Annotated in this window: 48 protein-coding genes and 1 pseudogene (1 of these 49 cut by a window edge); 12 read left to right on the top strand and 37 right to left on the bottom strand. The window is 72.5% G+C overall.

Going from position 1 to position 52,941, the window contains the following annotated elements; genetic code table 11:
* From ACFWZ2_RS04995 to ACFWZ2_RS05010, 4 genes are all read right to left on the bottom strand, one after another.
* A protein-coding gene (locus ACFWZ2_RS04995) for a multifunctional oxoglutarate decarboxylase/oxoglutarate dehydrogenase thiamine pyrophosphate-binding subunit/dihydrolipoyllysine-residue succinyltransferase subunit (protein ID WP_384541916.1) crosses the window boundary here: on the bottom strand, window positions 1-417 show its 5' end (the start). 3,390 nt of this gene lie to the left of the window's left edge; only the first 417 of its 3,807 coding nucleotides appear in the window; its start codon is at window positions 415-417; the stop codon falls past the left edge of the window.
* Between the two features lie 276 nt (window positions 418-693).
* The gene (locus ACFWZ2_RS05000) at window positions 694-1,773 is read right to left on the bottom strand and encodes a sensor histidine kinase (protein ID WP_384541918.1); all 1,080 of its coding nucleotides are present in this window, start codon (window positions 1,771-1,773) and stop codon (window positions 694-696) included.
* A gap of 13 nt (window positions 1,774-1,786) precedes the next feature.
* Window positions 1,787-2,527, bottom strand: coding sequence for a response regulator transcription factor (locus ACFWZ2_RS05005; protein WP_135330435.1), 741 nt, complete (start codon window positions 2,525-2,527; stop codon window positions 1,787-1,789).
* Between the two features lie 67 nt (window positions 2,528-2,594).
* Window positions 2,595-3,272, bottom strand: a complete 678-nt coding sequence (locus ACFWZ2_RS05010; protein ID WP_384541921.1) for a spermidine synthase — start codon at window positions 3,270-3,272, stop codon at window positions 2,595-2,597.
* A 249-nt stretch (window positions 3,273-3,521) separates the two neighbouring features.
* Between ACFWZ2_RS05010 and ACFWZ2_RS05015 the strand changes: the two genes are divergently transcribed.
* Window positions 3,522-4,319 (top strand): rhomboid-like protein, encoded by a 798-nt coding sequence (locus tag ACFWZ2_RS05015; protein WP_384541924.1) that lies wholly within the window; start codon window positions 3,522-3,524, stop codon window positions 4,317-4,319.
* 7 nt (window positions 4,320-4,326) lie between these two features.
* Here the strand turns inward: ACFWZ2_RS05015 and ACFWZ2_RS05020 are convergent, their stop codons facing one another.
* The 5 genes from ACFWZ2_RS05020 to ACFWZ2_RS05040 form a co-directional block, all read right to left on the bottom strand.
* Complete coding sequence (locus ACFWZ2_RS05020) at window positions 4,327-5,019, bottom strand: ATP-binding cassette domain-containing protein (RefSeq protein WP_384541927.1); 693 nt, start codon at window positions 5,017-5,019, stop codon at window positions 4,327-4,329.
* On the bottom strand, window positions 5,016-5,648 hold the full coding sequence (locus tag ACFWZ2_RS05025; RefSeq protein WP_384541930.1) for a hypothetical protein: 633 nt from the start codon (window positions 5,646-5,648) through the stop codon (window positions 5,016-5,018). The genes ACFWZ2_RS05020 and ACFWZ2_RS05025 overlap by 4 nt, the downstream gene beginning before the upstream one ends.
* On the bottom strand, window positions 5,645-6,607 hold the full coding sequence (locus ACFWZ2_RS05030; RefSeq protein ID WP_384541932.1) for a zf-HC2 domain-containing protein: 963 nt from the start codon (window positions 6,605-6,607) through the stop codon (window positions 5,645-5,647). The genes ACFWZ2_RS05025 and ACFWZ2_RS05030 overlap by 4 nt, the downstream gene beginning before the upstream one ends.
* A 40-nt stretch (window positions 6,608-6,647) precedes the next feature.
* Window positions 6,648-7,307: an RNA polymerase sigma factor gene (locus tag ACFWZ2_RS05035; protein WP_384541935.1), complete on the bottom strand. Its 660-nt coding sequence runs from the start codon at window positions 7,305-7,307 to the stop codon at window positions 6,648-6,650.
* 304 nt (window positions 7,308-7,611) lie between these two features.
* The gene (locus ACFWZ2_RS05040; RefSeq protein WP_384541937.1) at window positions 7,612-8,478 is read right to left on the bottom strand and encodes an oxidoreductase; all 867 of its coding nucleotides are present in this window, start codon (window positions 8,476-8,478) and stop codon (window positions 7,612-7,614) included.
* A 172-nt stretch (window positions 8,479-8,650) separates the two neighbouring features.
* Between ACFWZ2_RS05040 and lon the strand changes: the two genes are divergently transcribed.
* Window positions 8,651-11,110 carry an endopeptidase La gene (gene lon, locus ACFWZ2_RS05045; RefSeq protein ID WP_384541940.1) on the top strand — a complete coding sequence of 820 codons (2,460 nt, stop codon included), beginning with the start codon at window positions 8,651-8,653 and terminating at the stop codon, window positions 11,108-11,110.
* A 67-nt stretch (window positions 11,111-11,177) separates the two neighbouring features.
* Here lon and ACFWZ2_RS05050 read toward each other — a convergent pair whose 3' ends face one another.
* The gene (locus ACFWZ2_RS05050) at window positions 11,178-12,011 is read right to left on the bottom strand and encodes a lysozyme (RefSeq protein ID WP_384541943.1); all 834 of its coding nucleotides are present in this window, start codon (window positions 12,009-12,011) and stop codon (window positions 11,178-11,180) included.
* Between the two features lie 258 nt (window positions 12,012-12,269).
* Between ACFWZ2_RS05050 and ACFWZ2_RS05055 the strand changes: the two genes are divergently transcribed.
* Window positions 12,270-12,758, top strand: coding sequence for a MarR family winged helix-turn-helix transcriptional regulator (locus ACFWZ2_RS05055; protein ID WP_384541945.1), 489 nt, complete (start codon window positions 12,270-12,272; stop codon window positions 12,756-12,758).
* 204 nt (window positions 12,759-12,962) lie between these two features.
* Here the strand turns inward: ACFWZ2_RS05055 and ACFWZ2_RS05060 are convergent, their stop codons facing one another.
* The 3 genes from ACFWZ2_RS05060 to ACFWZ2_RS05070 all read right to left on the bottom strand — a co-directional run bounded on the left by ACFWZ2_RS05060 (window position 12,963) and on the right by ACFWZ2_RS05070 (window position 15,848).
* Complete coding sequence (locus ACFWZ2_RS05060; protein WP_384541948.1) at window positions 12,963-13,241, bottom strand: hypothetical protein; 279 nt, start codon at window positions 13,239-13,241, stop codon at window positions 12,963-12,965.
* 136 nt (window positions 13,242-13,377) lie between these two features.
* Window positions 13,378-14,739 carry a hypothetical protein gene (locus ACFWZ2_RS05065; protein ID WP_384541951.1) on the bottom strand — a complete coding sequence of 454 codons (1,362 nt, stop codon included), beginning with the start codon at window positions 14,737-14,739 and terminating at the stop codon, window positions 13,378-13,380.
* A gap of 263 nt (window positions 14,740-15,002) precedes the next feature.
* On the bottom strand, window positions 15,003-15,848 hold the full coding sequence (locus ACFWZ2_RS05070; RefSeq protein ID WP_384541954.1) for a hypothetical protein: 846 nt from the start codon (window positions 15,846-15,848) through the stop codon (window positions 15,003-15,005).
* Between the two features lie 358 nt (window positions 15,849-16,206).
* Between ACFWZ2_RS05070 and ACFWZ2_RS05075 the strand changes: the two genes are divergently transcribed.
* From ACFWZ2_RS05075 to ACFWZ2_RS05095, 5 genes are read left to right on the top strand one after another with little or no spacing between them, the layout of a single operon-like run.
* Window positions 16,207-19,083, top strand: coding sequence for a nitrate- and nitrite sensing domain-containing protein (locus ACFWZ2_RS05075; protein ID WP_384541956.1), 2,877 nt, complete (start codon window positions 16,207-16,209; stop codon window positions 19,081-19,083).
* Entirely contained in the window at window positions 19,080-19,655 is a 576-nt protein-coding gene (locus ACFWZ2_RS05080; protein ID WP_384541958.1) for a roadblock/LC7 domain-containing protein, read from the top strand. The genes ACFWZ2_RS05075 and ACFWZ2_RS05080 overlap by 4 nt, the downstream gene beginning before the upstream one ends.
* Complete coding sequence (locus ACFWZ2_RS05085) at window positions 19,652-20,080, top strand: DUF742 domain-containing protein (protein ID WP_384541960.1); 429 nt, start codon at window positions 19,652-19,654, stop codon at window positions 20,078-20,080. Before ACFWZ2_RS05080 ends, ACFWZ2_RS05085 begins: the two co-directional genes overlap by 4 nt.
* Complete coding sequence (locus ACFWZ2_RS05090) at window positions 20,061-20,678, top strand: ATP/GTP-binding protein (RefSeq protein ID WP_384541963.1); 618 nt, start codon at window positions 20,061-20,063, stop codon at window positions 20,676-20,678. Before ACFWZ2_RS05085 ends, ACFWZ2_RS05090 begins: the two co-directional genes overlap by 20 nt.
* A gap of 27 nt (window positions 20,679-20,705) precedes the next feature.
* On the top strand, window positions 20,706-21,944 hold the full coding sequence (locus ACFWZ2_RS05095) for a styrene monooxygenase/indole monooxygenase family protein (RefSeq protein WP_384541966.1): 1,239 nt from the start codon (window positions 20,706-20,708) through the stop codon (window positions 21,942-21,944).
* On the opposite strand, the gene ACFWZ2_RS05100 is transcribed toward ACFWZ2_RS05095, so the two are convergent.
* The 4 genes from ACFWZ2_RS05100 to ACFWZ2_RS05115 all read right to left on the bottom strand — a co-directional run bounded on the left by ACFWZ2_RS05100 (window position 21,914) and on the right by ACFWZ2_RS05115 (window position 25,306).
* Entirely contained in the window at window positions 21,914-23,071 is a 1,158-nt protein-coding gene (locus ACFWZ2_RS05100; protein WP_384541968.1) for an NlpC/P60 family protein, read from the bottom strand. The genes ACFWZ2_RS05095 and ACFWZ2_RS05100 overlap by 31 nt on opposite strands.
* 191 nt (window positions 23,072-23,262) lie before the next feature.
* Window positions 23,263-23,535 carry a hypothetical protein gene (locus ACFWZ2_RS05105; RefSeq protein WP_384541971.1) on the bottom strand — a complete coding sequence of 91 codons (273 nt, stop codon included), beginning with the start codon at window positions 23,533-23,535 and terminating at the stop codon, window positions 23,263-23,265.
* Window positions 23,536-23,557: 22 nt separating this feature from the next.
* Window positions 23,558-24,283 (bottom strand): TetR/AcrR family transcriptional regulator, encoded by a 726-nt coding sequence (locus tag ACFWZ2_RS05110; RefSeq protein WP_384541974.1) that lies wholly within the window; start codon window positions 24,281-24,283, stop codon window positions 23,558-23,560.
* A gap of 84 nt (window positions 24,284-24,367) precedes the next feature.
* On the bottom strand, window positions 24,368-25,306 hold the full coding sequence (locus ACFWZ2_RS05115; protein WP_384541977.1) for a diiron oxygenase: 939 nt from the start codon (window positions 25,304-25,306) through the stop codon (window positions 24,368-24,370).
* A 128-nt stretch (window positions 25,307-25,434) separates the two neighbouring features.
* Between ACFWZ2_RS05115 and ACFWZ2_RS05120 the strand changes: the two genes are divergently transcribed.
* On the top strand, window positions 25,435-26,583 hold the full coding sequence (locus ACFWZ2_RS05120) for a ferritin-like domain-containing protein (RefSeq protein WP_384541979.1): 1,149 nt from the start codon (window positions 25,435-25,437) through the stop codon (window positions 26,581-26,583).
* On the opposite strand, the gene ACFWZ2_RS05125 is transcribed toward ACFWZ2_RS05120, so the two are convergent.
* The 7 genes from ACFWZ2_RS05125 to ACFWZ2_RS05155 all read right to left on the bottom strand — a co-directional run bounded on the left by ACFWZ2_RS05125 (window position 26,578) and on the right by ACFWZ2_RS05155 (window position 33,506).
* Window positions 26,578-28,053: a peptidoglycan D,D-transpeptidase FtsI family protein gene (locus tag ACFWZ2_RS05125; protein WP_384541982.1), complete on the bottom strand. Its 1,476-nt coding sequence runs from the start codon at window positions 28,051-28,053 to the stop codon at window positions 26,578-26,580. The genes ACFWZ2_RS05120 and ACFWZ2_RS05125 overlap by 6 nt on opposite strands.
* Window positions 28,050-29,414 carry an FtsW/RodA/SpoVE family cell cycle protein gene (locus ACFWZ2_RS05130; RefSeq protein ID WP_384541984.1) on the bottom strand — a complete coding sequence of 455 codons (1,365 nt, stop codon included), beginning with the start codon at window positions 29,412-29,414 and terminating at the stop codon, window positions 28,050-28,052. The genes ACFWZ2_RS05125 and ACFWZ2_RS05130 overlap by 4 nt, the downstream gene beginning before the upstream one ends.
* A 78-nt stretch (window positions 29,415-29,492) precedes the next feature.
* Window positions 29,493-29,843 carry an SH3 domain-containing protein gene (locus ACFWZ2_RS05135; RefSeq protein ID WP_384541987.1) on the bottom strand — a complete coding sequence of 117 codons (351 nt, stop codon included), beginning with the start codon at window positions 29,841-29,843 and terminating at the stop codon, window positions 29,493-29,495.
* A 208-nt stretch (window positions 29,844-30,051) separates the two neighbouring features.
* Window positions 30,052-31,347: an ATP-binding protein gene (locus ACFWZ2_RS05140; RefSeq protein ID WP_384541990.1), complete on the bottom strand. Its 1,296-nt coding sequence runs from the start codon at window positions 31,345-31,347 to the stop codon at window positions 30,052-30,054.
* A complete protein-coding gene (locus ACFWZ2_RS05145; protein ID WP_384541992.1) occupies window positions 31,344-32,084 on the bottom strand; it encodes a hypothetical protein in 741 nt (246 codons plus the stop codon). The genes ACFWZ2_RS05140 and ACFWZ2_RS05145 overlap by 4 nt, the downstream gene beginning before the upstream one ends.
* 51 nt (window positions 32,085-32,135) lie before the next feature.
* Window positions 32,136-32,795, bottom strand: coding sequence for a class F sortase (locus ACFWZ2_RS05150; RefSeq protein WP_384541995.1), 660 nt, complete (start codon window positions 32,793-32,795; stop codon window positions 32,136-32,138).
* Between the two features lie 105 nt (window positions 32,796-32,900).
* Window positions 32,901-33,506, bottom strand: coding sequence for a hypothetical protein (locus ACFWZ2_RS05155; protein WP_384541997.1), 606 nt, complete (start codon window positions 33,504-33,506; stop codon window positions 32,901-32,903).
* A 264-nt stretch (window positions 33,507-33,770) separates the two neighbouring features.
* Between ACFWZ2_RS05155 and ACFWZ2_RS05160 the strand changes: the two genes are divergently transcribed.
* Complete coding sequence (locus ACFWZ2_RS05160; protein ID WP_384542000.1) at window positions 33,771-34,580, top strand: nuclease-related domain-containing protein; 810 nt, start codon at window positions 33,771-33,773, stop codon at window positions 34,578-34,580.
* Between the two features lie 22 nt (window positions 34,581-34,602).
* Here ACFWZ2_RS05160 and ACFWZ2_RS05165 read toward each other — a convergent pair whose 3' ends face one another.
* The 3 genes from ACFWZ2_RS05165 to ligD form a co-directional block, all read right to left on the bottom strand.
* The gene (locus tag ACFWZ2_RS05165; protein WP_384542002.1) at window positions 34,603-35,031 is read right to left on the bottom strand and encodes a nuclear transport factor 2 family protein; all 429 of its coding nucleotides are present in this window, start codon (window positions 35,029-35,031) and stop codon (window positions 34,603-34,605) included.
* Window positions 35,032-35,167: 136 nt separating this feature from the next.
* Entirely contained in the window at window positions 35,168-36,055 is an 888-nt protein-coding gene (locus ACFWZ2_RS05170; RefSeq protein WP_384542004.1) for an ATP-dependent DNA ligase, read from the bottom strand.
* The gene (gene ligD, locus ACFWZ2_RS05175; RefSeq protein ID WP_384542007.1) at window positions 36,052-36,948 is read right to left on the bottom strand and encodes a non-homologous end-joining DNA ligase; all 897 of its coding nucleotides are present in this window, start codon (window positions 36,946-36,948) and stop codon (window positions 36,052-36,054) included. Before ligD ends, ACFWZ2_RS05170 begins: the two co-directional genes overlap by 4 nt.
* Window positions 36,949-37,014: 66 nt before the next feature.
* On the opposite strand from ligD, the gene ACFWZ2_RS05180 reads away from it, so the two are divergent.
* Window positions 37,015-38,082 (top strand): Ku protein, encoded by a 1,068-nt coding sequence (locus tag ACFWZ2_RS05180; RefSeq protein WP_384542009.1) that lies wholly within the window; start codon window positions 37,015-37,017, stop codon window positions 38,080-38,082.
* Between the two features lie 155 nt (window positions 38,083-38,237).
* Here the strand turns inward: ACFWZ2_RS05180 and ACFWZ2_RS05185 are convergent, their stop codons facing one another.
* The 10 genes from ACFWZ2_RS05185 to ACFWZ2_RS05230 form a co-directional block, all read right to left on the bottom strand.
* The gene (locus ACFWZ2_RS05185; RefSeq protein ID WP_384542012.1) at window positions 38,238-39,011 is read right to left on the bottom strand and encodes a thioesterase II family protein; all 774 of its coding nucleotides are present in this window, start codon (window positions 39,009-39,011) and stop codon (window positions 38,238-38,240) included.
* Window positions 39,012-39,108: 97 nt separating this feature from the next.
* Window positions 39,109-43,863 (bottom strand): hypothetical protein, encoded by a 4,755-nt coding sequence (locus ACFWZ2_RS05190; protein ID WP_384542015.1) that lies wholly within the window; start codon window positions 43,861-43,863, stop codon window positions 39,109-39,111.
* A 75-nt stretch (window positions 43,864-43,938) separates the two neighbouring features.
* Window positions 43,939-45,165 (bottom strand): NADase-type glycan-binding domain-containing protein, encoded by a 1,227-nt coding sequence (locus tag ACFWZ2_RS05195; RefSeq protein ID WP_384542017.1) that lies wholly within the window; start codon window positions 45,163-45,165, stop codon window positions 43,939-43,941.
* A complete protein-coding gene (locus ACFWZ2_RS05200) occupies window positions 45,149-45,784 on the bottom strand; it encodes a phage tail protein (RefSeq protein ID WP_384542171.1) in 636 nt (211 codons plus the stop codon). The genes ACFWZ2_RS05195 and ACFWZ2_RS05200 overlap by 17 nt, the downstream gene beginning before the upstream one ends.
* An 11-nt stretch (window positions 45,785-45,795) precedes the next feature.
* On the bottom strand, window positions 45,796-47,796 hold the full coding sequence (locus ACFWZ2_RS05205; RefSeq protein WP_384542020.1) for a putative baseplate assembly protein: 2,001 nt from the start codon (window positions 47,794-47,796) through the stop codon (window positions 45,796-45,798).
* A gap of 6 nt (window positions 47,797-47,802) precedes the next feature.
* Window positions 47,803-48,216: a GPW/gp25 family protein gene (locus ACFWZ2_RS05210; protein ID WP_384542023.1), complete on the bottom strand. Its 414-nt coding sequence runs from the start codon at window positions 48,214-48,216 to the stop codon at window positions 47,803-47,805.
* 14 nt (window positions 48,217-48,230) lie between these two features.
* Window positions 48,231-50,150 carry a VgrG-related protein gene (locus tag ACFWZ2_RS05215; protein ID WP_384542025.1) on the bottom strand — a complete coding sequence of 640 codons (1,920 nt, stop codon included), beginning with the start codon at window positions 50,148-50,150 and terminating at the stop codon, window positions 48,231-48,233.
* Window positions 50,147-50,896: a LysM peptidoglycan-binding domain-containing protein gene (locus ACFWZ2_RS05220; RefSeq protein WP_384542028.1), complete on the bottom strand. Its 750-nt coding sequence runs from the start codon at window positions 50,894-50,896 to the stop codon at window positions 50,147-50,149. Before ACFWZ2_RS05220 ends, ACFWZ2_RS05215 begins: the two co-directional genes overlap by 4 nt.
* Before the next feature lies 1 nt (window position 50,897).
* Window positions 50,898-51,335, bottom strand: a complete 438-nt coding sequence (locus ACFWZ2_RS05225; RefSeq protein WP_384542030.1) for a phage tail protein — start codon at window positions 51,333-51,335, stop codon at window positions 50,898-50,900.
* 86 nt (window positions 51,336-51,421) lie between these two features.
* Window positions 51,422-51,919, bottom strand: a complete 498-nt coding sequence (locus ACFWZ2_RS05230) for a hypothetical protein (RefSeq protein ID WP_384542033.1) — start codon at window positions 51,917-51,919, stop codon at window positions 51,422-51,424.
* 232 nt (window positions 51,920-52,151) lie between these two features.
* Here ACFWZ2_RS05230 and ACFWZ2_RS05235 point away from each other — a divergent pair.
* Window positions 52,152-52,941: pseudogene (locus tag ACFWZ2_RS05235) on the top strand (hypothetical protein); the annotation flags it as partial.

Below are 52,941 nucleotides of genomic sequence, written 5' to 3' on the forward strand. Positions count from 1 at the left end.
GGCCTTGGCGGCGGGCTTCGCGGCTGCGGGCTTTGCGGCGGGGGCCGGAGCGGCGGCCGCGGGCTTCGCGGGTGCGGCGGCCGGAGCGGCCGGAGCAGCGGGCGCGGGAGCCTTGGCGGCGGGCGCGGCCGGGGCCGCGGGCTGCGCCGGGGCGGCGGGAGCGTTGGTGGACGCGGCCCCCGCGGCCGCGTCACCCGCCGGCTTCACCGGGGCGGCGGCTACGGAAGCGCCCACCCCCGGCTTGTAGTCGGCAAAGAAGTCCCACCAGGCTCGGTCGACCGAATTCGGGTCCTGGAGGTACTGCTGATAGATCTCGTCGACGAGCCACTCATTGGGACCGAAGGCAGCAGCAGGGTCCTTGCCCTGACCGTCTTGGTCGGTCGAGATGCTCGAGTTACTGGGGGACTGTGGCGACACGGCGGTAACCGCCCTCTTCCGCTTCACAAGGTGATGGACAGCGGAAATAAAGGCTACGCCTCCATCGGCGCGAGGTGCAGACCGGGCCGGTCATCCGTCGCGTAAGTCACACCGGAACGAGGGTTTCGGGGCTGTAAATGGCGGGAAACAAGCGAGGTTCTGCAACGCCAGATGGCCGCGCGGGTACGCCGATGGGACGTCTTCGCGCGGCGGCGGCGTCCGGGCGGGGCAGAGATCCGCCCGTGGTCCGCTTCCGTCTCGAACCCTACGTCAACTTCACACTTCGGGCAGGCCCGGAAGGGTGACCTGGATCCGGCAGCCACGAGGGGATTCGGCCACTCCGATGTGACCGCCGTGCAGATCGACCGCCCAGCGCGCGATGGCGAGGCCCAGACCCGTGCCGCCGTCGTTGCCGGGCCCGTGCGCGGGGGAGCCCGCGTGACTGCCCCGGTTGAAGCGCTCGAAGACGCGGTGCCACTCGGACTCCGGGATGCCGGGGCCCTCGTCGAGCACCTCCAGGTCCAGGGACTCCGGGTCGAGGCCGCGCCGGGCGCGCACCGTCACGCGGCCGTGCGGCGGGCTGTGCTTGACCGCGTTGTCGATGAGGTTCGCCACGACCTGGTGCAGCCGCTCCGCGTCCGCGTGGGCCGTCAGCTCGGGCGGCGACACGTCGAGGTGCAGATGGACGTCCGTACGCGTATGGCTGCCGGAGCCCGATGCGATGCCCGCGCGCGCGGAGGCGACCATGTTGGCCTCCTTCAGGACGCCCGACAGATAGGGCCACACCTCGAAGCGGCGGGCCTTGAGGGGGACGACGCCGTTGTCGAGGCGGGACAGGTCGAGCAGGGTGTCCACGAGCCTGCCGAGGCGTTCCGTCTGCTTCAGGGCGGTCCGCATGGTCTCGGGGTCGGCGGCGGAGACACCGTCGACGACGTTCTCCAGGACCGCGCGCAGCGCCGCGATGGGGGTGCGCAGCTCGTGCGAGACGTTGGCGACGAGCTCCTTGCGCTGCTGGTCCTGGGCCTCCAGGTCGTCGGCCATGCGGTTGATGGTGGAGGCCACGTCGCCCAGCTCGTCGCGGCGGTCGGCGCCGCGCACCCGGCGCGTGTAGTCGCCGTGCGAGACGGCGCGGGCCACCGCGTTCATCTCGTCGAGCGGCGCGGTGAGGCTGTGCGCGACGAACTGCGTGATGAGCAGCGTGGCGATCACCGAGAAGACGGTGATGAAGCGCAGCTCCGTCTCGGTCTTCATCGCCACCAGGAGCAGGCCCGTGGTGATGAAGACGGACACGACGACGAGGGCGCCGAGCTTCGTCTTGATGGAGAACGGCTGCAGCCCTCCGAAGGGCCCGCTCATCGCAGGGCCCGCCTCACGGAGTGGGCGTCTCGAGGGCGTACCCGACGCCGTGCACCGTACGGATCCGCTCCGCGCCGATCTTCCTGCGCAGTGCCTTGATGTGGCTGTCGACGGTGCGGGTGCCGGACGCGTCGGCCCAGTCCCACACCTCGGCGAGCAGCTGCTCGCGCGAGAGCACCGCGCGCGGCGTATTGGCCAGACAGACGAGCAGGTCGAACTCGGTGGGCGTCAGATGGACGTCCTCGCTGCGCACCCGCACCCGCCGCTGGGCGTGGTCGATCTCCAGCTCGCCCAGGCGCAGGATGCCGCTGCGGGGCGTGGTCGCGGCGAGCGCGGCCCGCTCGACCCTGCGCAGCAGGACGTGCACGCGCGCCGCGAGCTCCCGCATGGAGAACGGCTTGGTCATGTAGTCGTCCGCGCCGACGCCGAGCCCGACCAGCATGTCCGTCTCGTCGTCACGCGCGGTGAGCATGAGGACCGGGACGGGCCGCTGGGCCTGCACCCGGCGGCACACCTCCAGGCCGTCGAAGCCCGGCAGCATGATGTCGAGGATCAGCAGATCGGGCTGCCAGGCCTGTGCGGTGTCGACCGCCGCGGGACCGTCTCCCGCTGTTTGCACGACAAAACCCTCGGCCCGCAGCCGGGCGGCGATGGCGTCGACGATCGTCGGGTCGTCCTCGACCACCAGCACCCGGCGCTGGGCACCGGGCATCGCCGCCGTGGCGCCGTTGTGGGAGGTGTGTGTCTGCTCCATCGCCCCGCCCCTGACACTGATCGCTATGTGTTCGGTCAGCAGGGTACGGGGCGCGAAGGCACCTCGGCTACGCAGCCCTGACGCCGAGATGAACCACGTCGGGGACGCCTCGGGCAACGGGGATCTCTTTGGTGCGTACCCCACAGAATCCGGCATTCCGTAGAGCGTCGTCGAAAGCGGACGAGGGCTGGGCGGACCAGACGGCGAGTACTCCGCCGGGATTCAGGCGTTCCTTGCAGGCGGCCAAACCGGCTGGCGAGTAAAGGGAGTTGTTGCCCTCCGTCACCGTCCAGTCGGGGCCGTTGTCGATGTCGAGGCAGAGCGCGTCGTAGGTGTCCCGGGTTCCGGAGACGTACGCGACAAGGTCTGTGTGCAGGATCTCGGTGCGCGGATCGGCGAGTGCGGCGCCGGAGAGTCCGGCGAGCGGTCCCTCGCGGTGCCAGTCGATGATCGCCTGCTCGCGCTCGACCACGGCGATGCGCCCCCAGCGGGGGTCGGCGGCGGCGTGCGCGAGGGAGAAGCCGACGCCGAGACCGCCGATCAGGACGCCGGGCGCGGGGCGGTCGTCGAGGGCGTCGCGGGCGGCGTCGACGAGCAGCCGTTCCGAACGGCCGTCCGAAGTGTCCATCAGGAAACAGCCGTTGGCGATGATCTGCAGCAGCTCACCGTGGCGCCGCAGTACGACCTCGCCGTACGGGCCCTCGCGCCGGTCGAGGACGACGGGGGCGGTGGTGTGGGTGTGCATGGCGCCCAGGGTAGAAGAGCGCCGTACGGAGCGTGCCGCGTCTGACCTGGCCGTCCGTCGAGTTCCCGAACGCAACGACCGGGCGGGGTCGAACACGGAATCGGACCCCGTGACGATGGACGACGAGCGAGCGGCAACGCAGAACAAACCTCTCAGGTTGCTGTGAATCGCCCCTCACGTGGCGTCGGTCATAGACACGGCGGGAAAAAGGGGCAAAGGGTGGGACGGGACGGAAGGAGCGCCTCACCCGTGAACCAGAGCGTGAAGTCCTTGGAAGCCATGCCCGGGTCCAAGGACCCCGAGCGGCCCGCCCTGAACGCGATCCCCCGCCAGGCGAACCCGCAGTCCCCACCGGCGGACGGCCGCGCCCCCGCCCCGGAACGGAACGAGCACACCGATACGTCCGGCGCCGCGGAGCTGACGACCCGTCCCCGCCGCCGCTTCCGCCCCTGGCGCCTCCTGCCCACTCCCAAGGGCACCCCCTTCACCTTCGGTTACGCCCTGGTCCTCACGGCCACCTCCCTGCTCACCGAGTACGCCGACCCGAATCTGGTCTACGCGCTGCTGCAGGGTTCGAGCACCGACGTGGTGAACCTGGCGCACAGCCCCGCGCTGGTCCTCGTCGCCAGCGCCCTGTGGATCGCGGGCGGCATCACATCGCCGTACGCGATCGGGTTCCTGCTCGTCCTGACCGCGCTGGAACGCCGTATCGGCGGCTGGCGCACCGCCGGTGTCTTCCTGTTCGGCCATGCCGTCGCCACGCTCGCGACGGAGGTGCCGGTGGGGCTCTCGGTGCTCGCGGGGCATCTGCCCGACAGCTCGCTGCACCGCCTCGACTACGGCATCAGCTTCGGCGTGGCCGCCAGCGTCGGAGCGCTCGCGGGCCTGCTCACGCCCTGGCTGCGCTGGACGGTCCTCGCGGGCTTCGGCTGGATGCTGCTGGACGACCTGATCGCGTTCACCGACCCCATGACGAACTGGGGCCATCTGCTCTCGCTCGCGATCGGTGTGTCGACCTGGCCGCTGCTCAGGCGGGTGCGTACGTAGGGCGCGCTCACGAGAGCACGGCGGCGTACCCGCCGAGCGCGGCCAGGGTCTCCACCGCGCCGTGGAACCGGATCCGGCCGTCCGCGAGGACGAGCACGTCGTCGCAGGCGCCCGTGATGTCCTCCATGAGGTGGGTGGAGACCACGACGGTCGCCGACTCGCCGATGGTGCGCAGGAGCTGATGGAAGTGCGCGCGCTGCGCCGGATCGAGCCCGGTCGTCGGCTCGTCGAGGAGCAGCAGGGCGGGGTCGTTCACGATGGCCTGGGCGATGCCGACGCGCTGCTTCATGCCGCCGCTGAGCGTACGCAGCCTGGCGTCGAGGCGGTCGGCGATCCCGACGCGGTGCGCGGCGTGCTCGACGGCCGCGGGCACCTCGCGGGCGGGCACGTCCTTGAGCCAGGCCGCGTAGCCGAGGAACTCACGGGTCGTGAAGTGCCGGTAGACGCCGAACTCCTGGGGCAGATAGCCGAGACGGCGGCGTACGGCGATGAGGCCCGCGTAGTGCGAGGGATCCTCGCCGAGCAGGGTGAGCCGCCCGGCGGACGGCTCGGCGGCGGTGGCGAGGACCCGGATCAGAGACGTTTTGCCCGCGCCGTTCGGGCCGAGCAGGCCGTGCACGCCGGGAGCAAGACGCAGATCGATGCCGTCGACGGCGGTACGGCGGCGATGACGGACGGTCAGGGAACGGGCGACGATCACGGGCTCGGCTCCTTGGGAGACACGGCGGGGGGCGGGTCGGGCGACCGTTCCGGGGCCGACCCCGACGTCAGGATGAACCCGGCGACGAAGTAGAACGCGAGGAAATAGCCGCCGACGGCGAGGGCGGGGACGACGATCCGCAAGGGCAGCAGCCGGCCCAGCGCGAACGCGACGAACGAGCCGAGCCCCACGACGACGCCGAAGCTGACGCCGAACACGAGGAACTCCTCCAGGCCGGTACCTGGCGTGGCGAGCAGCCACGGGAGCGCGGCGGCGACCGGCCACAGGGTGGCGGGGGCGGCGGCCAGCAGGAAGCGGTGCGTCGTCGACCGTACGGCGGTGTGGCGCAGCCAGATCGTCCGGGAATGGCGCTCACGGGCGCCGTGCCAGCCGGCGTGGACGAGGAGGGAGGGGGTGGCGAGCAGGCCGAGGTTCGCCAGCCACGGCTGGGTGTCGCCCGTCGTGCGCATCGCCCCCGCCCACAGGGCCATGGCCAGGAACGCCTTTGCGGCGGGGCCGCGGCGGAGTTCCGTGAGCAGGGGGCTCGTGCGGGCTCGCCGGGACAGGTCACGGCTTGCGCCTCCGGCACGGGTGTGCGGCGCGATGGCCCGCAGCGGGAGCAGCCTCACCGGCCCGGCCCCGCCCCGTCGAAGGAGTGGCGGCGGGCGTACAGGACGGCGCAGCAGGTCAGGGCGATCGCGGTCCAGGTGCCTTGGGCCACTGTGTCCATGAGGGGGCGCAGTGCCCCCTGCGCGGCTTCGCCGAAGGGAGGGCGCAGGTCCCGGCGTACGGCGAGGCGACCGGCCAGCGGCACGCCGACGGCGAGGAGCCAGCCGCCGCCCGTCAGCACGGCGGCGGGCCCGCACCCCAGCCACGAGCCGAGCGCCAGAGTCGCGAGGGCCATGCCCAGCGCGGGCAGCAGCCACGCCGCCGCGCTCAGGGCACCGTCACCGCTGGGCAGCAGGAACCCCGTCAGCGTCAGCAACGGCAGGCAGACCGCGAGGACTTGACCGGACCGCCACAGGAGCAGTTTCAGGCCGCCGGACGGCGTCACCGAGGCGACCTCGTGGAAGGGATCGGCGCGCGGCCCGTAACTCATCGCGACCCCGAGCAGCGGCAGCAGCGGCGCCCCCATGAGGAGCAGCGGAAGCAGCCCTCCGGTGCTCAGCTCGCGGGACGCGGCGAGTCGCGCGAGGACGACCCCCGCCGCACAGACGGCGAGCAGCGCCGCCGCCCAGGACCAGCGCAGCGCGGGCGCGGCCCGCAAGGCGGACAGCGCCCGGGCGCGCGGCCCGGACCGGACGGCCCCGGCACCCGGCGCGGGCGCGTCCGCCGGGGCCCCGGAGAGGACCGCCGCGAGCACGCGCGCGTGCACCCCGTCGAGCCGCGCCCCGTACGGCCCGCCGCGCACCTCCCGTACGAGCAGGCCCGTGCAGTGGTCGCAGGCGTCCAGATGCTCCTCGGCGGCGTACAGCGCGGCGTCCGGGAGCGTGCCGAGCGCGTAGCGGGACAGCCAGGAGCGGGGCAGGCAGCCGGGCCGCGACGGCAGCGGCACGGCGGGCGGGGATGCGGCGGGTGGTGAGGTCATCGAGGGTCCCGGTTCCTTCTCCTTCGGTTCCGTGTCAGGGCTATCGGCCGAGGCCGGGGATCGGTTCCGCATCGTCACCCCCGGACTCCCGCGCGCCGTCCAGCACGCCGAGCCGGACCCGGAGTTCCTCGCAGCCCCGGCTCGCCCGGCTCTTGACGGTGCCCTCGGACACGCCGAGCCGTACGGCCGTCTCGCGCACGCTGAAACCGTCGATGTAGCGGAGGGTCAGGACCTGCCGGGCCTCGGGGGACAGCATCGCGAGGGCGTCGCCGACGGACGTGCCGGTGAGCGTGGAGCCGAGCGCGGTGTCCTCGGCGGACGGCGCGACGAGCGGCCGCTCGTGCCAGGACCGCTCCTTCTCGCGCCGGGTGAGCGCGTCCTGCCGCCCCCGGCAGCGGAGTTGGTCGATGAGCTTGCGCTGCGTGATGGTCCAGAGCCAGCCGCGCGCGTTGGTGTCCCGGAAGGTGCGCGCGCCGTGGTGCACGGCGATGAAGGTCTCCTGGAGGACGTCGTCGACGATGTGCGGCGTGATGCGGCGGTTCAGCAATCTGGCCTGCAGCCAGGGGCTGTTGCGTGTCATCAGCTCCCGCAGCGCGCGGGTGTCGCCCGCCGCGACGGCCTGGATCAGCCGTGCGTCGTACGAGGATCGGCCTGCCTCGTGGGCCGGATGTCCCGCCTCATGGGCCGGAGTTGACGTCATGGTGCCCCGATGCTTGGTTCGCGGTCCGCGGCCTCCCCAGCCGCGGCGACAAGTGCAGTCACGCACCGCTATCGGTTGCATGCTCTGTGTTGGTTCCGCGTCGGGGGAAGGGGCGTGTTGCTGCGTGGGGCTGGGGGTGGGTGTGCGCGGGCCCCTGCGGGGGGCTTGGGGGGTGTTCTGGTTGCGTTGTGCCCGCGGGGCTGTGGGGGCTTGTTGCGCAGTTCCCCGCGCCCCTTGCGGGGCTTGCCTCGTCGTTCCCTGCGGCCCTTACGGGGCTCCCCGGGAGGGCGGGCGCGCGCAGCGGTCAGCGGAAGGCCGTGTCCGAGCCGAGGTCCTTCACCTGGTCCAACTCCTCGATCCGGGACAGGAAATGGGCCCGGATCCAGTCGAACGCCTCGGCGCCGAGGGGGAGTCGCAGGGGCGGCTCGTCGAGGCCGACCGCGGCGACGATCGCCGCGGCGCCGCGGTCGGGGTCGCCGGTCTGGGTGCCGTGCGTGGCCTCCAGCGCCTTGCGGGCGGGCGCGATGATCTCGGCGTAGTCCTCCATCGGCGTGCCCCAGCGCAGCGAGCGTCCGCCGAAGTCGGTGCGGAACGGGCCGGGTTCGACGACGGTGACGCGGATGCCGAGGTGGGCGACCTCGGCCGCGAGGGCCGCGGAGATCCCTTCGAGGGCGTACTTCGTGCCGACGTACGCGGTGCCGCCGGGGCCGGGGACCACGCCGTTCACGGACGACATCTGGACGATGCGGCCCGACCGCCGCCTCCGCATCAGCGGCAGGACGGCGCGGGTGACCGTCATGACGCCGAAGACGTTCGTCTCGAAGTTGTCGCGCAGCTGGTCCTCGCTCAGTTCCTCGAAGGCGCCGAGGAGGCCGTACGCGGCGTTGTTCACCAGGACGTCGATCCGGCCGAAGGCATCCTCCGCCGCTGCCACCGCGGCCCGCACCGAATCGGCGTCGGTCACGTCCAGACGCAGGGCCCTGACCCGGTCGGGCGCGAGTGCCACGAGGTCGTCGACGGCGGCGGTGTCCCTGGCGGTGGCCGCCACCCGGTCGCCGTGCGCGACCGCGGCACGGACGAGCGCCCGCCCCAGGCCCGAGCTGGTTCCGGTGATGAACCAGACCCGGCCGCCCGCTGCCTCGTCCGCCCCGTCGCGCTGCTCGGTCATCATGCTCCCCACCTGCGATGTCGTCGTGATTGCCGCGAGGAACCCTAGGTGCGGCCCCGGGGCGATGGACAACGGGTTTTCCGTGATCGCTCACAGCGAACACGCTGTGGGGAACATCGTGGAGCTCATAAGCATTGAGTCGGTACAGCTCAACTTGAATGCCGAAGGGGAGATCATGTCTGCTGAGTCCGCCGCGTACGCACCGCTCACTCTGCCCGTGCTGCCGCTCGACGACGAGGTCGTCCTGCCCGGCATGGTGGTGCCGTTCGACCTGTCCGACGCCGACGTACGAGCCGCGGTGGAGGCGGCACAGGCCGCCGCCCGGTCCAGTGGTGAGAGCAAGCCGAAGGTGCTGCTTGTTCCGCGGATCGACGGGACGTACGCGTCGACCGGTGTGCTCGGCACCGTCGAGCAGGTCGGACGGCTCTCCGACGGCGACCCGGGCGCCCTGATCCGCGGCCGGAGCCGGGTGCGCATCGGCGCCGGGACCACCGGCCCCGGCGCGGCCCTGTGGGTCGAGGGCCTGAAGATCGACGACTCGGTGCCCGAGCCTTCCCCAAGCTCTCAACTCCGTTCGAGCAGGGGAGGCCCCACCCCGGGTGCCGTCACCGAGCTCGTCAAGGAGTACAAGGCGCTCGCCACCAGCTGGCTGAAGAAGCGCGGCGCCTGGCAGGTCGTCGACCGCGTCACGCAGATCGACGACGTCTCCGCGCTCGCCGACAACAGCGGTTACTCGCCGTTCCTCACCACCCAGCAGAAGGTCGAACTCCTGGAGACCGAGGACGCGGTCGCCCGCCTCAAGCTCGCCACCGAGCAGCTGCGCGAGCACCTCGCCGAGCAGGACGTCGCCGAGTCGATCGCCAAGGACGTGCAGGAGGGCGTGGACAAGCAGCAGCGCGAGTTCCTGCTGCGCCGCCAGCTGGACGCCGTGCGCAAGGAGCTGCGCGAGCTCAACGGCGACAGCAAGGACGCAGCCGAGGAGTCCGACGACTACCGCGCCCGCGTCGAGGCGGCGGACCTGCCCGAGAAGGTCCGCGAGGCCGCCCTCAAGGAGGTCGACAAGCTGGAGCGCGCGAGCGACCAGTCGCCCGAGGGCTCCTGGATCCGCACCTGGCTGGACACCGTCCTCGAACTGCCGTGGAGCGAGCGCACCGAGGACGAGTACGACATCAAGGGCGCCCAGGAGATCCTCGACGCCGAGCACTCCGGCCTTCAGGACGTGAAGGAGCGCATCACCGAGTACCTCGCGGTGCGCAAGCGCCGCTCGGACCGCGGTCTCGGGGTCGTCGGCGGGCGCCGCGGCGGCGCCGTCCTCGCCCTGGTGGGCCCTCCGGGCGTCGGCAAGACTTCGCTCGGCGAGTCCGTCGCGCACGCCATGGGCCGCAAGTTCGTGCGGGTCGCGCTCGGCGGCGTGCGCGACGAGGCGGAGATCCGCGGACACCGTCGTACGTACGTGGGGGCGCTGCCCGGGCGGATCGTGCGGGCCATCAAGGAGGCCGGGTCGATGAACCCGGTCGTGCTCCTCGACGAGATCGACAAGGTGGGCTCGGACTTCCGGGGCGACCCGGCGGCCGCGCTGCTCGAAGTCCTCGACCCGGCGCAGAACCACACCTTCCGCGACCACTACCTGGAGGTCGAACTCGACCTGAGCGACGTGGTGTTCCTCGCCACGGCGAACGTCCTCGAAGCCATCCCGGAGGCCCTGCTCGACCGCATGGAGCTCGTCCGCCTCGACGGCTACACCGAGGACGAGAAGGTCGTCATCGCCCGCGACCACCTGCTCCCGCGCCAGCTGGAGCGGGCGGGTCTGGACAAGGACGAGGTGGTCCTCGACGAGAGCGCGCTGCGCAAGCTCGCGGGCGAGTACACGCGCGAAGCGGGCGTACGCAACCTGGAGCGGTCCGTCGCACGGCTGCTGCGCAAGGTCGCGGCCCAGCACGAACTGGGCGAGCGGGAGCTGCCGTTCACCGTCACCGACGAGGATCTGCGGGGCCTGATCGGGCGGCCGCACCACGTGCCCGAGTCGGCGCAGGACCCGGCCGAGCGGCGCACCGCGGTGCCGGGCGTGGCGACCGGGCTCGCGGTCACCGGGGCGGGCGGCGACGTCCTCTTCGTGGAGGCCTCGCTCGCGGACCCGGAGACCGGGGCGTCGGGGCTCACGCTCACCGGTCAGCTCGGCGACGTGATGAAGGAGTCGGCGCAGATCGCGCTGAGCTTCCTGCGCTCGCACGGCGCCGAACTGGAGCTGCCGGTCGGCGACTTGAAGGACCGGGGCGTGCACATCCACTTCCCGGCGGGCGCGGTGCCCAAGGACGGGCCGAGCGCGGGCGTCACGCTGACGACGGCCCTCGCGTCGCTGCTGAGCGGGCGGCTTGTCCGTACGGACGTGGCGATGACCGGTGAGATCTCGCTGACCGGCCGGGTGCTTCCGATCGGCGGCGTGAAGCAGAAGCTGCTCGCCGCGCACCGCGCCGGGATCACCACGGTGATCATCCCGAAGCGGAACGAGCCGGACCTCGACGACGTACCCGCCGAGATCCTGGAGAAGCTCGACGTGCACGCGGTCACGGACGTCCGGCAGGTGCTCGAACTGGCCCTCACGGAGGCCGAGGTGAGGGTCCCGGCCGCCGCGTAGGCCCGCCGCGCGGCCACGGCGAGGAGCGGCCTGCCCCGGCACCGGGGTGGGCCGCTCCGTCGCGGGCTCAGCCGTTGGCGAGCGCCACCACCCTGTCGAGGGCGCCGTTGAACTTGTTGTGGTCACCGACCGTCGGCCCTGACGAGGTGTACTGCCACATCGTCTGGAAGCCCCAGCCGGCCGGGAGTTCGCCGGGGCTGGTGTCGTAGCGGGCGATCCACAGCGGGTTGCTGGCGCCGAAGCCGCTGTAGTTGCCGGTGCACTGCTTCCACCAGCTGGTGGCGGTGTAGATGACGGCGTCGCGCCCGGTGCGGGACTTGTAGGTGGTCAGGAAGTCCCTGATCCAGCTCACCATCGCGGACTGGGACTTGCCGAAGCAGGCCGCGCCGTACGGGTTCCACTCGATGTCGAGCGCGCCCGGCAGCGTCTTGCCGTCGCGCGACCAGCCGCCGCCGTTGCTCGCGAAGTAGTTGGCCTGCGTGGCGCCGCTGGAGGTGTCGGGGGTGGCGAAGTGGTACGCGCCGCGGATCATGCCCACGTTGTACGAGCCGTTGTACTGCTGGGCGAAGTAGGGGTTCTTGTACGAGGTGCTCTCGGTGGCCTTGACGTAGGCCCACTTCACTCCGCTGTTCCACAGCGTCGACCAGGCGACGTTGCCCTGGTGGCTGCTGACGTCGACGCCCTCGGTCTGGGTGGCGTCACCGCCGGCGGGCAGGCCGCCCTGGCCGTCGTGTTCGATGACGCCCTGGCCGAGCCGGGCGGTGCCGCGGTCGGGGACGTCGTCCGCCTGGGCCGCCGTGGGGAGCGTCAGGAGGAGGGAGAGGGCGGACAGTACGGCGAGGAGAACCGCCGCCGGCGACAAGCGCGAGCGGCGGGCCGGTCCGGGTCTGTGCACGGGCATGTGCGTGCCTCCGAAGGCCTCGGTGGTGCTCGGTGGGGACCTGTCGACATGTAGTGGTGTGAACATGTCACTTGAAAAGCTACGCACGTAGACCGGTGTGAGGGAAGAGGGCGATGGTTCTGCCGTTGGTCCACTCCACTGACGGCACCGGAGGGGCGGCACCGTCCCGACCTTGCGAAATACTGGTCAGGCCGCTGTCATGACGGCTGCGGAGCGAGGGTCATCCGGCGATAACTTTCAGAATCGGGAAAGCGGGACATGGGTGCTGCAGAAGAGGGCGTGACGGGCGGTGCGCGGGACGGCGCCGAACAAGGGGTGGACAGTGAGTTCCTCGCCCTCGAACGGGAGTTGTCCCTCCTGATGCGCCGCGCACGGGCCTCGTCCGGCGAGATGGCCCGCCAGGTCCACCCCGACCTGGAGCCCGCCGCCTACGGCCTGCTCGTCTGCCTGGACGACGCGGGCCCGCAGCGGGCCACCGACCTCGCCGCGTACATCGGCGTCGGCAAGGCCACGATGAGCCGCCAGCTGCGCGCCCTGGAAGAACTCGGCCTGGTGGCCCGCGAACCCGACCCCGCCGACGGCCGCGCCTGGCTCATCCAGCTCACCCCCGACGGCCGCACCCGCTTCCGCACGGTACGGGCCGGCCGCCGCGCCCAGTACGTCCGCCGCCTCGCGGGCTGGGACCGCTCCGAGGTCGCCGAACTCGCCCGACTCCTTGGCCAGCTGAACGCGAGCGCGGACACGTGAGCGGCGCGAAGCCCCTGCTTACGGTTGTCCCTTCCTCATGCGTCTCAGGATGAAGGTGAACCATGCCCAGAAAAGGGCGAAGCCTGCGACGACGATCCATCCCCGGGGTTTTCCCATGGACAGAGTCATGATGGTGAAGAGTACGACCCCTAACAGGGCGAAAATGTTCAGCCTCTTCCGGGTTCCACCCCAGCAGGTCACGTGCTAGCCGGCAGCCCATTCGACGACACTCGAGGCTGCTTCGCCCGCTCCCCATGAGCCGGCGAAGCAGACCGCCTGACCGCCCACGGTCGACGCTCCGGCCGTCGGAACGGTGCCGCCCAGCATGACGGCTTCGCAGCCGACGAAGAAGAGGCCGCCGCCGTTGAACCCGGCGACGTCACCCCACATCCCGACCGCGTCCCCCGAGGCCAGTTTCGTGAAGGCACTGACACCGTCGCCGACCCACCCGAGCGCGTCCACTCCGCCGCCGACCGCGTCCACCAGCGCGCCGATGCCGGGTGGCGCGCTTCACGCCTCGCAGTGGCACGGGTGTATTTACGCTGCCTCTGCCCTTCTGGAGTGGACGACATGGGCACCGCGACGACCGGTCGCGGTGCCCACACCGTGCGAGAGGTGACTACTTCGCGCCGAAGACGACCGCCAGCGGCTGCTTCTCCTTGTAGACCTCGGAGGGCTCGCTGACGTGGTCGGCGCCCAAGTAGAGGCGCTCACCGGCGAACAGGAGCCGGCGGTCCGTCTCGAAGCGGGCCTCCATCTCGTAGCTCGCGCCCGGGTTCTGCATGACCTTCGTCTTCTTGTACGTGGCCGGGTCGATCCGCCAGACCGCGCCGCCCGTCTCCCCGACGATGTCGGCTTCTTGGTACGCGACGACCTTGCCGCCCGCGTCCATCCCGACCGGGATCAGCCTGCCCGCGGCGGTGCCCTGGACCGTGCCCTTCTTCTTTCCGGTCTTCAGGTCGAGGGCGACGATGTCGTTGTCGCCCTCGGAGCCCGCGCCGGGGTCCCGCGTGCCGATGAAGAGCGTGCCGGACTTCCTGTCGACCGCGAGCTGTGTGCAGTCCGTGACGTTCGTGGTGGCGCACTCGGCGTCGTACTTGCCGTACTTGCCGCCCTTCGTGCCGATCGAGCCGAGCAGCTTGCCGCGCGGGGCCGTGTCGTCGACCGTCAGGAACTCGGTGATGCCGGAGCCGCCGGGGGAGTCGCCGTCGTCGACCGCGACCACCAGCGGTTCCGCGGAGACCACATGGGCGTCCTCGATGCCCTGCTCGAACGCGTACGCCGACTTCACCGCGCGCGTCGCGGGCTCGACGGTCTGCAGGGTGAGCTTCGGGTGGTCGGTGTCGCCGCAGTCGCGCACCACGACCAGCTTCTCGTCCTCGCCCGCGAAGCCCTTCGCCGGGCACTTCTCGTCCTCGGTGGTGGCGGGCGACCACAGGGGCTTGCCGCCCGTCGTCCAGCCCGCGCTGCCGCCGGTGCCCGCCGCGGCGACGGTCCCGCCGCCGATGGTCACCTCGTCGAACATCTGGCGGCCGCCGTAGGTGTCGCGGCCCTGCTTCTGCCAGAGCAGCTTGCCCTTGTTGAGATCCACGAGGCCCACTTCGGTGCAGACCGCGGGATCGTCCTTGTCGTTCTTGAAGAGGACCGCTATCAGGCCGTCCTTGGTGGCCTGCGGCGACGACCAGCAGACCTCTCCGCCGAGCGGTATCTGCCACTCTGCTTTCCCGCCGGTCAGCGGATATCCGGACAACTTCTTCAAGTCGGCCTTCACGAAGTTCTTTTCCGTGGTCCACATCCCCATCGCGCCGGCCATCTCGCTCACCTTGGGGGTGGGCACCTTGCCCAGTAACGCCGCGTCGACGGCCGAGGACCCCGAACCGCTGCCACCCCCGTCGCCGTCGTCCTGCTCGCCCGATCCGCAGCCGGTGACGGCCAGCGCGGCGGCGAGCACCGCGCCGAAGATGACTGCCCTGCGCGACATTCAATTCCCTTTCATGCGTGGGCGCTCGGCCGGATGTGGCCGGGCGGCTCCCTCGGCTCCAGATCCTTCCCTTCTACGGTTCGGAATTTCAACTCCGAATTCCTTATCTCTGCTTCAGTTGAAATGTTCTCGGGATGAGGAAGGTGAAGGGGATGGGGAGAGGGGGGAATTGATGTCGTGCCGTTTCTTCTCGATCGTGGGTGCTTTGAAACGCGGAAACGTGGGGCGGCCGACGGTTCTCAGAACTCCGTGTACATCACCTCTCAGAACTCCGCGTACACCACCGCCGCGTCGTCGTGCCGCTTCCCGCGCGGGAAGTTCACGCCGTCCGGGTCCGCAGACTCCAACTCCCGTACGCGGTCGATCAGGTGCTGCGGGCCCTGCTTGCGCAGCAGGGTGAAGCAGTCGGCCCAGTCGCCCTCGCGGAACGCCTCGACCCAGCGGCCCGCCCCGTCGGTGAGGGCCGCCACCGCCGTGACGTCCGCCCTGGGGGATACGCCGGTGACCGCGTGCAGGGCGGCCGACGGGTCGGCGGCGGCGGTGTAGAAGCCGTCCTCGGCGTTGCGCAGCGCCTCGACCGCCGCCGCGTAGGCGCGGCCCGCCACATCGCGCTCGGCGGAGCCGCGCGGCAGGGCGCGCACCTGGTCGCGCAGGGCCCGCACGGCGGGCGGCAGTTCGGCCAGGCGCCGGTCGAGCACGGCGGTCACCCCGGTGTCCGGTCCGGCGAGGAGGAGTGCCGAGTCGGAGAGGACCAGATGCTCGACGCGCTCCGCGTCCCACCGCACGAGGACCACGGTGGCTTGAGGTGTACGTGGGTGAGAAAGGTCACAGGTTGAACTGTGGGCGTCGGCGGTACGCGAGATGGACGCCGCGAGGACCTCAGGGAGCGTCATATCCCGGAGTGAAACGGACAGTTCGTTCAGTGCGCCGCCGAGTCGCGCGGTGAACCAAGGGACGGAATGCAGACAGCCCACCGACCCCTCGGGCGGCGTGACGCCGTCCAGGAGGACGAGCGATCCGCCCTGTCCGGAAGCGGGAAGCGCGACCGACGCGTAGTCCTCGTTGGGGCGTGCGGGGTCGCCTGGTTCGGTGGCGAGTTCGATACGCATTCGGCCAGTCTGCACGAGCCCTTCACAAGGCCCACCAGACGCCGCAAAGCGGTGGAGGATTGGCCTGTACCGGCAGGTCACGCGCCGGAATTCGACCGGAATGATCACCTCCGACGGGGTGTGGCGGCGCATCCTGCCAAAGCCTGTGGGCGACGTCCAACCGGCGCACCGCGCGGGCGGGATGCCCGGGGATCCGGGACTTGCCCGCCAACTCCCCGCCGATGTTCACTCCTTCGGGTGGCCGGGCAGGCGATGCGCGACTGCCACTCACCGGCACTGGAAGGGTCAGGAGCCGTACCGGGGGCGCGCTCGTGTTGACAGATCGTCACCCGGGCCAAGGGCAGACGAAAAACCAAGAATGCGAGCACCGGTGCAGAAGATGCGGCCTGGGCGCAAAGGCAAGCAGTCGGCCTCCCAAGGGGCCACGCCGGGCGCGACCACACCGACCGAGCGTGTGCCGGAGCGCACCGCCACGGACCCCTCGGCAGCCCCGCACGCGGCCTCCGCACCGGCTCCCTCTGAGGGCTCCTCCGCGACTCCGTCAGGCTCCTCTTCGCCGTCCGCCGCCGCACCCGAACCGTCGCCCGTGGCGAGTTCCCCCCTCCCCGCGCCGCCCGTCAACAAGGCGCCCACCGCCCGCGTGCGCAATCGGCTGATTGTCGCCGTCGCCGTCGTGGCCGCCGCCATCGCGGGAGCGGGCGCGCCCGCCATCGTCGCCGCGTCCGGCGAACTGAACGACGCACAGCGCCTGGTGACGCTCGCCGAACAGACCCAGCAGGCGGTCTCCCTCGGCCACTCGCTCGCCGACGAGCGCGACGAGGTCACCTCCTTCATCGCCTCAGGACGACCCCGGGGCAAGGGCCTCACCGAGAGCCGCAGCGCCCGCGTCGACCGGCAGATCGACGAACTGCGCGACGCCGAGGCCCCGGCGGGCCTGCGCGACGACCTCGCCGACATCGCGGCCGTCCGCAGGGAGGCGCTCACCGGCAAGAGCACCGCCCTCGAAGCGCACGAGGCGTACACCAAGGTCATCGCCGAACTCCACGGCCTCACCCGCGACCTGGCCGAGCAGCTGCCGCCCGGGGCGGACAAGGGCGCGCTCGCCCTCTCCGACCTCGACCACGCCGTCGAACAGGCCGCCGCGACCCGGGGCCTGCTGCTCGCCGCGCTCGACGTGCCGGGCTCCACGTCCACGTCCACCGTGGACCCGGTCACCGGCCTGCCCACCACCACGGGCGGCTCCCCGGCCGACGACAAGCGCCGCGACGAGCTCAGCGCCGCCGCCCAGCAGGCCCACGTCCGCGAACTGGCCGCCCTCGCCGACTTCAGCGACACCGCGGGCGACGCCGCCCGCGCCACCTACGAATCGACCGTCACCGGCTCCGAGGTCGGCACCGCCGAGAAGTACCTGGCCCGCCTCACCGACGAGGCCACGCTCTCCCCGGCCGAGCAGCGCTACGACCGAAAGAAGGTCGACGCCGCGCTCTCCGCCCGCATCGAGACCATGCGCGGCGCCGAGTCCGCCCTCGGCGTCCAGCGCACCAAGCAGCTCGCCCAGCTGCGCGACGACGAGGTCACGGAGCTGGAGATCCGTGTCGCGCTCGTCGGCGTCTGTCTGCTCGTCGCCGTCGGCGTCTCGATGGCGACGGCCCGCTCGCTGACCCGCCCGCTCGCCGTCCTGCGCCTCGGCTCGGCCCGCCTGGCCACCGAGCCCGCGCCGCAGGAGCCGATCCGCTTCACCGGCCGCGACGACGAATTCGCCCAGGTCGTACGCTCCGTCAACGCCCTGCACGGCCACGCGGCCGCCCTGCACGAGCGCATCACCACCCTTGAGGCGGACCGCAAGCACCTCATCGGCCGACGCGAGTCCATGGCCGACGAGCGCGAGGCCCTGCGGGCCGAACTCGCCGAGGCCGCCGCGCACTTGGAGCGCGTACGCCAGTCCATCCACGGCACGTACGTGAATCTGGCGCTGCGCACCCTCGGCCTCGTGGAGCGCCAGCTCGCCGTCATCGAGAACCTGGAGGACCGCGAGCAGGACCCCGACCGGCTCGCCACGCTCTTCAAGCTGGACCACTTCGCCACGGTCATGCGCAGGCACAGCGAGAACCTCCTGGTCCTCGCGGGCGCCGAGCACGGCCACCAGCACCCCGGCCCCGTCCCGCTGGTCGACGTGGTGCGCGCCGCCGTCTCCGAGATCGAGCGGTACGAACGCGTCCGCATCGCCACTCTGCCGCCGCACGCGCACGTCGCGGGCTTCGCGGCGGACGACATCAGCCACCTCACCGCCGAACTCCTGGAGAACGCGACGTCGTTCTCGCCGCCGGACGCCTCTGTCGAGGTCTCCGGCTGGCTCCTGGAGAGCGGCGAGGTCATGCTCTCCGTCCAGGACGAGGGCATCGGCGTCACCCAGGACCGGATGCGCGAACTCAACGCCCGCCTGTCGGACTTCGATCCGGACGCCGCGTACGACCAGGAGAACGGGGACGGACTAGGACTCGGCCTCTACGTGGTCGCCAGGCTCGCCGCGCGGCACGGCGCCCGGGTGCGCCTCAGGGAGCAGAAGCAGGGCGGCATCGCGGCGGTCGTGGTGCTGCCCAAGTCGATCCTCGCGGCGGCGCCTTCGCTGGCGGGGGCGCCTTCTGCCGCTCTTGTCCCGCCACGGGGCGGGGATGCGCCGGTGCATCTTCCCGGGTCCGAGGCCGAGGCCAACTCCAATGTGCTGCCCGGGCGGTTGGTGGCCGCCGGGGAGGATCCGCTGATCGCTGCGGCGGAGCGGACGGTGGAGTCGGCGCTGCCCAAGCGGTCTCCGGAGCCTGAGTCGAAGCCTGCTCCCGCGTCGGAGACGACCATGGAGCTTGTCCCGCCGCCTCCGTCCCCTGAGCCGGAACCGGCGGCTGTGCCCGAGCAGTCCGCCCCCGAGCAGGAGGCCCCCGAGCAGGAGGCCCCCGAGCCCCCCAAATGGGAGCGCGTCACCGACAAGGGGCTGCCCAAGCGGACGCCGAAGATCACCACGCCGTCGGTCGCCGCGCCCAAGCCGCGGGGGTCCGTGGACGCGGAGGCGCTCCGGCGCCGCCTCGGCGGTTTCCACCAGGGCGCACTGAGCGGCCGACGCGACGTGGAGGCCGAAATCGCCGGAGAACCGACGGACGGGTCGATACCGTCGGAACGTAACGAAAAGAACGCAGAAGCCGCAGACGTAATGGGGGAATCAGTCGAGGAGGCAAGCAGTTGACTGCGCCCATGCGCACGCCCAGTTCTTCCGCCGAAGCCGGAGCCACCGGCGTCACCACCGCGGCAGGCCCGTCCACCGGCGACGCCGCGGACGCCGCACCGACCGTGTACGGACTGAGCAGCGAAGCCCGCAATCTGCACTGGCTGCTGACCAACCTCGTCGAGGAGGTACCGGGGCTGCTCTCCGTCGCCGTGGTCTCCTCCGACGGGCTGCTGCTGCTCTCCTCCGACCCCGGGCGCAACGCCGAACGCCGCCCCGCCACCAGCCCGTCGGGCCCCAAGGGGTCGAGCGCCGACCTGGCCACCATCGTGTCGGGCCTCGGTTCGCTCACCATCGGCGCCGCCAAGCTGATGGACGGCGGCGCGGTCAAGCAGACCGTCGTCGCGATGGAGGAGGGCAGCCTCTTCGTCATGTCGATCAGCGACGGCTCGCTGCTCGGCGTGCACGCGACACCGGACTGCGACATGAGCGTCGTGGCGTACCACATGGCGCTGTTCGTCGGCCGCGCCGGGCACGTCCTCACCCCCGAACTCCGCAGCGAACTGCGCCAGTCGATGGAGAGCGCCCGATGAGCAGCAGGAGCAGCAGCCGTACGACGCCGAAGCTGCCGCAGCGCGGCGGTGACCGAAAACCCGCTCGGGTCCGGCCCTACTCGCTGACCGGCGGACGGACGAGGTTCGGGCACGTCCTGCTCGTTGAGACGTTCGTGGCCAGCAACGCCGCGCTCGAAGCGCCCGAGGAGCGCCTCGAACTGCCCAAGGGCACGCTCTCCACCCGTGTCATGCCGGAGATGCGGGCGATCGTCGAGATCTGCCGCCGGATGCGTACGGTCGCGGAGATCGCCGCGCTCCTCAAGATGCCGCTCGGCGTGGTCCGCGTCCTGCTGAGCGACCTCGCCGACCAGGGAAAGATCCGCGTGTACGGAACGGGCCACGGCCCGGGACAGCCCGACCGCGCACTGCTGGAAAGGGTGCTGAGTGGACTCCGCCGTCTCTGAACTCCTCGAGGACGAGGGTCAGTTGCAGGCCTGGCAGACGGACAGGTCGCGCGCCCCGATCGCCACGAAGATCGTGGTGGCCGGCGGCTTCGGCGTCGGCAAGACGACGCTGGTCACCGCCGTCTCCGAGATCACGCCCCTCCAGACGGAGGCGCTGATGACCCAGGCCAGCGCCGAGACCGACGACCTGAGCGGGACCCCGGAGAAGACGACCACCACGGTCGCCATGGACTTCGGCCGCATCACGCTCGACGACGACCTGGTGCTCTATCTCTTCGGCACGCCGGGCCAGCAGCGCTTCTGGTTCATGTGGGACGACCTGGTGCGCGGCGCGATCGGCGCCGTCGTGCTGGCCGACACCCGCCGTCTTTCCGACTGCTTCCCGGCGCTCGACTACTTCGAGAGCTGCGGGCTTCCGTACATCGTGGCCGTCAACCACTTCGACGGCAGCGAGGAGTTCGAGGTCGCCGATGTGCGTGAGGCCCTGACGGTGCCGGCGCACATACCCGTGCTGATCATGGACGCGCGGCAGCGGATCTCGGTGATCGAGTCGCTGCTCTCCCTGGTCGGCCACGCGCTCGACGCCACCCCTGAGTAAGAGCCCCGAGGAAGAGAAGGACCCGCCATGCGGAAGATACTTGTCGTGGGAGCCGGTCAGTCCGGGCTCCAGATCGCCCTCGGGCTCCAGGCGCAGGGGTACGAGGTCACCCTGATGTCCAACCGCACGGCGGACGAGATCCGGTCCGGCCGTGTCATGTCCACGCAGTGCATGTTCCACGCGGCGCTGCAGCACGAGCGCGACATCCAGGCCAACTTCTGGGAGTCGCAGGCCCCGAAGATCGAGGGCGTCGGCGTCTCGGTCGCGGGCCCGGACGGCGCCCGCGTCATCGACTGGGTCGGCAAGCTCGACGGGTACGCCCAGTCCGTCGACCAGCGCGTGAAGATGGCGGGCTGGATGGAGACATTCGCGCAGCGCGGCGGCCAGCTGGTCATCCACGGCGCCGCGGTCTCCGACCTCGACTACTTCTCGCGCGCCTACGACCTGGTGCTCGTCTCCGCGGGCAAGGGCGAGCTGGTCTCGATGTTCGAGCGCGACGCCGCCCGCTCGCCGTTCGCCGAGCCGCAGCGCGCCCTGTCCGTCGCGTACGTGCACGGCCTCGGCCCGCGCCCCGAGCACCCCGAGTTCGACGCGGTCCGCTGCAACCTCGTGCCCGGCGTCGGCGAGCTGTTCGTCATGCCGACGCTCACCACCTCCGGCCGTGCGGACATCCTCTTCTGGGAGGGCGTCCCCGGCGGCCCCCTCGATGCCTTCCAGGGCATCAAGGACCCGAGCGAGCACCTGGCGCTCACCCTCGAACTCCTGGAGAAGTTCCTGCCCTGGGAGTACGCGCGCGCCACGAAGGTCGAACTGACCGACGCGGGCGGCACGCTGGCCGGGCGGTACGCCCCCACCGTGCGCAAGCCCATCGGCCGCCTGCCCGGCGGCGGTCTGGTCCTCGGTGTCGCCGACGTCGTCGTCGCGAACGACCCGATCACCGGACAGGGCTCCAACTCGGCGTCCAAGTGCGCCGCCTCGTACCTCTCCTCGATCGTCGAGCACGGCGACAGGCCCTTCGACGAAACGTGGATGCAGTCCGCGTTCGACCGCTACTGGGACACCGCGCAGTGGGTCACCAAGTGGACCAACGCGATGCTGGGCGCCCCGCCCGAGCACGTCCTGAACATCCTCGGCGCGGCGGGCCAGCTGCAGCCGGTGGCGGATCGTTTCGCGAACGGCTTCAACGACCCCGCCGACTTCGAGAACTACTTCTACGACCCGGAGAAGGCCGCCGCCTACCTGGAGTCGCTCGCCCCCGGCGTCTGATCGCCGCCGAACCCGAGGTCGCTGCCGTCGGTGGCGCCCTCGGGCAGCTTCGGCGGGGTGTACCCGTGCATGGCCGTGCCTTCGGGGTCGGGCCGCACCGCGCCGAGCACCGGGTTCGCCGCGATCGGGGACACCTTGACCCGGGCCCCCGGACGAGGTGCCTGGACGACCATGCCGTCGCCCAGGTACATCGCCACATGCGTCGCCTTCGGGAAGTAGACGACGAGATCGCCGGGGCGCAGCTCGGACAGCGGGATGCGGGGCAGCCCGGCCCACTGCTCCTGGCTGGTCCGCGGGATCTCCCGGCCCGCCTGCGCCCAGGCCCGCTGCGTCAGGCCCGAGCAGTCGTACGTGTCCGGGCCCTCGGCCCCCCACTCGTAGGGGCGCCCGATCTGGCGTACGGCGAAGTCGAGCGCGCCGTCGCCCTGCCGTGACGGCACCCGTGCGGCCTGGCCGCCGCTCAGCGCGCCGGACTCCAGGAACTTCCGCTGGGCGTCGGCCGTCCCCGAGTCCTCCGCCGCCCGCAGCGCGGCCAGCTGATCCGTGGTGAGCGCGGCGAGCAGCTCCTCGACCTCCTTGAGCTGCCCGCGCACCTCGTCCCGCTGCTTCTTCTGCCGCCCGGCGAGCGCCACTTGGGCGTCGAGCGCCTTCTTCGCCGCGCCCGCGAGCTCGTCCGCCTTCTTCTCGCCGCCGACGAGCCGCCGCACGGTGGCGGCCCGGCCCGCGGCCACGCGCCCGATCACATGACCCTGGTCGAGGGCGCGCTGCGGGTCGCGGGCGAGCAGCAGGCGTACGTAGGGGGAGATGTCGGTGGCGCCCTGGTACTGCTGCCGGGCCATCCGCCCCGCGTCGCCCCTGCTGTCGCGGACCGAGGCGCGCGCCCTGGCCAGCTTCTTCTGGAGGTCCGCGGCCTTCGCGCGCTGCGCCTTCAGCTTCTCCTCGGTCGCGTTGTACGTCTCCGATGCCTCTTCGGCGGACTGGTAGAGGCGTTGGAGGTCGCTGAGGAGGTCGGCGACGGGGCGGGCCCCTGGGCCCGGAGCGGGGTCGGCTCCCGCCGGGGTGGTGGCGGCGAGCAGGGACCCGAGCGTGGCTCCCGTGCAGATCCATCGCAGCAGCGTTCTTGACACCTCGTCACCTCCGGTGCGGGCCGGGACGTCCGGCGCGCACCGTGAGCATCGGGCCGGGTGTCGGGGTCCGCCTCCGGGCGGTGGGCGGGTGGCGCAATGAGGTCACTCGTCCAGGGCGGCGCGGCGTGGCGTGCTTGCCTGCGGGTGCGTCGTGGCTTGTCGCGCAGTTCCCCGCGCCCCTTACGGGGCCCTCAGCTCTTGTTCGGCTTGGACCACGGCCACTTCAAGCCGCCGTCCTTGTCGCCGTCGGCGTCGTACTCGTAGTGCCACTTCGGGGTCAGGGCGAGGCGTTTGCCGGTTTCGGCCGCCACCCGGCGGTACACGAGGACGGTGGGCGGGCCGCCCGCGTCGTCGGGGACGGGGACGCGGTACACCTTCGGCGGGTGCCCGGTCGGGCCGAGCAGGACGGGCAGCACGCGGCCGTCCAGGGGGCCGCCGACAAAGGGGGTGTCTTCGCTCTTCACGGCACCAGTGTCACACCGGGGGTCACAGCAGGTGCGCCGCGTCGCTGACCACGGGGAGCACGCGCCGTGCGAGGTCGCCCACGGGGCCTTCCCGGGTCTCCAGGCCCAGCGCCCACCGCACGACGTCCGCCGTCTGCGGATCGCGGCCCGCCGTCGCCACGAGCACCGCCATGAACTGCTCGACCAGCATGTCCCGCAGCTCGTCCAGCGGCGGCTGCTTGTCCTCGTCGAGCCAGATCAGCGAGGCCGCCTCGACCGCCGTGATCCACATCCGGACGGTCATCCGCAGCCGGGGCCCGGGCTCGGGCACGTCCAGGTGGGCGAGGATGTGCTCGGCGGCGGCCCTGCGCACGCCGTCCACGATGGCGGTCGTCCGCGAGGTCTCCACGACGCTGCCGCCCTGGAGGAGCGCGCTGAACCCCGTGTCGTGCTGGTCGACGAAGGCCAGATACCGGTCGAGGGCGTGCGAGAGCCGCTGGGTGAGGGGTCCCTCGGGGGGCTCCGCGAAGCACTGCTCCAGCTCGTCGGCGGCGGACCGCAGCGCGGCCTCGTACAACTGCTGTTTGCCGCCGGGAAAATAGCGGTAGACCAGCGGCCGCGAGACCCCGGCCGCCTCGGCGACGTCGTCGAGATTGACCTCCTCGGGCGCGCGGTGCGCGAAGAGCGTCAACGCGGACTCCAGGAGCTGCCGCCGCCGCGCTTCGACGCTCAGGCGGCGGTAGGCACGGGTGGCGGCAGGCGAGGACATGCCACGAAGCGTAACTCGGGGTGCGCCCCGTCAGGGGCGCGGGGAACTGCGCGACCAGCCGCACACGGCCCGCAGTGAAAGAAATCAGGCCAACAACCCCGAAGACCGCCAAAGCCGTCGGCCGACACCCCGCATCACGCCGATGTCGTCCAAGAAGTCAGTCAAGCGCTTGGCGCCCGTCTGCATGACCTCCCTGCGGTGCCCGCTCGCCTTCACCTGGGCCACCGCCTCCCGGCGGTCGAGCCCGACATTCGTATACACCTCGGGGTTCACGAAGGCGATGGAGAAGACCCGCGCCGCCTCACCGCAACTGACCCGCGTCAGCGCCCGCTCCCAGGCAGGCGCCGTCACCATCTGGCGCCGCAACTCCTCGCGGGCGTACCGGACATGACGGGCTTCCTCGACCACGTGGATGCGGGTCACGCCCCGGACGAGGGTCTGGACGCGCTCGTCGGGGAAGACGAGCCGCTGCATCCAGTCGAGGATCTCCTCGCCGAGCAGCGTGCAGGCGAAGGACCCGGGCGTGGTGGAGACGGTCTTGAGGACGCGGGCGAGGTTGTGGTTGAAGCGCGTGACGGGGTAGGTCGGGGCGCCGCCCTTCTGGATCATCCGCGCGAACATCATCGAGTGCCGGCACTCGTCGGCGATCTCGGTCAGCGCGTACCGCACGTGATGGCTGGTCAGCGACTTGTCGTAGATGTGCCGCACGAGGAGCTGCATGAGGATGATCTCGAACCAGATGCCGAGGGACGCGAGGGAGGCGGCCTCGTGGCGGGCGAGGTCCATCCGCTGTTCCTCGGACATCCGCCGCCACATCGGGGTGTCGTAGAGGGAGACGAGCTCCGGCGGCCAGAACCACTTGCCGTCCTCGACCGGTGCGTCCCAGTCGAGTTCCTTGTCGGGGTCGAAGGAGTGCTTGGCCGAGGACTCCAGGAGCCGTGCGGCGACCTGTTCCCGGTCCTTGAGCAGGCCGAGCGCGTCCCGCAGGCCCTCGAGCGAAACGTCTTCCGGCACGGTCGTCATGACTGCTCCTGGCATACGGCTGTGGGTTACCGGCGGTCACCACTTATGAGACTGCTTGTCAGTAAGGTCGTCAATCCCTCGCGCACGACTTGTTGACCCCGCATCTAGGAGCGTGTGAGCCTGCCCGTATGTCGACGCATGAGCTCTACACCAAGCCCATCGGTGAGCCCAACTGGCAGGTTCCGTCGGCCAGTTCGGCCCGCTTCAGCTGGGAGTACGACGAAGGGCGCGACCGTCTTCTTGCCCTCTACCAGAAGGGCAAGGACAAGCAGTGGGACGGCATGAAGCGCATCGACTGGGACCTGGAGGTCGATCCGTACGACCCCCTCGGCACCCCCGACGAGTCGATGACGCTCTACGGCACGCCCCACTGGGCGAAGATGACCGACAGGGACAAGGGCGAGCTGCGCAAGCACTACACCTCCTGGCAGTTCAGCCAGTTCCTGCACGGCGAGCAGGGCGCGATGGTGTGCGCGGCCCGCATCGTCGAGTCCGTCCCCGACCTGGACGCGAAGTTCTACTCCGCGACCCAGACCATGGACGAGGCGCGGCACGCGGAGATCTACGCCCGCTTCCTGCACGAGAAGATCGGGATGCTGTACCCCGTCAACGACAACCTCCAGGCGCTGCTCGGCGACACCCTGCGCGACTCCCGCTGGGACATGCCCTACCTCGGCATGCAGGTCCTCATCGAGGGGCTCGCGCTCGCCGCCTTCGGCATGATCCGCGACACCACGGACAAGCCGCTGCCCAAGCAGATCCTCGCGTACGTCATGCAGGACGAGGCCCGGCACGTGGCGTTCGGGCGGATGGCGCTTCGCGACTACTACCAGCAGCTCACGGACGCGGAGCTGCGCGAGCGCGAGGAATTCGTCATCGAGGGCTGCTACTTGATGCGCGACCGGCTGCGCGGCGTGGAGGTCCTGGAGAACTTCGGCATCCCCAGGGCGCAGGCCGACGAGTACAGCGAGCAGTCCGAATTCCTCGCCCTCTTCCGGAAGTTGCTCTTCTCCCGCATCGTGCCGTGCGTCAAGGACATCGGCCTGTGGGGCAAGCGCCTGCAGCAGGCGTACGTCGACATGGGCGTCTTCGAGATGGGCAACGCCAACCTCGACCAGCTCATGGCCCAGGACGAGGAGATCGCCGAGAAGCTGGACGCCGAGCGCTTCGCGGCGGAGGAACAAGCGCGCGTGGCGGAGGTGTCGGACGCGATATGGCGCCCCGAAAGGGGCGCGGGGAACTGCGCGACCAGCCACAACGAACCCGCAGGTTCATGACCGCGCTTCCAGCGGAGCGCTTAGCGCCGCCTCCATCACGGCCTTCGCGATCGGCGCCGCGCTGCCGCCCCCGCTGATGTCCCCGCGGTCCGCCGCCGCGTCCTCGACGACCACCGCGACCGCCACCGCGGGCTCCCCGGCGTCCGCGGCCTGCGCCCAGGAGACGAACCAGGCGTACGGCGTGCCGGAGTTGTCGATGCCGTGCTGGGCGGTGCCCGTCTTGCCGCCCACCGTCGCCCCGGGGATCGCCGCGTTCGTCCCCGTCCCCTCCTCGACGACGTCGGTCATCATCTCGCGCAGCTGCATCGCCGTGCCCGGATTCATCGCCTGGTGCAGGGACTTGGACCCGGTGGTGTCGACGACGTCGCCGTTCTCCGTGGTCGTACGGTCCACCAGATAGGGCGACTTGACCGAGCCGCCGTTCGCGACGGCCGCCGAGACCATCGCCATCTGCAGCGGCGTGGCCCGGGTGTCGTACTGGCCGATGGCGGAGAGGGCGAGCTGCGCCTTGTCCATCGAGGTGTCGAAGTTGCTGGCCGCTACGGACGAGGGGATCCGCAGGCCGCTGTCGTTGAACCCGAAGTTCCGTGCCGTGCCCACCATGTCGCTCAGCCCCGTGTCGACGCCGAGCTTGGCGAAGACCGTGTTGCACGACCACGCGAAGGCATAGCGCAGCGAAGCGTTCGTGCAGCCGTCGACCTCGTTCGTCAGCTGGGTGCTGGTGCCGGGGAGCGTGTACGGGTTCGGGGACTTGGTCGCCGCGTCCAGGTCCGTCACCACGCCCGCGTCGAGCGCCGCGGCGGCCGTCACCACCTTGAACGTCGACCCCGGCGGATAGGTCTGGCGGATCGCCCGGTTCAGCATCGGCTTGCTGGAGCTCTCGTTCAGCTCCGCCCAGGCGTCCGCCACCGACTGGCTGGTGCCGGAGAGCCGTTCGGGATCGTACGAAGGGGTGCTCACCAGCGCGAGGATCTTCCCGGTGGACGGCTCGATCGCGGCGACCGCGCCCTTCTTGCCGCCGAGCCCCGTGTACGCGGCCTGCTGAACGGCCGCCTTGATGGTGGTGACGACATTGCCGCCGGGGTTCTGTGCGCGCGTGATGTCGTTCCACAGGGGGAGCGGGGCGAGCATCGGGTCGGTGCCGGAGAGGATGTCGTCCTCGGCGTTCTCCAGGAAGGTCGTGCCGTACACCTGCGAGGCGAAGCCGGTCACCGGGGCGTACAACGGCCCGTTCTTGTACGTACGTTCATAACGGAGCTGCTCCCCGGTGTCCTTGGAACCGGTGACCGCGCGGCCGTCGACGAGGATGTCGCCGCGCGGCTGGTCGAAGCGGACGATGGCGTTGCGGCGGTTGGCGGGGTTGTCGTCCAGGGACTCCGACTCGACGACCTGGACGCGGGTCGCATTGATCAGCAGGGCGATGAGGAGCAGCGCGCAGAACGCGGCGGCGTGCCGGATGTACTTGGTCATGCGGCCTCCTCGCCGACGGGCTGGCTGCGCGCCGAGTCGCTGACCCGGATGAGCAGCGCCACGATGATCCAGTTGGTGACGACGGACGAGCCGCCCTGCGCGAGGAACGGCATCGCCATGCCGGTCAGCGGGATCAGCCCCATCACGCCGCCCGCGATCACGAACACCTGGAGCGCGACGATCGACGCGAGCCCGATCGAGAGCAGCCGCCCGAAGGAGTCGCGCAGGGCGAGGCCCGCCCGGTAGCCGCGCTCCACGAGCAGGGCGTAGAGCAGGAAGATCGCGCAGAGCCCGGTGAGGCCGAGCTCCTCGCCCGCCGTCGCCAGGATGAAGTCCGACTTCGCGGCGAAGCCGATGAGGATGGAGTGGCCCATGCCGAGCCCGGTGCCGAGCATCCCGCCGGCCGCGAACGCGAAGAGGGACTGGGCGAGTTGGTTGGGTCCCTGCCCCGCGTCGATGGAGGCGAAGGGGTGCAGCCAGTCCTCCACGCGGCTGTGCACATGCGGTTCGAGCGAGCCGACCGCGAACGCGCCGAGCGCGGCGAGCAGCAGGCCGACCGCGATCCAGCCGGTGCGGCCCGTGGCGACGTACAGCAGGATCACGAAGAGCCCGAAGAACAGCAGCGAGGTGCCGAGGTCGCGTTCGAGGACGAGTACGCCGACGCTGAGCAGCCAGATGGCGACGATGGGTCCGAGGACGCGGCCGGTGGGCAGTTGGAGGCGCCGGAAGCGCCAGATGGTGCGGCCGGTGTAGGCGAGCGCGTTGCGGTTGGCCGCGAGATAGCTGGCGAAGAAGATCGCGAGCAGGATCTTGGCGAACTCGCCGGGCTGGATGGAGAATCCGCCGATCCTGATCCAGATCCGGGCGCCGTTCACGGCGGGGAAGAAGATCGGCACGATCATCAGGACCAGCGCGGTGACCACGGACAGATAGGCGTAGCGCTGCAGCACGCGGTGGTCGCGCAGGAACAGCACGACGGCGATGAACAGGCCGACGCCGATGGTCGACCAGATCAACTGGGTGGGCGCGGCCTCGTCGTTCGGGGTCTCCAGGTCGAGCCGGTAGATGAGCACGAGGCCCAGGCCGTTGAGGAGCACCGCGATCGGCAGGAGCAGCGGATCGGCGTACGGGGCACGGAAGCGGACCACGAGGTGCGCGACGAGCGCGAGCACGCCGAGCCCGGCGCCGTAACCGGCGGCGCCGGGCGGAACGGTGCCGTTCTTGGCGAGGCCGACGTCGCAGTAGCCGTACACGGAGAGCAGGACGGCGACGACGAGCAGCGCGAGTTCGGTGCCACGGCGCTTGGGGACGCGGACGGCGGGGACCGCGGGGGGAGCGGAGCCCGCTTTTGTTCCGGTCATGCCGGGAACGTAGCAAGCAACCGGCCCTAAAGTCCGTTTATGTCGACTATGTCGACCTTTAGGGGGAGCCCGGGGCGCTCAGCACCAGCGCGGGGCCTGCCCGATGTTGGCGATGTAGTGCGCGGCGCCCCACGCCCAGGTCCCGTCCGTGAGGAGGTACCAGAGGTTGTTGTGGCCGATGTGGTCGCCGGTCGTCTTGCAGAAGATGGTGACGACCTTGCCGTACGGCTCGCTGCGGACGACCTGGCTGCCGCGGGTGGGGGCGTCGCGGAGCAGGAGCCCGGTCTTGGCCGTGACGCGGCCCTTGTAGACGGGCGGCGGGTTGTTGGCGTCGTCCAGGGCGACGGCGGGGCCGGCGACGGTCAGCACGGCGAGGGCGCCACCGGCGCCGAGTATGCCGAGCCGGGTGGCGGTGGTCCGCAGGGACATGGGGCCTCCTTGGGGAGTGTTGCGGCATCGCTTAAGCCGCAATTCACCGTAAGAGGGGCATCTTGCGCGCGCAAAGGCGAGATGTGCCCCGTCAGGGGCGCGGGGAACTGCGCGAGCAACCACGAAAAAGCCGCAGTCGCGTCTGCTCGGTACTCCGCAGACGCGACTGCGGCTTTTCGCGCGCTGAGCGCGCAGTTCCCCGCGCCCCTTACGGGGCGCTGTCCTCGGCAGGCTCCGCGTAAGGCAACGTCAGCGTGGCCACGGCCCCGCCGTCCTCCGCGTTGGTGAACGCAAGCCGCGCGCCGAGCACCCGCGCCTGGCCGAGCGCGATGGTGAGCCCCAGCCCGTGCCCCTTGGTCGTCCCCTCCGTACGGAACCGCTGCGGCCCGTGCTCCACCAGGTAGTCCGGATAGCCGTCCCCGTGGTCCCGCACGGTGACGACGGGCCCGTCGACGGTCACGAGCACCGGATCGCGCCCGTGCTTGAGCGCGTTGGCGACGAGATTGCCGAGCACCCGCTCGAGCCGCCGCCGGTCGGTCTCCACGCACACGTCGCGTACGACGACGAGTTCCGTACCGGCGCCGGAAGAACGTACGACCCGCTCCGCCAGTGGAGCGAGTCGATGGGCGTCCAGGTCCACCCGCTCGCTCTTCGCGTCGAGCCGGGAGATCTCCAGGAGGTCCTCGGTCAGCGTGCGCAGCGCGGCCACCCGGTCCCTGACCAGTTCGGTGGGGCGGCCCGGCGGCAGCAGCTCGGCCGCCGCGTGCAGGCCGGTCAGCGGGGTGCGCAGCTCGTGCGCCACGTCCGCGGTGAACCGCTGCTCGCTCAGGAGCTTGCCCTGCAGCGAGGACGCCATCGTGTCCAGGGCGCCCGCCACCGCGGCGACCTCGTCCTGGTGGCGCGGCGTCCCCTTGGCGGACGGGCCCGAGTGCGGGTCGTTGACGCGTGCGTCGAGGTCGCCAGCGCTGATCTTCCTGGCGACCTGCGCCGTCAGGTGCAGGCGCCGCGTCACGCGCGTCACGGCGAACGCGCCGACCAGGAGCGTCGCGCCGATCGCGAGGACGGAGGAGCCGAGGATGGCCCGGTCGAGGCCGTCGATGGTGCGGGCGCCCTGGGCGTAGTCGACCCGGACGGCGATGGCCCGGCCCCCGTCGGCGGGCCCCGCGGCCCACATCGTCGGCCCGGACTCGTGGGCCGCGACCATCGTGCCGCGCTGCCCGCTCACCGCGAGGTCCCGCAGGCCCTGGGGCAGGCCCGCCGGGTCGACGCCCGCGCCGGGGCCGAGCCGGTCGCCCGCCTCGTACCGCTCGGTGACCTCTTCGAGGCGGCTGAGGGCGCGTTCGCGGGCCTGGCTGACGGTCTGGTTGGTCACCGAGACGTGCACGAGCGCGCCGAGCATGGCGGCGAGTCCGCAGCACATGACGGTGATGAAGACGGCCGCCTTCCAGGTGAGCGTCGCCGTCCAGGCGGGAAGCCGCGGCCCGCGCGGCTGCCGGCGGCTCATCGGCCGGCGCTCTCGGTGGGGGACGCGCTCCGGGAGGGCGAAGGGCGGGGCGTCTTGGGGCGGGGCGCGTTCGCCGAGCGCACGATCTCGTCGCGGGTCGGCAGCATCGTCTTCTGGTGCGCGTCCCAGGACCAGACGGTGTGGTACTCGTACCCCGGCAGGCTGGAGATGGCGCGGATGATCAGGTCGCGCCCGGCCAGCTCCACGCCGAGCACCGCGTCGCTCATCTCCATGATCTGCGTCAGCTGCCCGTCCTCCTCGGCGTAGACGCGGATGTCGAGATTGTCGTCGGGTGTGGAGACGCCGACGATCAGGTCGTCCTTGCCGTCGCCGGTCAGATCGCGGTAGTACGCCTTGAGGACGGGGCAGCGGCCCTTCGCGCCGGAGTTGTCGTGGGCGCAGTCCGCGAGCCGCTCGACGGTCTTGCGGTACGCGGAGTCGGTGGGCTCGTACGTCCCGGGGTTCTCGGTGAAGTCCGCGCGGACGACGTCGGCCGGATCCACCTTGTGCAGATCGCCGTCCGGCACCTTGACGCCCTTGACCTTCACGCTCTCTATGGCGCCGTAGTCCTCGGCGGGCGCGGACGGCGACGGCAGGTCGGGCCACAGGTGTGCGGGGCCCTCGGCGGTCGGAGTCGCCCCGGCACTACGCAGCCCGCCCGGGTCGCCGCAGCCGCCGGCGAGGAGCGCGGCGGCGACGATGAGGGCCGCGGCGACCGCGGTCCTGCTGCGCTTCACAGCACTCCTGCCTGCCGCGGGGCGCGGCCTGTCGTGACACCAGGCCTGTTGTTACGACACCAGGTCGGCGTAGAGAATGATGTTGTCCGAGCGGTGACCGCCCACGATCGGCCCGCCGCAGGTCAGCAGGCGCAATTCGGGTCGGTCGGTCGCCCCGTACACCTTATTGGTGGGGAAGTCCTTCTTGTCGACCTGCTGGATCTCGCGGACCTTGAACGTCGCCGTGCTGCCGTCCGCGCGCGGCACCTCGATGGTGGCACCGACCTTGACCTTCGCGACGTTCTTCATCAGCGCGGGGCCGTTCGCGGTGTCGTAGTGCGCGACGATCACGGCGGCGCCCTTCTCGCCGGGCGTGACGCCGCCGGTCCACCAGCCGGGCTCCTCCGCCTTGTCCACCGGCGGCACCTGGAGTTCCTGGTCCGCGCCCACGCCCAGATCGAGCATCGAGGTGGCGTCGACGCCCGCCGAGGGGATCCGCAGCCCGGTCGGCTTCGACGCCTTCAGCGGAGCCGTGGCCTGCTTGGCCTGTGTGGTGGCGGCGTTGTGGACCTTCACGTCGGGCGCGGGGTCGCCCTTGCCGCCCTGGCCGCAGGCGATCAGGCCGATGCCGAGGGTCGCGATGAGGGCCGCGGAGGCGGCGATGCGGGTGGTGTGGCGGCGGGGCGGCCCGGCGGGCGCCTCGGCGGGCTCGAAGTCGGTGGGCGTGCTCACGGGGACTCCTGGGGGAGGGGAGGGGCTGAATGTCGGCCCCTGTGGAGGGGGTGATTCAGCCCCTCCGGCGTTGGTAGGAGCGGGGTCTGGGGGGTCTCAGGGATGTCAGGAGTCCGTACGGCCCCGGCGCAGCATGGCGAAGCCGAGCCCCGCCGCCCCCGCCGCCGCCATGCCGCCGCCCGCCACCAGGAAGGCCGGGTCGCCTGCGCCGCGCACGCCTTCCGCACCGGCCTTGACGCCGCCCTTGGGCGTGACGGTCTTGTCGCCCGTGCGCGGCTGCGGGGTGGCCTTCTGGTCCTTCTTGCCGGTGTCCTTCTTGTCCTTGCCGTTCAGGTAGGTGATGCCGATGTGCCCGTTGGAGGGGTACAGCTCGTACTTCACGCCGCCCTGCGTCACCGTCGGGTGGGTCGCGGAGAGCGTGGCGATCTGCTGCCCCTTGAGGGAGATCGTCGCGACGTACGAGCCGCCGCGCTTCTGGATCTTGGCCTTGGCGCCGTTGCCGAGGGTGACCTCGTAGACCTCCGCCTTGGGCTGCTGCGTCGGCTGCTGCGACGGCGTCCGGTCCGGTGCCGGGGGCTGGCTCTGCGAGGCCGTCGGTTCGGGTGACGGCGTGTCCGCGAAGGCACCGGCTGCCGGTATGAGCAGGGCGCCACCGACGAGGGTGGAGACGGCGGCGGTACGGAGGAGGGTGTGGCGGCGGTGGGTGCTCACGGGGCGTTCCTTACGGTCGGTCGGCTGGTCGCTCCGGTGCGATCGGGTGGACAGCTACGAAGTTAGATGTCCGCTATTGCGGCACTTCGTCGGCTATGTAACAGCGCGCCATAGCTGTGCAGGCAGTGCCGTTACGGGACCGCAGGGACATCGCGGAGGGACCGGGCGAACTCGGCTCAAAGACGCCCCAACTTCCGTCCGCCGCAACCGGCTTCTTGCCCCGTGGCGTCCGGCCTGCTCCCATGGTCGAGGGGGTGGTGGTGCATGAGCGGACTGCGCGTCGTACCGGCTCGGAGGCATGGCCAGGAGCGGTTGTACGTCTGCCTCGCGGACGGCAGGAACGTGGCGTGGTACGACCGGGAGTCGTCCCGCGTGAACCTGCTGAGCGAGGACCGCGAGGCCGAGGTGCTCGACGCCCTCGCGCCCTTTCTGACCGGCCAGGTCGCGGTGGGCCCGCCACCGGTGCCCACACCCGTCGAGCTGGCCCGCCTCGCCCTCCACCCCGACGACGACCTCGCCCCGAACCGGTCGGGCGAGGCCCTGCGGATCGAGCTCGAGCGCGACCCGGTGCCGCCCCGCAGGCTGCGCGGCGACGCCCGGCACCGCGCCCTCGCCGCGGAGCGCGCGGTCGGCGACGCCCTCGACGGGCTCGAAGGCGCGGGCTGGCGGGTGCTCCACTCGATTCCGCTGCCCGGCGGCGCCCGCATCCACCATCTGCTGATCGGGCCCGGCGGCCTGTTCTGCGTGGGCACCCTCGCCGTCCGCAAGCAGCGGGTGCGCATCGCCGACCCGATGGTCACCGTCGGCCGCGGCGACCCCGTCCCGCTCCTGCGCGGGCTGCGGTCCGACGCGGGCCGGGCCTCCTTTGCGCTGACGGCGGAGGTCCGCCCCGTCCTGGCCCTCGCCGGGACGGGGGTGGCGGACCTGCACCTCGCGGCGCCACCGCGCGATGTGCGGGTCCTGCGCGAGGCGGACCTGCCGGGCCTCGCCCACCTCGGCGGGGTCCTCAAACCGGCCGACGTGGAGGCGCTGCACGCGCTGGCCAGGGACCGCCGCACCTGGCAGCGGGTCTGACCGCGCGCTGCCCCTCCGGTGACTACAGGTTGTCGCCCCAGCCGCCCTGGATCATGGTCTGGAAGGCCCAGGACCCGCCGCGCCTGATCAGGATGTCGGCGTAACGGAGCCGCTGCGTCTCGCCGTGGGCCGTCATCACTGAGTCGGTGAAGACGACGGCCATCGCGGGGGAGAGGAAGACGGGCGTGCGCGTGGACTCGAAGGTGATGTCCTCGCTCCCCTCTCCCATCACATGCGTCATGGTCGTCACGAACTGCTCGCGGTCCCACTGCGCCGCCCGCCCGTCGCCCGCGGAGTCGTCGCTGACCAGGTTGAGCGGGAAGACGGCCAGGTCGGCCATGCGCTCCACGTCGCGCTTCGCGCTGTGCGCGTCGTACGCGGCGAACCAGGCGTCCAGGCTCGCGCGGTCCTCGTCGGTCGGCACGTATCCGGTCTCGGGAAGAAGGGTCACGCGGTCTCCTCCGTGGTCCTCGATGATTCATCAAGTTTGACTACTGGCTGACAGGAAAGGTATGCCGCGAAGTCGGGCTAGTCAAACTTGATTAATGGTGATGCCGGTCACGTACGAACCCGCACGGGAGGAGCCCTCACCGGAAGCGCACCACGACCGCCGTCGCGTGCCGGGTCGTGTGCTGCCGCACCTCGACCAGGACCACCGGCTCCGCGGGCAGCGCCGCATACGTGACCTCGCCGATGCCGATCGCCGTCGCGACGCCCTCGCCCGCGGGCTCCGGCAGCAGCTGGGCCGCGGCCGACCGCACCGCGGGGGACAGCGGCGACGACACCACGGGCGTGCCGTCCCCGGGCAGCACCAGGACCAGCGCCTGGGGGCGTGCGGGGCTGCCCGTGCAGCCGACGACCACCGCGTCGCGGGTGTCGCTGTGCCGCAGCTTCAGCCACGCGCGCGTGCCGCCCCGGTACGCACCGTCGAGCCGCTTGATCACCAGACCCTCGACGCCGGTGGCGGGCAGCGTCTCGTACCAGGTCAGGGCCAGTTCGCGGTCGGTCGTCGAGGGGACCGCCTGGAGGGGCGGACCGAGCGGCTCCAGGAGTCGTACGAGACGGGCCCTGCGCTCTTCGTAGGGTGCGCCGCGGATGTCCTCGCCGTCCTCGGTGAGCAGGTCGAACGCGGCGTACGAAGCGGGCAGGGTCCTGGCGAGGAGGGCGGCACGCGCGCGCGTGGCCGCCGCCCGCTGCTGCACGGCGGCGAAGTCGATGCGCCCCTCGGCCCACACCACGACCTCGCCGTCCAGGACCGTACCCACGGGCAGCCGCCCCGCCGCCTCCGCGAGGTCAGGGAAGGCGGTCGTGACCAGGCGTCCGGAGCGCGCCTGCAGCGTCACCCGGCCGTCCGCCGGGCGGTGGACGACCAGGCGGTGCCCGTCGAACTTGGGCTCGTAGGCCCAGCCGCCGCCCTCCGGCAGCGCGCTCACGGACTCGGCGAGGGCGACCCGCACCGGCGGCGCCGGGTTCATCGCGCCGCCCGTGCGGGCAGCGGTCTGGCCCGGTTGAGGTTGATGAGCGGGCCGAGCAGGTCCCCGTACCGCCGAAGGCGCGGCGCGATGTCGTCCGCGAGGAAGACAAGGCGCGCCGGGTCGTCGCAGTCCTCGATCTCCGCCCAGGTCACGGGGGTGGAGACGGTCGGCTCGGGGCGGGCCCGCAGGGTGTAGGGGGTGGCGGTGGTCTTGGCGGCGGCGTTCTGGCTGAAGTCGACGAAGACCTTCCCCGGGCGCAGGCTCCGCGTCATCCGGTGCACGACGAGCCCGGGCAGCGCCCGCTCGGCCTCGACGGCCAGGTCCTTCGCGTACGCCGTGACCCGTTCGGCGGGGGTCGGTTCCAGCGGTACGAGCAGATGCAGTCCCTTGCTGCCCGACGTCTTCGCGTACACGTGGAAACCGTCCGCCGTCAGCCGCTCCCGCAGCCACAGCGCGGCCCGGCAGCACTCCACGACGGTGGCCGGGGCGCCGGGATCCAGGTCGAGCACGAGCCGGTCGGCCCGCCCCGGGGCGTCCGCCTGCCACTGCGGGGTGTGGAACTCGGTCACCAGATTGGCCGCCCACATCAGGGTGGCCAGGTCCTGTACGAGGATCTGCCGCGCGGTGCCGTCGGAGCGGGGCACGTCGGCGGTGCGGACCCATGAGGGGGTGCCCGGGGGCACGTTCTTCGCGAAGAAGCGCTGTCCTTCGGGGCCGTCCGGGTAGCGCAGGAAGGAGACGGGCCGGTTGTGGAGGTGGGCGAGGAGGGCGCCGGCGGTGCTGGCGTAGTAGTGCAGCATCTCGCCCTTGGTGAAGCCGCCCGCCGGATACAGGACCTTCTCCAGGTTGCTGAGCGCGAGCCGCCGCCCCTCCACCTCGGTGATCGGCGTCATACGATGAGAGTCCCACAAAACGGCACAAACAGACCGTCCCCCCCATCCCAGCGAGAGGTGCCGGACGTGCGATCCATATGGAACGGTGCGATCTCCTTCGGCCTGGTCAGCATCCCGATCAAGCTCGTGAACGCCACCGAGAACCACTCGGTCTCCTTCCGCCAGATCCACACCGAGGACGGCGGCCGGATCCGCTACCGCAAGGTGTGCGAGCTGGAGGAGCGCGAGGTCACGTCGGCGGAGATCGGCAAGGGGTACGAGGACGCGGACGGCTCGATCATCCCCATCACGGACGAGGACCTGGCCGCGCTGCCCATCCCGACCGCCAAGACCATCGAGATCGTCGCCTTCGTCCCCGCGGACCGCATCGACCCGCTCCAGATGGACACCGCGTACTACCTCTCGGCGAACGGGGTGCCCGCCGCCAAGCCCTACACGCTGCTGCGCGAGGCGCTCAAGCGGAGCAAGAAGGTGGCCATCGCCAAGTTCGCGCTCCGGGGCCGTGAGCGGCTCGGCATGCTGCGCGTGGTCGACGACGTGATCGCCATGCACGGACTCCTGTGGCCGGACGAGATCCGGGTCCCCGAAGGCGTCGCCCCCGACGCGCACGTCACCGTCCGCGACGCCGAACTCGACCTGGCGGACGCCCTGATGGACACCCTCGGCGAGGTGGACATCTCCTCGCTCCACGACGACTACCGCGAGGCGGTCGAGGAACTCATCGCCGCGAAGGTCGAGGGCACGGCCCCCGCCGGGCAGAGCCCCGCGGCCGATGCGGGCGGCGGCAAGGTCATCGACCTGATGGCCGCCCTGGAGAGCAGCGTCCGCGCGGCCCGTTCGGCGCGGGGCGAGGCCGCCGGCGACGACGCGGTGGCGGACGTGACCCCGCTGCCCGCCCGCCGCGCCAAGTCGGCTTCGGCGTCCCGCAAGTCGGCTCCCGCGACGCCCAAGCAGGTGGGCGGCAAGAAGTCGACGGCCACCAAGAAGAAGGCGGCTGCGCCCGCGCCCGCGAAGAAGACCGCGTCGAAGCCGGCGCAGACGGCCCGCAAGACGGCCACGGCGACGAAGAAGACGACGCAGAAGAAGTCGGCCACGACGAAGAAGACGACGGCGAAGCGGCGCGCGTCGGCGTGAGCGGGGCTGGGGGCGCGGCCGGGAGCGCGGGCCGGTCTTGTGCCCCCGGGCCGGTCTTGTGCCCCCGGGCCGGTCTTGTGCCCCCGGGCCGGTCCTGTGCCCCCGGGCCGGTCCTGTGCCCCCGGGCCGGTCCTGCGCCCCGCCCCCGCCGGGCGTCACCCCACCCGGGCGTCCTCGGTCTCGGTGCGGCTCAGGGCGGCGGCGAACACCTTGCTGATGTACGGCAGATGGGCGTCGAGGAAGAAGTGGCCGCCCGCCAGCACATGGCAGTCGAAGGAGGCGGACCGCGTCTCCTGGGCCCAGGCCTGGGCGCCTTCGAGCGTGACGCGCGGGTCGCTCTCGCCGGTCAGCACGACGACCGGGCAGTCGAGGCGGGGACCCTCGCGGTGGACGTGGTCGTCCAGGAGCTGATAGTCGGCGCGCATCGGCGGCAGGATGAGCGGCAGCAGATCGGGGTCGTCGAGGAGTTCGTCGGCCGTGCCGGACAACTGCCGCATGTCTTCGAGGAGTTCGGCGTCGGTCAGCTCGCGGGCCGGGCGCGGTCCCGCGTAGCGCTGGGGCATCGAGGGTGCCTGCCGTCCGGAGACGAACAGGGCCACGGGCGGCCGTCCCTCGGCCGTCAGGCGCCGCGCGGTCTCGTACGCGATGACCGCGCCCATGCTGTGCCCGAACAGGGCGAGCGGCGCGTCGCCCGGGCGCTGCGGGAGCGCGCCGAGCACCGCGTCGACGATCTCGTCCGCCCGCTCGGCGAACGGCTCGCCGTGCCGGTCCTGGCGGCCCGGGTACTGCACGACCAGCGGCTCCACCGCGCCGCTCACGGCGGCCGAGAAGGGGTGGTAGGCACTGGCCGAGCCGCCCGCGTGCGGGAAGCAGAGCAGCCGGGTCGCGGCCTCGGGGGTGGGGTGGAAGCACCGTATCCAGTCGCTCACTTGCCGCGTCCTCTCGTGATGTGTGGTGCGTGCGTCGTGCAGGTGTCGTGTATCGCCCGTGCTCACATCTGTGGCTCTGTACGTCCCGGACAGGATGTCACCCCTTGGCCCGAGCCCAGGCGCTGACGAACAACTCGTGTACGGGGACGGGCGCAAGCAGCCGCAGGAAGGGGCCCGTGGTCTCCCCTGCCGTGTCGGAATCGGCCAGGTGGAGGCCGAGCTTGGCGGTCTCCAGCGGCAGGTGCGGCGCCTTGACCTCCGTCCAGCCGCCCGGCACGAACGCCGTGCGTCCCGCGCGCGGACGCTTGTCCGTCCGCACGGCGCCCGCCGCGACCAGCTCCGCCTGAACGGCCTTGTGGCGGGCGGCCGTCCAGGAATTCCAGCGCCGGATGTCCCGGTCGACAGGACGCGCCAGGGCGAGCAGCTGCAGATGGAGCGCCGCCGCGTCCGTCCCGACGCCGAGCGTCCCGGCGACCTCGGCGACCAGCTCGGGGGCGCTCAGGCGCGGGTCGAGCTCGTAACCGCCCGCGGGGACCGGGGATTCGGCGGCGCGCTCGACCATGCGGGCCAGGCCGCCGCCGTCGTACAGCGTCTGGATCTGCCGTACGCGAAGGAGCAGGTCCGGCAGGTCGAGCTGCGCGCACAGCCGCTCCACGCGCGCGACCTTGCGGGGATCGTCGAGGCCGCGGGGGCGGATGAAGACGTCGCCCCAGCGCCCGCCTGCGACGATCAGCCCGTCGTCGTACGCCACGACGGGCTCGCCGCCGCTGCCTCCGCTGCCGTCGCCGTACGCACGGGCGCGGGCCTCGTCGGAGAGCCGCACGGGATGCCGGTCGGGCCCGAAGTGGCGCTCGAACCCGGCAGGGCCGCCCGGGACTTCGTGCCGTCCCAGGGGCAGGAGCAGGTCCGGGGAGCGGAGCCAGTCGCTCAGCTTTCCGTACAGCTCGGCGGCCCGCCGCTGGGCGAGGTCGCCGACCGGGCGCTCGGTGAGGGCCCACGCGAGGACGGAGGGCAGCGTGAGGTGGGTGAGGTCCCAGGTGTACGCGGGGCGGAAGGGAGAGCCGTCCGGGCGGGCGTGGTGGGGGTCGAGGCCGCCGTATCCGTTGTCGAGGAGGACGCGATGGCGGGGGTCGGTCGGCACGTCCTGCGCCGTGGAACCGGCAAGGACCAGGGCCCAGTCGGCGCCGAGGCCGAGGTCGCCCGCCAGGGCGTCGGCGAGGTCCTCGTCCACGTACGGCCGCGCGCCGATCCGCTCGTTCCACACCCCGGCCATGCGCCGCGCGGCGGCGACGGCACCGGGGCCCGTCCACAGCTCCGCGAAGTCGGCGGCGTCGGACGGCAGTCCGGCGGCGAGGATCTCCCGCCGTCCGGCGAGGCCCAGCTTCGCGAACGCGTCGCGGTACTCCTGCTGGATCTCCTTGCCCGCGCGGTAGGGCGCGGCGCGCAGCAGCTTGCGGTGCTCGTCGGGGTCGCCCCTGCCGGGCAGCCCGTCGAGCACGAGCCGCCCGACGGCCCGCCGCACCCCGGTCAGACGGCAGAACTCCTCGACGGCTTCGGCCCCCGGGGCGAAGGGGCCGTGCGCGCCGAGCAGTTCGAGCAGACGGCCGATGCGCGCGGCCTCGTCCCGCTCGACCACCACGGTCACCGGGTCCTCCGTCCCGTCGGGCGCGGGCTCCGAGGCCCGCTGCACGAAGCGCAGCACGGGGTCGGGGCGCTGCGCGAACCGGCGGTCGGCGAGCGCGGAGGCGACCACGCGGTGCCCGGCGGCCCGGCATGCGGCGATCGCGGACTCGGGGGCCCGGCCGGTGCGCCAGCCTTCCCCCTGACCGGTGCCGCCGCCCTCGCCCCCGGGCGCCGCGAACGGCTGCTCTCGCCACACCCGCAACAGCTCGGCCAACGCCGCCCGTTCGGCATCGGGGGTGGACGCGGTGGCCGTGCGCCAGGCGACCGCGTCGGTGTGGCCGAGCAGCGGGGTCCAGTCGGCCGGGGGAGCCGGGGTGCTCAGGCGGCGGGTGTCGTCGTCGATCTCGCCGCGGAGGAAGAGCCCGTCCGCGGCCAGTGCCGTGAGTGTGGCGGGGAGCGGTCCCGCGGGGGCCGGTGCGTGGCCCCACGGCTCGTCGAGGACGGCGCGCAGCGCGGCCTTGAGGTCGGAGTCGGGGATCTCCGCCCGCGGCGCGACCGGCGAGGGCGCCCGCATGATGTCGACGAGCCGCGACAGCTCGACGCGCCGCCGCAGGATGTCCGCGGCCCGCAGGGCGGTCCGTACGACCGCGTCGGCGATGTGCTCCTCGGTCACCCCGGGCAGCAACCGGCCGAGCACGTCCCGCACTTGGGCTGCGGTGCCGCCCTGCCGCGCCGCGTCGAGCAGGGCCCGCGCCGTGCCGTCGGTGGCCGCGCGCAGGGCCTGGGAGGACGCCGGGTCGCGCGGCGTGAGGAAGTGCCAGAAGGCGGGCGGCGGCGCGGGCAGCCGCCCCGCAGTGTTCAGCCGGTCGCGCTTCTCCAGGCCGCGCCCCGCACCGCGCAGGCGCAGCCAGTCCTTGTCGGGGAAGCCCGGCAGCTCCCACAGGAGCGAGCCGTCCGCCGCGGAGTGGCAGCGCACCCGGTCGGTCTCGGCGAGCACACCGTCCTCGCCGCCCCCGGGCATGCGCAGGATGCCCCAGGGCGTCTGCCCCTGCCGCGTGATGCGGAACTGGGCCCGGCGTCCGTCGATGCCCTCCAGGGCGAACCGCCGGGTCTTCTCGGGGTCGCGGGTGCGGTGGAGGACGCGGCAGCCGACAAGGCCGTCGGCCTGGCCCAGCGGCGAGGCGCCCGCACCGGCGGGCAGCCGCGCGAGCGAGATCTCGTCCGGGTCGAGCGCCATGCCCTCCTCGGCGGCGGGCGCGCCGGGGAAGTCGGGCAGGCCGCCCGGTGCGCCGCGCTCGCCGGTGGCCGGGTCGAAGCGCGCCCAGGCGTCCCGTCCGCCGCGGCGGAATCCCTCGTTCCCGAAGTGGCTCGAGCCCCAGTACCGGCTGCCGTCGCTCAGCTGCTGCTCGTGGTCGGCGATGCCGCAGCGGTCACCGGGGCGCAGCACGCGCTGCCCGTCGTACCGTCCCTGGCCGTCCGCGCTCTCGAACTGGAACCCGAGCGCGCCGTCGATCGACCCGCCGAACGGCACCATGCCCAGGGGGTCTTCGGGCCGGAACACGTCGTCGGGCCTGTCCGACCAGAAGGCCTGGCTGACGAGCGGCATGACGTCCTTGACGCTCCAGCCCACCAGGAACCGTCCGCCCGCATAGTGCACCGTGTGCATCGTGGCGTCGTCCGGGATCCCGAACTCGCAGACCGCGCGCCGCCGTTCATGGTCGACGGCGATGGCGCGCCCACGGGAGTACACGGTGAGCACGGGCCACGTGCAGGTGACGGACAGCGCGTCGCCCTCGGGGAACTCGGCGAGCGCCTCCTCCAGGGCGGGCCAGCCGAACTCCTCGACCAGGCCGCCCCGCAGCGCCCGGCCGAGCGGCCCGACCAGGTCCAGCTCCGCCAGGGCCTCCGCCAGGCCGCCGAGCGCGGCCACGGTGGGCCGGTCGAGCAGCGAACCGAGTTCCTGGAGGGCCTCGTCGGCCCCGGCGACGCCGCCCCCGCGCAGCTCCTTGAGGAGCCGCTCGATCCGCTCGTGGACCTCGGCGCCGATGCCCGCGTTGTCCGGAAGGAGCGCGAGGGCGGTGCCGCGCCGCACGCGCGCGTGGACGGTGCCTTCGAGCCGCGCGCCGAAGACGGGGTCCTCCGCGAGGGCCTTCAGGTCCCGGTGCGAGCGCTCGCCCCAGTAGTGCAGCCCGACCCGCTCGCCCGGGTCGTGCACCGGGACCCCGGCCGCGATGCAGGCGTCCAGGAGGTCGGCGTCGAGGCCGGTGTAGGAGGACCACTTGGTCCGGTGCAGCCGGACACTCCGGTCTTCGCCGCGCAGTCGCGGCGCGATGCGGGCCACCAGGTCGAGGAGCTCCACGGGCATCTGCCGCCGCCGCACCCCGCCGCCCTCGCGCTGGAAGGCGTACGCCGCGGAGAACCGCTCGAGCCACCCGACGAGACCGCCCTGGGGCACCGCGCGCCCCGCGGTCACCGCGTCGAGCGCGCCGCAGGCGTCCAGCATCCGCAGCCAGGCGCCGCCGTCGGTGTCGTTGGTGGGGAAGATCTCCCACAGGTCGCCGCTCAGGGCGTCCCCCGCGGGCTGCCCGGAGGCGGTGAACACCCGTGCCGCCGCGTCGAACAGGGCGTCGGGCACGGCCTTCCCCGCGGCCCTGCGCAGCGTCTCCCCGAGTACCCCGGCCTCTTCCGCGACGCCGAGTCCCGCACCCCGCGCGGACGCCCGCACGCGTGTCGCCAGATCCGCGCCGAGCCCGGCCGGGGAACCGGCCCAGGCGTCGAGGAAACGTACGAACTCCTGATGGGCCCGCTCCCCGGGGAACGCGGCGGCAAGCGCCCGCTGGTGGGCGCCCATCTCCTTGGCGGGCAGGGCTCCCGCGCGCGCGTAGAGCAGCGCGTTCGCCACCTGGAACGTCTCGTCGACGGGCAGCCGGTGTTCCTTCTCGGCCCGCCGGGCCAGGCCGTACGCCTTCCCGGCGTGCCGGGGGCCGAGGCCGCAGAGCCGGTGCCCCACGGTGTCCCAGAACCACGGCAGATGGGCGGGCGGCAGCCGCTCGGCCCGCAGCGCGAGCACTCCCATGGCCTGCCCGGGCTTCTCGTACGCCCCGCGCAGGTCGTCCCGCACCGTCTCGACCAGGTCCTCGGCGGAGCTCAGCGCGGCGGGGTCGTGGGCGCGGACCCAATCGACGTACACGGTCGACGAGTTCGCCCGGCGGGGGAGTGCGACAGTCATACGAGCGATCATGGCACGCAGCACTGACAACGCCGGGGCGGCCGGGACAGGGCCGCCCCGACCGTCCCTGAGGGCCTACTGGCCGGTCGACCTGCCGAAGTACTCCAGCTCGGCGATGGCCACCTGACGCTTGTCCGACGCCCCGTACGCGGAGCGCAGCACCAGCCGCGCGGAGACCGCGTCGCGGACGCGCACGTCGACCTTCTGCACGCCGCCGTCGTTGATGCGGCGGTGCATGGTGCGCTCCTTGCCCGACGAGTCGGTCACCACGAGGTCGAACTCCATGGGCCTTGCCTGCTCGGCGGCCTGCGCGGTGCGCGGCGAAGTGCCGGGCGTGATCAGCAGGTTGAGCAGATCGGTGGGCTGGCCGAACTCGGCCTGCAGCCACTGGCCCGCCGAGTCGCCCGAATAGCCCGTCCCCCACCAGGTGTTGGAGTAGCCGTCGAAGGCCACCTTGGGGGCGTGCTTCGGCGCGGAGTGCGAGGCGCTGAAGGTGGTCGGGCGCACCGGGACCCGCTTGGCGAAGTGGTCCTGCACGGCCCGTGCGGCGGGCGGCCCGCCGAAGATGCCGCCGAGCACCAGGCCGACGACCGCAGCGGCCACCAGGGCGCGGGCGATCCAGCGGGTGCGGTCCCGGTTGAGGCGCGGCCGCTGACCGGCGTACGGGCCTTCGGCGGCCGGGCCCGACATGTCCTTCAGGGGGCTCGCGCAGCTGCGGCAGAAGTGCCTGCGCGGCGCGTTGAACGCCCCGCAGCTCGGGCACGGCGGCCCCGACTCGGGCTCGGCGGGCACGGCGGCCTGACGCACCCGCGGCCGCGCCGCCTCGGGCCGTCCGGGCAGCACGCCGCCGGGCGCCTCGGGGCGCGCGGTGGGCTCGGCGGCCTCGGGGACCGGCACGAGCAGCGACCTGATCGCCGTGTCGGAGTGCCCGGGCCGGGGCGGTTCGTTGCCGTCCGTCCCGGAGTGCGCCGCGGGCTGCGCGGGCTGCGCAGGGGCGGCGGGCTCGGCGGGCGGGGCGGGCGGGGTGGGGGCGGCCGTCGGCAGCGGGACGGTGGTCGCCGCGGCGCCGGGCACGGCCTCGCGCGCGTGGTCGGGCGCCGCGGCCGGGGGCAGGTCGGGCGTGGCGGAGTCCGCGGGGCCCGCGGTGCCCGTCGGGGCGGCCGGGGTGTCCCAGCGCAGGAACGCGCCGCAGGAGTCGCAGAACGACTGGCCGTGCTGCCGGGCCGGGGTGCCGCACTCGGGGCAGGGAGCGGTGCTGGAAGGGGAGTTGGGGGTGTCGGACATCTCAGGCTTCTCGGGCATTCTCGTGATCCTTCAGGGAAGGTGCGGTGGTCACCTCGGCCGTGAAGGGGAGGTGGGCGGGGCGGGCCGCGGCGACGACGGCGTTGAGGCGGTGCGCGTCCACCGACGCGGGGTCGCGCACCCGCAGGGCGATGTGCAGGGCGGGGCGCGGGGTGCCGGGGAAGGCGCCGAGCGGGCGCGCCGACCACGTCGCACCGCCGCTCTCGGTGATCTCGGGACGGACGCCGAAGGCGAGTTCGACGGCGGCGGACAGACCGCGGCGGGTGCCGCGGACGCGGTGCAGGGCGACCGCGGAGGCCACCGCGTGGCGGCGCAGCGGCAGCGGCTCCGTGCCGTCGAGCTCCGTGCCGACCCAGTCCGTCAGCCAGCCGAGGAAGTCCTCGGGCGCCAGGGCGGGCGTGAAGTACGCCTCCAGGCAGTCCAGGACGGTGAACACCGGGGCCAGCACGACGTCGAGGCCGGAGACGAACCGCAGCGCGAAGTCGTCGTCGGCGAACACGGCGGGGAGCTGCTCGCCCAGCGGATGGGCGGAGGCCAGCGAGCCGACGGTGCCCCGGCGCGACGCGGGCTCGTGCCCGGCCCCGTACGCGGCGGGCGGTCCGCCGGACCCCTTCACCATGGACGGCCCGCTCATCGCGCCTCGATGACGCGGACGCGGTGGTCGAACGGGAACAGCAGCGCGGACGGCGCGAGATCGATGCGGTCGGTGGCGTCGCCGCGCCGCCCGGTGAGCGGGTCCGCGGGGTGCAGGAGCACCTCGTCGACCAGCTCGACGCCGGGCACCCGCTGCAGCGCCGCGAAGATCTCCCCGGCGCGCAGCGGACGGCCGAAGGGCCAGCCGTCGCCGTGCGCGCCGCCGGTCAGCGGGTCCAGATAGGCGTACAGCGCGTCGAGCGCCTCCGCGCGCACCTTCTCCGACTGGGCGGCACGGAAGGAGTGCAGCGTGGCGACCACCGTGACGCCCTGGTAGAACGGCGGCCCCACGGCGAGCCGGGTGCCGATCGGGCGGCGGTCGTCGAGGAACTGGGTGACCCGGGACAGGAGTTCGTCGCCGGGCACCAGCTGCTCGAAGCGGAGCCGCCCGCCGCGGTCGGACACCGCCTGCGGGACGACGAGCACCCGCACCGCGTTCTCGCCCGCCTCCGCGGCGTCCGCGGCGATGCAGTGGATGCGGGCCGTCTCCGGCGCCGCGCGCCGCGCCAGCTCCTCGTAGTCGCGCGCGGTCACCGCCCGCTCCTGGGCGCGCAGCGCGATGGGCGCGCGGACCTTGGCCTCCTGCACGGTCTCGCCGTCGACGCCGCCGCGCGCCGCCTCGCGGTTCTCCACCCGTGCGACGTACGGGATGGAGCTGCGAAGCACCTGGATGGCGCCGCGCGCCACGTTCCCGGCGCGGCCGCCGCCGGTGCGGTAGCGGGTCGCGCGGATCGCCGCGCCCTTGGCGGGCACGGCGCCGAACTGCCGCAGGGAGCCGTCCGGTTCGCGCACCGCGGGACCGAAGGCGATCTCGCCGGTCGCCGCGTCCAGGGTGATGTGCCGGTCGAGCGGCCCCGACGAGGCGAAGTCGGCGACGACCTGCCACGGCTGCCAGCCGGCCTCCTCGCTCTCGTCGTCGGCGCCCGCGGTCCCCTCGTCCCCGGCGTGCCCCGCGACCTCCAGGACCAGCGGCGGCCGGTCGGCGACGACCGGGGCCTGGGCCAGCCGCAGGCGCTGGCCCGGCACGCCGGACGAGTCGCCGAGCTGTTCGTCGCGTACGACATCGGCGTGCGCGACCGAGGTCGTCCCGCCGATGGTGAACGCCGAGGCGGAGCGCACGGTGGGGGACGCGCTGTAGAAGGGCTGGCCCTGCGCGGCCTCGATCACCCGGCAGCGCAGCCAGCCCGCGTCCTGCCGGCCGATCCGCGAGACGATGTGCCCCGCGGGGATGTGCAGGACGACCTCGCCGGGCCGGTTGAGACCGCCGGTGGAGTCCTCCTCCACCTCGCACTCCGTCCAGCCCTCCGCGGTCCACGCCTCCCACACCAGCGGCGGCTGGCGCGGGTCGACGCCCACACCGTCGACGCGGCTGTCCAGCTGGAGCACGGCGGCACAGCGCGGCACCGCGGCACTGAGCCCGAACAGCAGGGTGTCGCCGGGCCGCGGGGCGGCCGCGAAGACCGCCACGTCGCGCCCGCCGAAGACGTCCTGCCCGCAGTCCTGCGGGGTACCGCCCGCCTCCTGGCGCAGGACGGACTCCAGCTCGCAGGGCACCACCGTCAGATCGTCCTCGGTCGCGAAGGCCACCGCCTCCTCGGTCTCGGTGCGGCTGGTGGCCACCTCCGTGCCCGCGGGCAGGACCACCGGCTCGGGCTGCGGCGCGGAGAGCCAGAAGGTGACGTCGGCGCGGGCGGCGGCCGGCGGGAAGAGGGTGACGCCGAGCAGGTCGAGGAAGGCCAGGTGGTTCTTCTCCGGCACCCGGTTGAGGCGGTACACGACCTGGTCGGCCATGTGCGCGACCGCCTCGATGAGGGTGACGCCCGGGTCGGAGACATTGTGGTCGGTCCACTCCGGGCAGCGCTGCTGTATGTAGCGCTTGGCGTCGTCGACGAACTGCTGGAATCGCCGGTCGTCGAGATGGGGTGCGGGCAGGGCCATCGGACTTCAGACTCCGCTTTCGGTTTCCGTGGACGGGATCACGTAGAAGGGGAAGACGAGGCTGCGCGGGTTGTTGGTGCCGCGCACGCTGTAGCTCACGTCGATGAACAGGACGGACGGGTCGTCGGGTGCCGGGCTGACCTCGACGTCGAGGACCTCGATCCGCGGCTCCCAGCGGTCCAGGGAGGACCGCACCTCGTACCGGATCCGGCCCGCCGTCGCCTCGTTGACCGGCGCGAAGACCATGTCGTGGACGGCACACCCGAATTCGGGCCGCATCGGCCGCTCGCCCGGTGCGGTGGCGAGCACCAGCCTGATCGACTCCTCGATCTCGCGTTCGCGGCGGGCCAGGGCGATGCCGCCGCCCGCGTCCGTGCGCAGCGGGAACGTCCAGCCCGCGCCGACGAACTGTTCACTCATGTCCCTCAACCCCCTTAGAACGGAATGCCGTTGCGCAGTACGGCCGGTGCGCTCAGCGCGACCGTGGCCGGCGAGCTGATGGCCGCGGCGGCGCCCGCGTTGACGGCCACCGCGCCGACCGCGCTGACCGAGACCGCGCCGACCGCGTTGACGGCGACGGCGCCCGCCGACTTCAGGCTCACGGCGCCGGTCGCGTTGATGTCCGCGGCGCCGCCCGCGACGACGCCGAACTTCGCGCCCGCCTTGATGTCCACGGCCCCGCCCGCGCTCATCGTCAGCGACCCGCCCGCCATCAGCGACAGATTGCCGCCCGCCTTGATGCTCACGTTCCGCGTCCCCGTGATGGACACCGAGCCGTCACTGCGGATGGTGACCTCGGTGCGCGTCTCGTCCATGTGGACGGTGAGACGGCCGTTGCCGGTCTGCAGCCGGATGCCGCTCTTCATACGGGACTTGGCGTCGACCAGTTCGAGGGTGTGGCCGCTGCGCGAGGCGATGGAACGCCAGTTGACGCGGCCGCTCGTCGGGTCGATCGGCTGAAGGCCGTCCGTGCTGGGCGTCGGCTTGTCGACGCCGTTGTACAGCCCGGCCAGGACGTAGGGATGCTCCAGCGAGCCCCGGTCGAAGGCCACGAGCACCTCGTCGCCCACCTCCGGCAGCATCAGACCACCACCGCGTACGCCGCCCAGCTGCGCGATCCGGCACCAGTCGCTCTCGTACGTGTCCGAGAGCCACGGGAAGCGCAGCTTGACCCGCCCCATCCGCAGCGGGTCCTTGGCGTTGCTGACCAGCGCCATCGCGACACCCGGCATCGGCGGCGCGGCGTCCGCGCCGCCCGAGGCGAGCCCGTACAGCGAACGGAACTGCCGCCCCGACACGGTCAGCCAGGTGGTGAACGGCCGCCCGGACTCGAAGACATGGCGCACCCCGGTCGCCGTGTACTTCCCCTCGAAGGGGAAGCCCGCGCCCTTCAGCGCCACCGGCCTGCCCGGCTGCAGCTCCGGATTCCCGGTCACCGCGACCTCCAGCTCCGCGAAGGAGCCCGACACGTCGTCGGCGAGCGACTTGGCGGCGTGCGTGACCTGGGCCTGGGTGGTGTACGGCGTCTGCGTGCCGGTGAGTTCGGCCTTGCCGAACGGCTGCGAGACCTGCGCCGGGGTGATGTCGGCGACGATGTCCTTGCTGACGGTGGCCGGGGACTGCGCGGTCAGGGCGCGCTTGCCCCGCACGTCCCAGCCGCGCGCACCGGCGGTGGCCACCTGCCCGGCCGCGGTCACCGCGACCCGGCTGTGCAGCGCGTTGTGCCCGAACTCCAGGACGTACGGGCTCTGCGCGGACGGCGTCGTGTCCGCGGGCGCGCCCGCGGCCGGCTTCAGGCCCGCGAAGCACAGCTTGCCGTCCTCGTCGAAGGACAGCCGCGTGTCGTTCTCCTGGGCGAGCCGGGACAGGAAGTCCCAGTCCGTGATGTTGGGCTGGGTCGCCAGCTCGTACACGGTCGGAGTGGAATCGATCTTGCCGAGCTTGAGACTGTTCAGACCGGCGACGCGGCGCACGATGTCGGAGGCCGTCATGTTCGGGTAGCCCTGCACACGGCGATTGCGAAGCAGCCGGTGACCCGGGTCGTAGCCGCGCACCACCAGGGTCTTGCCGCTCGCGTCCGAGTCCACCTCCAGGGCGGTCACCTCACCCGTCAGCATGGGCTTGCCGCGCACCCCGTCGGTGAACGGACAGAGGACCGCCTTCGCGCCCACCTTGATCTGCGGGAACTTCTCCAGGATGTCGCCGCCGCCGTCGACGAAGGTCAGCTGGAAGGCGGACGGCACATTGACGCTGGAGTCCACCCAGCCCTCCACGAGCAGCACGGCGAGCTTGTCGGGCAGCCGGGAGCCGCCGATCTCGGCGTGCAGGACACTCGTGTACGTCTTCTCGCTCATGCGGACTCCGGGTGCGCGGGGGCGGTACGGGGCTCGTCGGCGGCGGGCAGCAGCAGCTCGGTGCCGGGCCGCAGCCGCATCGGGTCGTCGATGTCATTGGCCTCGGCGATCAGCCGCCAGCGCGTCGCGTCCCCGTACTCGCGCCAGGCCAGCGAGGCCAGCGAGTCACCGGCGACGGTGCGGTGCACCCGCCGCGCCGACAGCGCGCCCGACGTCGGGTTCTGCCCCTTGGTGGGCATCGCCACCTCGGTCAGCGCCAGCGAACAGGTGGCGCGCAGCGGCTCGCCGGTCGGATTGAACAGCGTGTACGTCGCGCTGACGCTGGTCACGTACGCGACGAACTGCACCGTGTTGAACGACCCCCACGAGAACCGCACCCAGGGCGGCGAAGGGCGCTTGGACGACACGCTCTGCGGCGTCACCTCGCAGCAGGAGAGCAGCAGCTCCACCTGCTTCTGCACCTTGCCGCCGTTCGGCGTGCCCGAGGAGTCGAGGAAGACCTCCAGCTGCAGCGAGGCCGGCTGGGCGCCGGTGAACTTCGGCGGAGCGCCCCGCATATAGGCGACCGCGGGCTGCGTACGCCACTCCGCGGTACGCCCCAACTGCAGCTGCGTCGGATTGAACTGGAACTCCACCTCACCGATCCGCCCGCCCATCGATCCCCCCAGATCGGTGGGCGGCTGGTGGATGGCGAGCGCGGCCCGCACCAGGCTCGCGCCCGCCTTGCCGCCGGTCGGCGCGGCCATCTCAGGCACCCCCCGCGTCGGTGAAGCCGTGATGCGCGATCTCCAGCGTCTCGGTCGCCACGCTCGGGCTGTCCGGGCTCAGGCTCGGCCCCTGCCAGCTCACCGGAAGCACCTCGACGAGCCCCCACTGCGCGACGATGGACCCGTCCGCGCGCAGGGCCGCGATCTGTGCGGTGGGCCGCGTGATCCCGGTCGCGATGGACGAGATCCAGGCGGCCACGCGCGAGGTGTCGGCGGTCAGCGGCCGGGTCAGCCGGATCGTCGAGAACGTCACGCGGGTGGGCAGCTGCCAGACGAACCCGTTGTTGCCGCCCTCCTGCCGCTGCTCCACCTCCACCTGCGACGACAGGCCGTCACACCCGTTGAACAGGCCGAGGTCCTGGCCGTCGATGGTCAGCTTGAAGAAGACGGTGGAACCGGGGTCCTGGGTCGAGGGCATCGGGCTGTTCTTTCCTGTGGCGGTCGGCGAAGAGGGATACGACGTCGGGGGCGGGGGCGGGGGCGGGGGCGGGGGCGGGGTCGGAGTCAGCGGCCGTGGTCGCGCAGCCGCCCGAGCCGCTCACGGTCACCGCGCAACTCCGCCCGCAGCAGCCGCGAGAGCGGCGCCACGAGCCGCCGCGCAAGCTCATCGATCTCAGCGGGCCCGGACGGCTGCGCGGGCGGGTCGGCCTTGGGGGTGCTGTCGGTGCTGGTGCCGGTACCCGTGCTCGCGGGGGCGGCGGTGCGTTGCAGGGGCGGCGCGGCGGGACGTCGGGGCCTGGGCGCGGGAGCCGGGGGCGGCGGAGGCGCGGGTGCGGGGCTGGGTGCCGGCTTGGGCGCGGGAGCTGCCGCGCGCCGCTGGACGGTCGGGCGCGCGGGGGTTGCCGGAGTGCGTACGGGCGCCGCCTGAGCACCGTGCTGTGCCAGCGGTACGACGACGGGGCGTGCGGGCTCGCCGGGGTTGGTCCTGGCGGAACGCTGAAGGGGCGCGGGCGCGGGCGCGGGCGCCGGGGCGGGGGCCGAGGCCGTCTTCGGCGCCTGCACCTCCAGTCCGCGCGCGGAACTCAGGGGGAGGGGACGCGGCGCCCCGGACTGCGGGGCGGGGCGGTAACTCCCGGGGGCGATACGTCGGTTGACGGGGACGACGGGGGTGGGGCGCTGGGGCTTGGGAGCGGGAGAGGCGGCCGTACGGGCAGGGGTGCCTGTCGGTGAAGGGGCCGAGGAAGCGCCCGGGGCGGCAGCGGACGGAGACGCCGCCGAGGTGGACGCGGTTGGCGTGGCGGCAGAAGAACCGGCCCGGGTGACCGCCGGAGGCACGGCCGGGGCAACGGCCGACGAGGTGGCCGTACGGGAATCGGCCGACGTGGACGCGGTTGGCGTGGCGGCCGGAGAAGGGGGCCGAGTGACCGCCCGGGAAACGGCCGGCGTGGCGGACGCGGACGGGGCAGTGGTCGGGGTGGCCGCCCGGGAATTGGCCGGCGTGGCGGACGTGGACGCGGCTGCGGAAGCGCCCGGGGTGGCGGCTGGCGAGGCGGTCGGGGTGGCTGCCCGGGAGCTGGTCGACGTGGACGTGGCCGGGGTGGCCGTCCGGGAAGTCGCCGATGCGGCGGACGGCGACGCGGCGGACGCGCCCGGGGAGCCACCCGGAGCGGCTGCCCGGGAAATGGCCGACGCGGCGGCCGAGGATGTGGCTGGGGTGGCCGTCCGGGAATTGGTCGACGTGGACGCGGCTGCGGAAGGGGCCGAGGAAGTGGCCGGGGTGGCGGCCGGAGAGGTGGCTGGGGTGGCTGCCCGGGAGCTGGTCGACGTGGTGGACGTGGCCGGGGTGGCGGCCGGGGAGCTGCCCGGGGTGACCGCCCGGGAAATGACTGGCGTGGCGGCCGGAGACGCGGCCGAGGATGTGGCCGTGGTGGCAGCCCGGGAAGTCGCCGATGCGGCGGACGCGGACGTGCCTGGGGCGGCAGCCGGGGAACTGGCCGGAGTAGCAGCCCGGGACGTGGCCGACGTGGCGGATGCGGACGTGCCCGGGGCAGCGGCTGAGGAACTCGCCGGGACAGCGGCCGGGG

This window comes from Streptomyces sp. NPDC059002 (genome assembly GCF_042740435.1).
Taxonomy (GTDB): Bacteria; Actinomycetota; Actinomycetes; order Streptomycetales; family Streptomycetaceae; genus Streptomyces.

What these genes read in the sequence shown, in the direction of transcription:
- ACFWZ2_RS05130 (WP_384541984.1), bottom strand. Translation starts at nt 29,414, where the DNA reads ATGACCGGAACAAAAGCGGGCTCCGCTCCCCCCGCGGTCCCCGCCGTC.
- ACFWZ2_RS05190 (WP_384542015.1), bottom strand. Translation starts at nt 43,863, where the DNA reads ATGACTGTCGCACTCCCCCGCCGGGCGAACTCGTCGACCGTGTACGTC.
- ACFWZ2_RS05205 (WP_384542020.1), bottom strand. Translation starts at nt 47,796, where the DNA reads ATGGCCCTGCCCGCACCCCATCTCGACGACCGGCGATTCCAGCAGTTC.
- ACFWZ2_RS05200 (WP_384542171.1), bottom strand. Translation starts at nt 45,784, where the DNA reads ATGGTGAAGGGGTCCGGCGGACCGCCCGCCGCGTACGGGGCCGGGCAC.
- ACFWZ2_RS05135 (WP_384541987.1), bottom strand. Translation starts at nt 29,843, where the DNA reads ATGTCCCTGCGGACCACCGCCACCCGGCTCGGCATACTCGGCGCCGGT.
- ACFWZ2_RS05110 (WP_384541974.1), bottom strand. Translation starts at nt 24,283, where the DNA reads ATGTCCTCGCCTGCCGCCACCCGTGCCTACCGCCGCCTGAGCGTCGAA.
- ACFWZ2_RS05010 (WP_384541921.1), bottom strand. Translation starts at nt 3,272, where the DNA reads ATGCACACCCACACCACCGCCCCCGTCGTCCTCGACCGGCGCGAGGGC.
- ACFWZ2_RS05120 (WP_384541979.1), top strand. Translation starts at nt 25,435, where the DNA reads ATGTCGACGCATGAGCTCTACACCAAGCCCATCGGTGAGCCCAACTGG.
- ACFWZ2_RS05170 (WP_384542004.1), bottom strand. Translation starts at nt 36,055, where the DNA reads ATGAACCCGGCGCCGCCGGTGCGGGTCGCCCTCGCCGAGTCCGTGAGC.
- ACFWZ2_RS05220 (WP_384542028.1), bottom strand. Translation starts at nt 50,896, where the DNA reads ATGGCCGCGCCGACCGGCGGCAAGGCGGGCGCGAGCCTGGTGCGGGCC.
- ACFWZ2_RS05095 (WP_384541966.1), top strand. Translation starts at nt 20,706, where the DNA reads ATGCGGAAGATACTTGTCGTGGGAGCCGGTCAGTCCGGGCTCCAGATC.
- ACFWZ2_RS05085 (WP_384541960.1), top strand. Translation starts at nt 19,652, where the DNA reads ATGAGCAGCAGGAGCAGCAGCCGTACGACGCCGAAGCTGCCGCAGCGC.
- ACFWZ2_RS05140 (WP_384541990.1), bottom strand. Translation starts at nt 31,347, where the DNA reads ATGAGCCGCCGGCAGCCGCGCGGGCCGCGGCTTCCCGCCTGGACGGCG.
- ACFWZ2_RS05125 (WP_384541982.1), bottom strand. Translation starts at nt 28,053, where the DNA reads ATGACCAAGTACATCCGGCACGCCGCCGCGTTCTGCGCGCTGCTCCTC.
- ACFWZ2_RS05115 (WP_384541977.1), bottom strand. Translation starts at nt 25,306, where the DNA reads ATGACGACCGTGCCGGAAGACGTTTCGCTCGAGGGCCTGCGGGACGCG.
- ACFWZ2_RS05065 (WP_384541951.1), bottom strand. Translation starts at nt 14,739, where the DNA reads ATGTCGCGCAGGGCAGTCATCTTCGGCGCGGTGCTCGCCGCCGCGCTG.
- ACFWZ2_RS05070 (WP_384541954.1), bottom strand. Translation starts at nt 15,848, where the DNA reads ATGCGTATCGAACTCGCCACCGAACCAGGCGACCCCGCACGCCCCAAC.
- ACFWZ2_RS05000 (WP_384541918.1), bottom strand. Translation starts at nt 1,773, where the DNA reads ATGAGCGGGCCCTTCGGAGGGCTGCAGCCGTTCTCCATCAAGACGAAG.
- ACFWZ2_RS05035 (WP_384541935.1), bottom strand. Translation starts at nt 7,307, where the DNA reads ATGACGTCAACTCCGGCCCATGAGGCGGGACATCCGGCCCACGAGGCA.
- ACFWZ2_RS05055 (WP_384541945.1), top strand. Translation starts at nt 12,270, where the DNA reads ATGGGTGCTGCAGAAGAGGGCGTGACGGGCGGTGCGCGGGACGGCGCC.
- ACFWZ2_RS05040 (WP_384541937.1), bottom strand. Translation starts at nt 8,478, where the DNA reads ATGATGACCGAGCAGCGCGACGGGGCGGACGAGGCAGCGGGCGGCCGG.
- ACFWZ2_RS05215 (WP_384542025.1), bottom strand. Translation starts at nt 50,150, where the DNA reads ATGAGCGAGAAGACGTACACGAGTGTCCTGCACGCCGAGATCGGCGGC.
- ACFWZ2_RS05210 (WP_384542023.1), bottom strand. Translation starts at nt 48,216, where the DNA reads ATGAGTGAACAGTTCGTCGGCGCGGGCTGGACGTTCCCGCTGCGCACG.
- ACFWZ2_RS05195 (WP_384542017.1), bottom strand. Translation starts at nt 45,165, where the DNA reads ATGCCCGAGAAGCCTGAGATGTCCGACACCCCCAACTCCCCTTCCAGC.
- ACFWZ2_RS05225 (WP_384542030.1), bottom strand. Translation starts at nt 51,335, where the DNA reads ATGCCCTCGACCCAGGACCCCGGTTCCACCGTCTTCTTCAAGCTGACC.
- ACFWZ2_RS05075 (WP_384541956.1), top strand. Translation starts at nt 16,207, where the DNA reads ATGCGAGCACCGGTGCAGAAGATGCGGCCTGGGCGCAAAGGCAAGCAG.
- ACFWZ2_RS05005 (WP_135330435.1), bottom strand. Translation starts at nt 2,527, where the DNA reads ATGGAGCAGACACACACCTCCCACAACGGCGCCACGGCGGCGATGCCC.
- ligD (WP_384542007.1), bottom strand. Translation starts at nt 36,948, where the DNA reads ATGACGCCGATCACCGAGGTGGAGGGGCGGCGGCTCGCGCTCAGCAAC.
- ACFWZ2_RS05050 (WP_384541943.1), bottom strand. Translation starts at nt 12,011, where the DNA reads ATGCCCGTGCACAGACCCGGACCGGCCCGCCGCTCGCGCTTGTCGCCG.
- ACFWZ2_RS05160 (WP_384542000.1), top strand. Translation starts at nt 33,771, where the DNA reads ATGAGCGGACTGCGCGTCGTACCGGCTCGGAGGCATGGCCAGGAGCGG.
- ACFWZ2_RS05030 (WP_384541932.1), bottom strand. Translation starts at nt 6,607, where the DNA reads ATGACCTCACCACCCGCCGCATCCCCGCCCGCCGTGCCGCTGCCGTCG.
- lon (WP_384541940.1), top strand. Translation starts at nt 8,651, where the DNA reads ATGTCTGCTGAGTCCGCCGCGTACGCACCGCTCACTCTGCCCGTGCTG.